At 61.4% G+C, this 56127-nt stretch carries 53 protein-coding genes; 35 read left to right on the forward strand and 18 right to left on the reverse strand.

Going from position 1 to position 56127, the window contains the following annotated elements:
- Nucleotides 1-39: 39 nt before the first annotated feature.
- The 10 genes from msrA to AS026_RS35935 all read right to left on the reverse strand — a co-directional run bounded on the left by msrA (nt 40) and on the right by AS026_RS35935 (nt 10638).
- Entirely contained in the window at nt 40-561 is a 522-nt protein-coding gene (gene msrA, locus AS026_RS35890) for a peptide-methionine (S)-S-oxide reductase MsrA (RefSeq protein ID WP_025658574.1), read from the reverse strand.
- Nucleotides 562-695: 134 nt separating this feature from the next.
- Nucleotides 696-1088 carry a hypothetical protein gene (locus AS026_RS35895; protein WP_018116705.1) on the reverse strand — a complete coding sequence of 131 codons (393 nt, stop codon included), beginning with the start codon at nt 1086-1088 and terminating at the stop codon, nt 696-698.
- Between the two features lie 107 nt (nt 1089-1195).
- Nucleotides 1196-2500, reverse strand: coding sequence for a nicotinate phosphoribosyltransferase (gene pncB / locus AS026_RS35900; RefSeq protein ID WP_062375730.1), 1305 nt, complete (start codon nt 2498-2500; stop codon nt 1196-1198).
- Nucleotides 2501-2671: 171 nt separating this feature from the next.
- On the reverse strand, nt 2672-2977 hold the full coding sequence (locus AS026_RS35905) for a hypothetical protein (protein WP_062375734.1): 306 nt from the start codon (nt 2975-2977) through the stop codon (nt 2672-2674).
- Nucleotides 2978-3067: 90 nt separating this feature from the next.
- The gene (locus tag AS026_RS35910; RefSeq protein ID WP_062375738.1) at nt 3068-4027 is read right to left on the reverse strand and encodes a 2-hydroxyacid dehydrogenase; all 960 of its coding nucleotides are present in this window, start codon (nt 4025-4027) and stop codon (nt 3068-3070) included.
- Between the two features lie 8 nt (nt 4028-4035).
- Nucleotides 4036-5673: an ABC transporter ATP-binding protein gene (locus AS026_RS35915; RefSeq protein ID WP_062375741.1), complete on the reverse strand. Its 1638-nt coding sequence runs from the start codon at nt 5671-5673 to the stop codon at nt 4036-4038.
- Nucleotides 5670-6818, reverse strand: coding sequence for an ABC transporter permease (locus AS026_RS35920; RefSeq protein ID WP_018116710.1), 1149 nt, complete (start codon nt 6816-6818; stop codon nt 5670-5672). The genes AS026_RS35915 and AS026_RS35920 overlap by 4 nt, the downstream gene beginning before the upstream one ends.
- The gene (locus AS026_RS35925; protein WP_018116711.1) at nt 6818-7912 is read right to left on the reverse strand and encodes a microcin C ABC transporter permease YejB; all 1095 of its coding nucleotides are present in this window, start codon (nt 7910-7912) and stop codon (nt 6818-6820) included. Before AS026_RS35925 ends, AS026_RS35920 begins: the two co-directional genes overlap by 1 nt.
- A gap of 157 nt (nt 7913-8069) precedes the next feature.
- A complete protein-coding gene (locus tag AS026_RS35930; protein ID WP_062375745.1) occupies nt 8070-9908 on the reverse strand; it encodes an extracellular solute-binding protein in 1839 nt (612 codons plus the stop codon).
- A 115-nt stretch (nt 9909-10023) separates the two neighbouring features.
- Entirely contained in the window at nt 10024-10638 is a 615-nt protein-coding gene (locus AS026_RS35935) for a TetR/AcrR family transcriptional regulator (protein ID WP_062375748.1), read from the reverse strand.
- A gap of 51 nt (nt 10639-10689) precedes the next feature.
- Here AS026_RS35935 and AS026_RS35940 point away from each other — a divergent pair, with 51 nt between their 5' ends.
- The 7 genes from AS026_RS35940 to AS026_RS35970 all read left to right on the forward strand — a co-directional run bounded on the left by AS026_RS35940 (nt 10690) and on the right by AS026_RS35970 (nt 17367).
- A complete protein-coding gene (locus AS026_RS35940; RefSeq protein WP_062375752.1) occupies nt 10690-11262 on the forward strand; it encodes a hydrolase in 573 nt (190 codons plus the stop codon).
- Between the two features lie 118 nt (nt 11263-11380).
- A complete protein-coding gene (mepA, locus tag AS026_RS35945; RefSeq protein WP_062375832.1) occupies nt 11381-12451 on the forward strand; it encodes a penicillin-insensitive murein endopeptidase in 1071 nt (356 codons plus the stop codon).
- 91 nt (nt 12452-12542) lie between these two features.
- Nucleotides 12543-12923 carry a methylglyoxal synthase gene (locus tag AS026_RS35950; RefSeq protein WP_018116716.1) on the forward strand — a complete coding sequence of 127 codons (381 nt, stop codon included), beginning with the start codon at nt 12543-12545 and terminating at the stop codon, nt 12921-12923.
- Nucleotides 12924-12959: 36 nt separating this feature from the next.
- The gene (locus AS026_RS35955) at nt 12960-13985 is read left to right on the forward strand and encodes a glucokinase (RefSeq protein WP_018855276.1); all 1026 of its coding nucleotides are present in this window, start codon (nt 12960-12962) and stop codon (nt 13983-13985) included.
- A 95-nt stretch (nt 13986-14080) separates the two neighbouring features.
- A complete protein-coding gene (locus AS026_RS35960) occupies nt 14081-15868 on the forward strand; it encodes an ABC transporter ATP-binding protein (RefSeq protein WP_018855275.1) in 1788 nt (595 codons plus the stop codon).
- A gap of 17 nt (nt 15869-15885) precedes the next feature.
- Complete coding sequence (gene dapB, locus AS026_RS35965) at nt 15886-16710, forward strand: 4-hydroxy-tetrahydrodipicolinate reductase (protein WP_018855274.1); 825 nt, start codon at nt 15886-15888, stop codon at nt 16708-16710.
- Nucleotides 16711-16731: 21 nt separating this feature from the next.
- Nucleotides 16732-17367 (forward strand): 2,3-bisphosphoglycerate-dependent phosphoglycerate mutase, encoded by a 636-nt coding sequence (locus AS026_RS35970; RefSeq protein ID WP_018116720.1) that lies wholly within the window; start codon nt 16732-16734, stop codon nt 17365-17367.
- 64 nt (nt 17368-17431) lie between these two features.
- On the opposite strand, the gene AS026_RS35975 is transcribed toward AS026_RS35970, so the two are convergent.
- Nucleotides 17432-17845 carry a winged helix-turn-helix transcriptional regulator gene (locus AS026_RS35975; RefSeq protein WP_018116721.1) on the reverse strand — a complete coding sequence of 138 codons (414 nt, stop codon included), beginning with the start codon at nt 17843-17845 and terminating at the stop codon, nt 17432-17434.
- Nucleotides 17846-17931: 86 nt separating this feature from the next.
- Here AS026_RS35975 and AS026_RS35980 point away from each other — a divergent pair, with 86 nt between their 5' ends.
- On the forward strand, nt 17932-18798 hold the full coding sequence (locus AS026_RS35980) for an oxidoreductase (RefSeq protein ID WP_025658586.1): 867 nt from the start codon (nt 17932-17934) through the stop codon (nt 18796-18798).
- Between the two features lie 59 nt (nt 18799-18857).
- On the opposite strand, the gene phnF is transcribed toward AS026_RS35980, so the two are convergent.
- Complete coding sequence (gene phnF, locus AS026_RS35985; RefSeq protein WP_025658587.1) at nt 18858-19589, reverse strand: phosphonate metabolism transcriptional regulator PhnF; 732 nt, start codon at nt 19587-19589, stop codon at nt 18858-18860.
- A gap of 98 nt (nt 19590-19687) precedes the next feature.
- On the opposite strand from phnF, the gene phnG reads away from it, so the two are divergent.
- From phnG to AS026_RS36030, 9 genes are all read left to right on the forward strand, one after another.
- On the forward strand, nt 19688-20155 hold the full coding sequence (gene phnG, locus AS026_RS35990) for a phosphonate C-P lyase system protein PhnG (RefSeq protein WP_062375757.1): 468 nt from the start codon (nt 19688-19690) through the stop codon (nt 20153-20155).
- A complete protein-coding gene (phnH, locus tag AS026_RS35995; RefSeq protein WP_062375762.1) occupies nt 20155-20778 on the forward strand; it encodes a phosphonate C-P lyase system protein PhnH in 624 nt (207 codons plus the stop codon). Before phnG ends, phnH begins: the two co-directional genes overlap by 1 nt.
- 3 nt (nt 20779-20781) lie before the next feature.
- Nucleotides 20782-21891, forward strand: a complete 1110-nt coding sequence (locus tag AS026_RS36000; RefSeq protein WP_025658589.1) for a carbon-phosphorus lyase complex subunit — start codon at nt 20782-20784, stop codon at nt 21889-21891.
- Nucleotides 21888-22769, forward strand: a complete 882-nt coding sequence (locus AS026_RS36005; protein ID WP_025658590.1) for an alpha-D-ribose 1-methylphosphonate 5-phosphate C-P-lyase PhnJ — start codon at nt 21888-21890, stop codon at nt 22767-22769. Before AS026_RS36000 ends, AS026_RS36005 begins: the two co-directional genes overlap by 4 nt.
- Nucleotides 22766-23542 carry a phosphonate C-P lyase system protein PhnK gene (phnK, locus tag AS026_RS36010; RefSeq protein ID WP_062375765.1) on the forward strand — a complete coding sequence of 259 codons (777 nt, stop codon included), beginning with the start codon at nt 22766-22768 and terminating at the stop codon, nt 23540-23542. The genes AS026_RS36005 and phnK overlap by 4 nt, the downstream gene beginning before the upstream one ends.
- 64 nt (nt 23543-23606) lie before the next feature.
- The gene (gene phnL, locus AS026_RS36015) at nt 23607-24317 is read left to right on the forward strand and encodes a phosphonate C-P lyase system protein PhnL (protein WP_025658592.1); all 711 of its coding nucleotides are present in this window, start codon (nt 23607-23609) and stop codon (nt 24315-24317) included.
- A complete protein-coding gene (locus tag AS026_RS36020) occupies nt 24314-24931 on the forward strand; it encodes an LbetaH domain-containing protein (RefSeq protein WP_062375769.1) in 618 nt (205 codons plus the stop codon). Before phnL ends, AS026_RS36020 begins: the two co-directional genes overlap by 4 nt.
- Before the next feature lie 355 nt (nt 24932-25286).
- Nucleotides 25287-25688 (forward strand): hypothetical protein, encoded by a 402-nt coding sequence (locus tag AS026_RS36025; RefSeq protein WP_018116731.1) that lies wholly within the window; start codon nt 25287-25289, stop codon nt 25686-25688.
- A 78-nt stretch (nt 25689-25766) separates the two neighbouring features.
- Entirely contained in the window at nt 25767-26297 is a 531-nt protein-coding gene (locus AS026_RS36030; protein WP_025658594.1) for a ribonuclease H family protein, read from the forward strand.
- A gap of 155 nt (nt 26298-26452) precedes the next feature.
- On the opposite strand, the gene AS026_RS36035 is transcribed toward AS026_RS36030, so the two are convergent.
- Nucleotides 26453-26665 (reverse strand): hypothetical protein, encoded by a 213-nt coding sequence (locus AS026_RS36035; RefSeq protein WP_016552344.1) that lies wholly within the window; start codon nt 26663-26665, stop codon nt 26453-26455.
- 262 nt (nt 26666-26927) lie between these two features.
- Between AS026_RS36035 and phnC the strand changes: the two genes are divergently transcribed.
- From phnC to AS026_RS36075, 8 genes are all read left to right on the forward strand, one after another.
- Complete coding sequence (gene phnC, locus AS026_RS36040; RefSeq protein WP_062375773.1) at nt 26928-27773, forward strand: phosphonate ABC transporter ATP-binding protein; 846 nt, start codon at nt 26928-26930, stop codon at nt 27771-27773.
- 88 nt (nt 27774-27861) lie between these two features.
- On the forward strand, nt 27862-28767 hold the full coding sequence (gene phnD, locus AS026_RS36045; RefSeq protein ID WP_062375778.1) for a phosphonate ABC transporter substrate-binding protein: 906 nt from the start codon (nt 27862-27864) through the stop codon (nt 28765-28767).
- A gap of 70 nt (nt 28768-28837) precedes the next feature.
- Entirely contained in the window at nt 28838-29809 is a 972-nt protein-coding gene (gene phnE / locus AS026_RS36050; RefSeq protein ID WP_018116735.1) for a phosphonate ABC transporter, permease protein PhnE, read from the forward strand.
- An 8-nt stretch (nt 29810-29817) separates the two neighbouring features.
- Nucleotides 29818-31158, forward strand: coding sequence for a phosphonate ABC transporter, permease protein PhnE (gene phnE, locus AS026_RS36055; protein WP_025658596.1), 1341 nt, complete (start codon nt 29818-29820; stop codon nt 31156-31158).
- A gap of 130 nt (nt 31159-31288) precedes the next feature.
- Nucleotides 31289-31984 carry a DUF1045 domain-containing protein gene (locus AS026_RS36060; protein ID WP_062375781.1) on the forward strand — a complete coding sequence of 232 codons (696 nt, stop codon included), beginning with the start codon at nt 31289-31291 and terminating at the stop codon, nt 31982-31984.
- A 13-nt stretch (nt 31985-31997) separates the two neighbouring features.
- Nucleotides 31998-33137, forward strand: coding sequence for an alpha-D-ribose 1-methylphosphonate 5-triphosphate diphosphatase (locus AS026_RS36065; RefSeq protein WP_025658598.1), 1140 nt, complete (start codon nt 31998-32000; stop codon nt 33135-33137).
- Complete coding sequence (gene phnN / locus AS026_RS36070; protein ID WP_025658599.1) at nt 33134-33733, forward strand: phosphonate metabolism protein/1,5-bisphosphokinase (PRPP-forming) PhnN; 600 nt, start codon at nt 33134-33136, stop codon at nt 33731-33733. Before AS026_RS36065 ends, phnN begins: the two co-directional genes overlap by 4 nt.
- A gap of 14 nt (nt 33734-33747) precedes the next feature.
- Complete coding sequence (locus AS026_RS36075) at nt 33748-34257, forward strand: GrpB family protein (RefSeq protein ID WP_062375784.1); 510 nt, start codon at nt 33748-33750, stop codon at nt 34255-34257.
- 435 nt (nt 34258-34692) lie between these two features.
- Here the strand turns inward: AS026_RS36075 and AS026_RS36080 are convergent, their stop codons facing one another.
- A complete protein-coding gene (locus AS026_RS36080; protein WP_062375789.1) occupies nt 34693-37041 on the reverse strand; it encodes a DNA translocase FtsK in 2349 nt (782 codons plus the stop codon).
- Nucleotides 37042-37213: 172 nt separating this feature from the next.
- Nucleotides 37214-40213 (reverse strand): DNA polymerase I, encoded by a 3000-nt coding sequence (polA, locus tag AS026_RS36085; RefSeq protein ID WP_025658602.1) that lies wholly within the window; start codon nt 40211-40213, stop codon nt 37214-37216.
- Between the two features lie 422 nt (nt 40214-40635).
- Between polA and AS026_RS36095 the strand changes: the two genes are divergently transcribed.
- The 3 genes from AS026_RS36095 to AS026_RS36105 all read left to right on the forward strand — a co-directional run bounded on the left by AS026_RS36095 (nt 40636) and on the right by AS026_RS36105 (nt 43851).
- Nucleotides 40636-41052 (forward strand): MarR family winged helix-turn-helix transcriptional regulator, encoded by a 417-nt coding sequence (locus tag AS026_RS36095; RefSeq protein ID WP_016552356.1) that lies wholly within the window; start codon nt 40636-40638, stop codon nt 41050-41052.
- Between the two features lie 207 nt (nt 41053-41259).
- The gene (locus AS026_RS36100) at nt 41260-42648 is read left to right on the forward strand and encodes a M20/M25/M40 family metallo-hydrolase (protein WP_025658603.1); all 1389 of its coding nucleotides are present in this window, start codon (nt 41260-41262) and stop codon (nt 42646-42648) included.
- Between the two features lie 471 nt (nt 42649-43119).
- On the forward strand, nt 43120-43851 hold the full coding sequence (locus tag AS026_RS36105) for an SH3 domain-containing protein (RefSeq protein ID WP_025658604.1): 732 nt from the start codon (nt 43120-43122) through the stop codon (nt 43849-43851).
- A gap of 200 nt (nt 43852-44051) precedes the next feature.
- Here AS026_RS36105 and AS026_RS36110 read toward each other — a convergent pair whose 3' ends face one another.
- Together AS026_RS36110 and AS026_RS36115 are read right to left on the reverse strand one after the other, a co-directional pair.
- Nucleotides 44052-44234 (reverse strand): hypothetical protein, encoded by a 183-nt coding sequence (locus AS026_RS36110; RefSeq protein WP_018855247.1) that lies wholly within the window; start codon nt 44232-44234, stop codon nt 44052-44054.
- Nucleotides 44235-44401: 167 nt separating this feature from the next.
- Nucleotides 44402-44722 carry a GCG_CRPN prefix-to-repeats domain-containing protein gene (locus AS026_RS36115; RefSeq protein WP_062375797.1) on the reverse strand — a complete coding sequence of 107 codons (321 nt, stop codon included), beginning with the start codon at nt 44720-44722 and terminating at the stop codon, nt 44402-44404.
- Between the two features lie 233 nt (nt 44723-44955).
- Between AS026_RS36115 and AS026_RS36120 the strand changes: the two genes are divergently transcribed.
- The 5 genes from AS026_RS36120 (at nt 44956) to AS026_RS36140 (ending at nt 53129) form a co-directional block, all read left to right on the forward strand.
- Nucleotides 44956-47295 (forward strand): transglycosylase domain-containing protein, encoded by a 2340-nt coding sequence (locus tag AS026_RS36120; protein ID WP_025658606.1) that lies wholly within the window; start codon nt 44956-44958, stop codon nt 47293-47295.
- 236 nt (nt 47296-47531) lie between these two features.
- Nucleotides 47532-49451, forward strand: a complete 1920-nt coding sequence (gene dnaK, locus AS026_RS36125) for a molecular chaperone DnaK (protein WP_062375801.1) — start codon at nt 47532-47534, stop codon at nt 49449-49451.
- An 85-nt stretch (nt 49452-49536) separates the two neighbouring features.
- On the forward strand, nt 49537-50670 hold the full coding sequence (gene dnaJ, locus AS026_RS36130) for a molecular chaperone DnaJ (RefSeq protein ID WP_018855243.1): 1134 nt from the start codon (nt 49537-49539) through the stop codon (nt 50668-50670).
- Between the two features lie 209 nt (nt 50671-50879).
- Nucleotides 50880-52772 (forward strand): TPR end-of-group domain-containing protein, encoded by a 1893-nt coding sequence (locus AS026_RS36135; RefSeq protein ID WP_018855242.1) that lies wholly within the window; start codon nt 50880-50882, stop codon nt 52770-52772.
- Nucleotides 52773-52919: 147 nt separating this feature from the next.
- Complete coding sequence (locus AS026_RS36140; protein WP_025658607.1) at nt 52920-53129, forward strand: hypothetical protein; 210 nt, start codon at nt 52920-52922, stop codon at nt 53127-53129.
- 10 nt (nt 53130-53139) lie between these two features.
- On the opposite strand, the gene AS026_RS36145 is transcribed toward AS026_RS36140, so the two are convergent.
- Nucleotides 53140-53508 carry a helix-turn-helix domain-containing protein gene (locus tag AS026_RS36145; RefSeq protein WP_018855240.1) on the reverse strand — a complete coding sequence of 123 codons (369 nt, stop codon included), beginning with the start codon at nt 53506-53508 and terminating at the stop codon, nt 53140-53142.
- Between the two features lie 318 nt (nt 53509-53826).
- Between AS026_RS36145 and mbfA the strand changes: the two genes are divergently transcribed.
- Together mbfA and AS026_RS36155 are read left to right on the forward strand one after the other, a co-directional pair.
- The gene (gene mbfA, locus AS026_RS36150) at nt 53827-54810 is read left to right on the forward strand and encodes an iron exporter MbfA (protein WP_062375806.1); all 984 of its coding nucleotides are present in this window, start codon (nt 53827-53829) and stop codon (nt 54808-54810) included.
- A 181-nt stretch (nt 54811-54991) separates the two neighbouring features.
- Nucleotides 54992-56127, forward strand: a 1136-nt coding sequence (locus AS026_RS36155; protein WP_062368615.1) for an IS1182 family transposase, incomplete at its 3' end; no start/stop codon positions are given.

Here is a 56127-nt window from a genome sequence, read left to right on the forward strand (position 1 = left end):
TCTAGAGCATACAATCCCCACTGCGGATCGAGGAGTGTCTCATTGGGCAGCCGCGGCCCTTTGCTCGCGTTTCGGCAATTTCCAGCCTGGCCGTACAAAGTGGCAGGTATAGCCATTCGGGATGCGTTCCAGATAGTCCTGGTGCTCGGGTTCCGCTTCCCAGAAATCGCTGACCGGAACAACCTCGGTAACGACCTTTCCGGGCCATAGACCCGAGGCGTCTACGTCGGCGATCGTGTCCTCGGCGGTCGCACGCTGTTCGTCGTTGGCGTAGAAGATCGCCGACCGGTAGCTGGCGCCGAGATCATTGCCCTGCCGATTCACCGTTGTCGGGTCATGGATCTGGAAGAAGAACTCGAGGATGTCGCGGTAGCTGGTCTTGGCGGGATCGAACAGGATCTCGATCGCCTCGGCATGATTGCCGTGATTGCGATAGGTCGCATTGGCGACCTCGCCACCGGTGTAGCCCACGCGAGTGGATACGACGCCGGGGAACCGCCTGATGAGGTCCTGCATGCCCCAAAAGCAGCCGCCCGCCAGTACTGCACGCTCTACGGTCATTGGAAACGTCCTTTCCAGTCAAACAATGGGCGGTAAACATCGGCACCCATTTCTTGCGACATTAAATGGGGACTGGCGTGGCATTTTGCCAGACTGCGTATCGCCGCCGCCGTTTCAGGATTGGCGATTCAAAACTACCGCTTCATATCCGGACAGACATATGGAGCCTTTGCAGCAGCATAGGTCCGCTCGACGATATCCTTGCCGGCAGTGATTTGAAGGGTGAGGCCATCGGCTGAAACGGCCTTGATCCTGGCGTGTATGATGGCGCCGTCCTCATCCCATGAAATCTCCTTGGAAGACGCCTGTTTCCAAGTCCTGAGAGCATAGGTTTCCCAGCAGGAGTCGATCAGCAATTTGCCTTTCGGCAGGAAGATCATCATCGGGCCTGGCAGGTCGGACTGGGCTTTGGTCTCGATCCACGGCGTGCCAATCAGCGAAGACGTGGCGGCTTTCTCGGCAGCGAGAGTCGGTGTCGCGAGTGCCACCGCGGCAATACTGATTGCGGCAACTGAGGCTTTCTTCAAAGTCTTTCTCCATAAGCGGGAATCATCCCGCCGAGCATCAGTCACGGTTGGGCGACAATGTGGCCGGAGCGCAAGGGAATGTGTTTGGAGAGAGCCAGGCGGTAGCGCTAGACGAGCACCGCCTGGTCGACGCGGTCCTCGGTTCCGAAGAACTTCAGGTAACGCTGGACCTCTGCAGGGTCGCCGGTCGCTTTCTGCGGATTGTCCGACAGTTTTACGGCCGGCCGGCCGTTGGCGTCGCTGACCTTGCAGACGATGGAGATCGGGTTGAGCCCCGAGATCTCCGTCGGCGCGCAGCCCGCGAAGTCGTTCGTCAGGTTGGTGCCCCAGCCGAAGCTCATGCGCACCTTGCCTTCGAAATGCTTGTAGGTGTCGATAATCGCGTCGACATCGAGCCCGTCCGAGAAGATCAGCAGCTTCTGGCGCGGATCGCGGCCCATCTTCTTCCACCAGTCGATGATCTTCTCGCCGCCCTCGATCGGTGGGGCGCTATCCGGCCGGAAGCCCGTCCAATCGGCGACCCATTCGGGCGCGTCGCGCAGGAAGGCGGCCGTGCCGAACGCATCCGGAAGCACGATCAGCAGGTTGCCGCCATAAAGCTTGTTCCAGTCGCGCAGAACCTTGTAGGGGGCGTTGCGCAGCTCCGCATCGTTCTTGGCCAATGCGGCCGCCACCATCGGCAGCTCGTGGGCGTTCGTCCCGACGGCTTCGAGGTCGGAGTCCATGGCGAGCAGGACGTTGCTGGTGCCGGTGAACGCAGGACCAATGCCTTCCTTCAGAGCCTCGACGCACCAACGCTGCCACAGGAAGCTGTGGCGGCGGCGTGTGCCGAAATCCGAGATCCGCAGCCCCGGCAATTCGCGCAGGCGCTCCACCTTCTCCCACATCCGTGCCTTGGCGCGGGCGTAGAGCACATCGAGCGTGAACGGTCCGAGCGCCTTCATCGCGGAGCGCGAGCGCAGCTCGTTGATGATGGCAAGTGCCGGAATTTCCCACATGGTCGTGTCCTTCCACGATCCATGGAAGTCGAGCACATATTGACCATCGCGTTTCGACAGCTCGTATTCGGGAAGCTGGAAATGAGAGAGCCAGGCCAGGAATTCAGGCTCGAAGATCTGCGCGCGCCCATAGAAACTGTTACCAGCGAGCCAGATCATCTCCTTCTTGGAGAGGCGGAGCGAACGCGCATGGTCGAGTTGCTCCCGCAGTTCGCCCTCGTCGATCTCTTCGGCCAGCAGCACGCGTTTGGTGCGGTTGATCACCGTGAACGTCGCGTCGACGTCTGGATAGAGCTTCCAGATCATCTGCAGCATGAGCAGCTTGTAGAAGTCTGTGTCGATCAGGCTGCGAACAATCGGATCGAGCTTCCAGGTGTGATTGTAAACGCGCCTTGCGATATCGGTCTTGGCCATGAACTCCGCCCATTCCCAAACCGGACACGTCGCGTCATAAGCCGACGCACGAAGACCGGCTCGTGCGTTTCTTATCGAAAAATCAGCCGGTAAAGTCCAGCGCAAACAGAAAAGCAACCTGCCGGCCGTCCGACAGGATGCTTCGTAGTGACCGCCTGACCCGCCCCGTTTCTATTGCACGGGGGCATTCGGCGTAGCCGGTGCCGGGTTCGATGCCGGCGGCTGAGACGGTGCCGGTGTTGGCTGCTGCGACTGAATCTGCTGTCCTGGCGGCTGCGGAGCAACCTCCACGGCTTCCTTCTTGCCCCAGATTTCGACCGGGATCCACACGATGAAGGCGAACACCAGCGCGACGAGCAATACCATCAGGACACGGGTGCCCATGCGGCCTTGCTTCGCCTTGACCGGCGAAATTGTTTCCTCGGTATGAACCTTGCCGTCCGCTTCTTCCCAGCGCGTTTCCGTCTGCTGAGCCATGCTTGTCTCCTTCCGATGTCGCGCGAGCCGTCATCGGCCTGGCACCTCATCTCGGAGAAAAACGAATGGAAAGCGGCATGGTTCCTGCCGTCAGTAACCGCTCTGCCTGTCGACGACGAATTGCAACGGCTCGCCGCCCTCGTAGCGGGCGATCTGGCGCTCGACATGCCGGAAGAGGGCGGTCTCGTCGGATACGGCCGCGTCGTGCGGTGTGATGAACACGTTCTCCAGCCCCCAGAGCGGATCATCGGAGGGCAGGGGCTCGACGGCGAAGACGTCGATCGAGGCGCCGCCGAGCACGCCGCCTTCGACCGCGGCGACGATATCGGCCTGCACCTGGCTCTTTCCGCGCCCGGCATTGATGAACACTGGCTTGCCGAGCGCGCCGCCCTGCCGCAGCTTTGAAAACAGCGCTGCATTGTAAAAGCTGGTCGTCTCGGGCGTTAGCGGCAGTAGCCCGACGAGAAAGTCCGTCTTGGAGAGGAACTCATCGAGGTGATCGGCGCTGAACGTCTCGACGCCTTCGATCTCCTTGCGGCTGCGCGACCAGCCGATGACGTTGAAGCCCATGACTTTCAGCTTGTAGGCCGCGTCCTGGCCGAGCACGCCAAGGCCCATGATGCCGACGGTGATTTCGGCCGCCTCCGGCGGTACCAGCCTGCCCCAGATGCGCGCCCGCTGATCCTTGTCGTGCTGATGCTGCTGCCGGAGATGCATGAGGCACTGCATCACCACCCATTCGCTCATGCGAGTCGTCAGGCTGCGGTCGGAGAAGCGAACGATCGGCACATCGGGCAGGCCCGGCAGGTTCATGAAGCTGTCGACGCCGGCGCCACCCGAGAAGATGACCTTGAGATTGGGGGCGCGGTTGAAAAGGTCCGGGTCCGGCTTCCAGAGAAGCGCATAGTCGATGCCGGTCAGATCGCGATCCTTGTCGGCGGGATCGGCGAGATTGATGCTGCCGCGATCTGCAAAGGCCGTTTTCAGGATGCGGGCAACGGTATCGGGGTCGAACTTCAGATCGACAAGAATGGGCGGTTTTGCGGACATGATCGTCTTTACTGTTGGACGGCGGGTGTCGGCACCGCCTCGATGTTGAAGGCGGCAGCCATCAGGGCCTTGGTATAATCGTCCTTCGGCGCACCGAAGATATCGGCGGACGATCCCTGCTCGACCACCTTGCCGAATCGCATGACGATGACGTCGTTCGCCAGCGCCTTCACCACCTTCAGGTCGTGGCTGATGAAGAGATAAGCGAGATCGTGCTTCTTCTGCAGATCGCGCAGGAGGTCGACGACTTGCGCCTGGACGCTCATGTCGAGCGCCGATGTCGGCTCGTCCAGCATCACGAAGCGGGGTTTCAGCACCATGGCGCGGGCAATGGCGATGCGCTGACGCTGTCCGCCGGAGAATTCGTGCGGATACCGCCAGCGAGTGAGTGGATCGAGACCCACTTCCTCCAGCGCCCAGCAGACCCGCTGGTCGCGCTCCTCGTAGGAGAGCGACCGCTCATGCACCTTCAGCCCCTCGGCGATGATGTCGCCGACGGACATGCGGGGGCTGAGCGAGCCGTAGGGATCCTGGAACACGACCTGCAACTGGTTGCGCAGCGGCCGCATTTCCGTAAATGAATAGCTGGCTATATCCTTGCCGACGAAGCTGATGCGGCCCTGCGACGAGATCAGCCGCGTCAGCGCGAGACCGAGCGTCGTCTTGCCGGAACCGGATTCGCCGACGACGCCGAGCGTTTGGCCCGCACGCAGCTGCAGGTCGATGCCGTCGACGGCCTTCACATGATCGACGACCTTGCGCATGAGCCCGGCCTTGATCGGGAACCAGACGCGGATATCCGATCCCTGCATCACGATGGGCTTCGAGGAGTCTGTACGCGGCGGCTCGCCACGCGGCTCGGACGCCAGGAGATGCCGGGTATAGTCGTGCTTCGGGTTGCGGAAGACCTCTTCCACCGTGCCGGACTCGACGATCTTGCCCTTGGTCATCACGCAGACCCGGTCGGCGAACTTGCGCACGATGCCGAGGTCGTGGGTGATGAAGAGCATGGACATGCCATGCTGGCCCTTCAATTGCCGCAGCAGTTCAAGGATCTGCGCCTGCACGGTGACGTCGAGCGCGGTCGTCGGCTCGTCGGCGATCAAAAGCTCCGGCCGGTTGGCGAGCGCCATGGCGATCATCACGCGTTGCCGCTGGCCGCCGGAAAGTTCGTGCGGATAGGCCTTCAGCCGCTTCTCCGGCTCGCGAATGCCGACCTGATTCAAGAGTTCGAGAATCCGCTTGCGCGCGGCCTGTCCCTTCACACCCTGATGCAACTCGAGAATCTCGGCAATCTGCTTCTCGATCGTGTGCAGCGGGTTGAGCGAGGTCATCGGCTCCTGGAAGATCATCGTGATGTCATTGCCGCGCACCTCGCGCAACGCCTTGTCGGATGCCTTCAGGAGGTCCTTGCCCTTGAACAGGATTTCGCCGGAGGGATGGCTGGCCGCGGGGTAGGGGAGCAACCGCAGGATCGAATTGGCGGAGACGGATTTGCCCGAACCGGACTCGCCGACCAACGCCACGACCTCGCCCTTGCGGATCTCGAAGGAGACGTGATCGACAGCCAGCGATGTGTCGCCGCCCTGGTGGAATGCCACCGAGAGATCGCGAACGGACAGCAATGTTTCGGCAGCGTCACTCATTGAAACGTCTTCCTGGGATCGAATGCATCACGAACCGCCTCGCCGATGAAGATCAACAGCGACAGCATGATCGACATGGTGAAGAACGCGGTCAGCCCGAGCCACGGCGCCTGCAGGTTGGCCTTGCCCTGTGCGATCATCTCGCCGAGCGACGGCGAGCCCGGCGGCATGCCGAATCCGAGGAAGTCGAGCGAGGTCAGCGTCGTGATCGAGCCCGACAGGATGAACGGCAGGAAGGTCAGCGTCGCGACCATCGCGTTCGGCAGCAGGTGGCGCCACATGATCGTCCGGTTGCCGACGCCCAGCGCTCGCGCCGCCCTGACATACTCGAAATTGCGAGCCCGCAGGAACTCGGCGCGCACGACGCCGACGAAGCCAACCCAGGAGAAGAGCAGCATGATCCCGAGCAGCACGAAGAAGCCGGGCGGCAGGATCGCCGCGATGATCAGCAGAATGTAGAGCACCGGCATCGACGACCAGATCTCGATGAAGCGCTGCAGCAGCAGATCCGTCCAGCCGCCGAAATAGCCCTGGATGGCGCCGGCGGTGACGCCGATGACGGCCGAGCAGATGGTCAGCACCAGACCGAACAGCACGGAGATGCGGAAGCCGTAGATGACGCGGGCAAGCACGTCTCGTGCCTGATCGTCCGTGCCGAGCCAGTTGAGATTGCCGAAATTGCAGCCGGGATCGGCCGCTCCCTGCGGATATCCGGAGCAGCGCTCTTCCTTGCTCATCAGCCAGAAGGGCGGAGTCGGCGCAGAATGCGGGATGTTCGAATTGACAGAACGATAGGAGTAGCGGATCGGCGGCCAGATCATCCAGCCATTGGCATTGATTTCGTCCGCGATGACGTCGGAGCGATAGTCCGTTTCGGCGAGGAACCCGCCGAACCTCTCTTCGGGATAGTTGACCAGGACGGGGAAGAGGATCTCGCCCTTGTAGCTGGCGACGATCGGCCGGTCGTTGGCGATGAACTCGGCAAACAGGCTGAGCACGAACAGCACAAGGAACAGCCACAAGGACCAGTAACCGCGCCGGTTGGCCTTGAAATTCTTCCAGCGGCGGATGTTGGTCGGCGACAGCAGGCCCTTGCGCGGCGGCTTGACCGGCGTTGCGGTCGTCGGATTGGCGGCGGTGTCCATCAGACCTCCCTCCGCTCGAAGTCGATGCGCGGATCGATCCATGTGTAGATCAGGTCGGAAATCAGGCTGACGAACAGGCCGAGCAGCGAGAAGATGTAGAGCGTCGCAAACACGATCGGATAGTCGCGGTTGACGACCGAGAGATAGCCGAGCCGCCCTAGGCCATCGAGCGAGAAGATGTTCTCGATCAGCAGCGAGCCCGTGAAGAAGGCGGAGATGAAGGCGCCGGGGAAGCCGGCGATGATGATCAGCATGGCGTTGCGGAAAACGTGGCCGTAGAGCACCTGCCTTTCGTTCAGCCCCTTCGCCCGGGCGGTCACCACATACTGCTTCTTGATCTCCTCGATGAAGGAATTCTTGGTGAGCAGCGTCGTCGTCGCGAAGGCGGCAAGAGAGAGCGAGATCAGCGGCAGCGTCAGGTGCCAGAAATAGTCGAGTGGTTTCTGCCACCAGGCGAGCTGGTCGAAATTGTCGGAGACGAGGCCGCGCAGCGGGAACCAGTCATAGAAGGATCCGCCGGCAAAGAGCACGATCAGCAGGATACCGAACAGGAAGCTCGGAACCGCATAGCCGATGATGATGACGCCAGAGGTCCAGACGTCGAAGGTCGAGCCGTCCTTGACCGCCTTGCGGATGCCGAGCGGGATCGAGATGCCGTAGGAAAAGATCATGATCCAGACGCCGAGCGAAGCCGAGACCGGCAGCTTCTCCTTGATCAGGTTCAGCACGGAGGTGTTGCGGAAGAAGCTTTCGCCAAAGTCGAAGCGGATGTAGTTCCACATCATCTCGCCGAAGCGCGTCAGCGGCGGCTTGTCGAAGCCGAACTGCTTTTCGAGCTTGGCGATGAGCTCCGGATCGAGCCCCTGGGCGCCGCGGTATTTCGAGCCGCCTTCGTCAAGACCGCCGCCGCCGAGAAGGTCGCCGCCGCCTCCGGAAAGCCGCGAGTCCGCGCCCTGCGCATCGCCGGTCAGTTGCGCAATCACCTGCTCGACCGGACCGCCGGGTGCGAACTGGATGACAGTAAAGGAGATGGCCATGATGCCGATGATCGTCGGGATCATCAAAAGCAGGCGGCGAAAGATATAGGCGCCCATTAGTAAGGACCCTTCCGGGAAAGCTTGCGTCGAGCGCTGTCCAGTCTATCGCCGTTCAATCCGTGCGGTCTCCTCGTGGTGTGGGCAGGCACGTTACGCCTTGTCCTGATTCGCATGGTTCATTTGGAGCCCAGCCGTCAGGCCAATGCAAGCCTGCTCATTTTGCCGCGGCGGATGACCACCAAACATCGGGGAAGCCGGTCGCATAGGTCGGATATTCAGCCGGCCGCGTGACGGTGTTCCAATAGGCGATCGATTGCGTGCCGCGATAAAATAGCGGCACGACATAGTGCCCCGCTAGGAGCACGCGGTCGAGCGCCTTGATCGCCGCCACCTGCTCGTCGCGGTTGGGGGCGAAGATCACCATGCGGATCAGTGCGTCGATCGCCGGATCGGCAATGCCCGCATAGTTGCGGGAGCCCTGCTGGTTGGCCGATCCCGAGCCCCAATAGTCGGCCTGCTCGTTGCCGGGGTTCATCGTCTGCGCCCACACATTCCAGATCATGTCGTAGTCGAAGCTGCGCACCCGGTTGGTGTATTGCGAGGCATCCACGGTCCGGACGCGCGCATCGATGCCGATCTTCTTCAGATTGTTGGTATAAGGCACGGCCCAGCGTTCCAGCATCGGGCTCGACAGCAGGATCTCGAAGCTCATCGGCTTGCCGGTCTTGGTATTGACCATGCGGTTGCCCTTGATCTCCCATCCCGCTTCCTTGAACAGCCCGATCGCCTTGCGCAGGTTGTCGCGGCTCTTCTGCGGATCGCCGCCGACCGGATTGGTATAGGGCGTAGTGAAGACCGCGGGCGACAGCTTGTCCTTGAGGCCGCCAAGGATCTCCAACTCGCGGCCCTCAGGCAGACCCGAGGAGGCAAGCTCGGTGTTCCAGAAATAGCTGTCGATGCGCTTGTAGGTGTTGAAGGCGACGGTGCGGTTCAGCTCCTCGAAGTCGAAGCCGTAATTCAGCGCCTCGCGAACCTTTTCGTCCTTGAAGATATCGCGACGGGTGTTCGGCACCAGAGCCTGCATGATGCCAGTGGCGCGCAGTGCGTTGGGGACGTCCTCCTTCTTCACGCGCCCGTCCTTGACGGCAGGGAAATCATAGCCGGTTGCCCAGCGTGCCGCCTGCGTCTCCTGCCAATAGTCACTGTTGCCGGCCCGGAAGGCCTCGAATTCCACGTCCCGATCGCCGAAATAGGTGTAGGTGATCGAGCCGAAATTGTTCTGGCCGACATTCACGTTGAGGTCCTTGCCCCAGTAGTCGTCGCGCAACTCGTAGCGGATAGTCGCGCCCGGCGCGAAGGCAGCGATCTTGTAGGGGCCGGATCCCATCACCGGCTCGAGCGTCGTCCTGGAAATGTCGCGCGGCTTGCCGTCCGGTCCCGCGCCCTCCCACCAGTGCTTCGGCACCACGGTCAGCTGTCCCAGGATATTGGGAAGCTCCTTGTTATTCTTCTCGTCGAAGGTGAAGGTCACGTCGCGTTCGCCCGTCTTCTCGGCCTTTACGACATGCTTGTAGTAGTTGGACAGGAGCGGATTGAGCTCCTTCGATTTGTCGAAACTGAAGACGACGTCATCAGGCGTCACCGGCATTCCGTCGGCCCACTTGGCTTCCTCGCGCAGCCGGAAGGTCGCGTTCGACACGTCGTCGGGAAAGAAGACGCCTTCCGCCAGCAGGCCGTAGGAGGCGAGCAGTTCGTCGTCGGCCGATTTCATCAGCGTTTCGAAAGGTAGTGTCAGGCCGACCGCCGTTTCGCCCTTCGAAAGCAGCGGATTGAAGGTGTCGTAGGTGCCGGAGGCGGAAAGCCGCAGGTTACCGCCCTTCGGCGCATCCGGATTGACATAGTCGAAATGCTTGAATCCCGGCTTGTATTTCAGCGCGCTGATGACGGAACTGCCGATCTGGAAATTTGGCTCCTGGGCAACGGCCTGCAAGGGCAGCGCCATTGCGCCGAGAAGAGAAAACACCACACCAAATTTCGACCACGTAAGCGCCATTCGCCAACCCCATTTTTTTTCTGCTTTCGCCGACAATAGGCGAAAAACAGGCGAAAAACAGGTGAGCCAACAGTTTTTGTCCGGCTCGCGGGATCGTGACCAAGGCTGCGGCCCGTCAGCTCGTTGCTTCCTCCAGCCGTTTCCGCAGCATTCCACGCAGTTCCGCCGTGATGCGTGGGTCGCCTCCGAGATCCGGATCGTGCGCCGCGGTGACGATGATCCGAAGGAGTTCGAGCACCAGTGCCGCGAGCAGGTCCACGTCGTCGCCAATCGACGGCGCGGCCTTGCGCAGCAGCGCGGTGATATTGCCGCGCAGTTCCGCCCGCGATTGCACCTTGCGTTCCTTGGGAATGTCCCGGCGCGCCGCCAGCACAGGGAACTCACGATGCTCCTCGAGAAAGGCGCCAAGTCGGGCAAATATCGCGTCGCCGATCTCCGTCGCACGCTTGCCTTCCACACATGCCTGCAGATCCACCAGCGCCGCGTTGAGCTGCCGCAGCCGTTCGAGATGCAGCGCTTCCGCCAGAAGCACCTTGGTCGGGAAGAACTGATAGAGCGAGCCGATCGAGGACTTCGCTTCGGCAGCGATCTCGGTCATCGTCGCGGCTTCGTAGCCTTTGTCGAGAAACACCCTGGCCGCCGCCTCGGTCAGAACGGCAACGCGCTCCCGCCCGCGCTTCTGCTTCGGCGACCGTTTCGTCAGGTCGAGGCTTGCTTTTTGTGAGGGCATCCTCATACTTTCAATTGTGAGGATATCCTCATATTTATTTTGGAGCCTTCCATGTCCCTCTACGATCCCAAGACCACGGCCCTGATTTCCATCGATCTGCAGGGTTTTATCATTGCCAGGCCTGTCGCGCCCCATTCCGCCCAGCAGGTAATCGAAAATACCGCCACGATCGCCAAGTCGCTGAAATCCGCCGGCGGCACCACGATTTTCGTGACTGTCGGATTTTCCGCAGACTATGCCGATGCTGTCAACCAGCCGACTGACGAGCCGATTGCCTTCCCACAGGGTGGTCTGCCGGCCGAAGCCTTGCGCGAGCCGCCTGAGATCGCGGCGCTCACGTCCGATGTACGCATCACCAAGCATCAATGGAGCGCCTTTTACGGGACTGAAATGGACCTGCAGCTGCGCCGCCGCGGCATCAAGACCGTGATTCTCACCGGCATCGCCACCAATTTCGGTGTCGAAGCCACCATTCGCGATGCCTTCGCGCACAATTATGCGGTCATCGCCGTCGAGGATGCGATGACGACGTTCTCGGCCGAGATGCATGCCTTTGCCTGCGAGCGCATCTTCCCGCGCCTTGCCCGGGTGCGCAAAACCGCCGACATTCTTGCTAACGCCTGAGCCTCACAATGCTGCCCGACTGGGCATGGGCAAAAACATCGATTCACCAAAATTGCTTTTCACGGTAGATTCGATCGCAAATCACTCGGCCGCGGCCCGCAGACGCTCAGGACATGGCATGGCGCTCCATACCACCAGGACTTTCCAGACTTTTTTGAAATTGGCATTCGCCGGCGTGCTCGGCGCAAGCCTTGCTGCCGGCGAAGCCGGCGCCGAACAGAAGCAACCGAATCCCGGGAGCGCCAAGGCGATTTTCGGTTCCGTCTCCCTGCCGAACCAGGGTGCGGCGCAGCCTTTCGGCTTCTATGCGAAAGGCTGCATGTCCGGCGCTGTCGCGCTGCCGGTCGATGGGCCGACCTGGCAGACCATGCGGCTTTCGCGCAATCGCCGCTGGGGCAATCCGGCGATGATCTCGCTCCTGGAGCGGCTGTCTCGTGATGCGGCACAGTATGATGGATGGCCGGGCCTGCTCGTCGGCGACATCTCGCAGCCGCGCGGCGGGCCGATGTTCAACGGCCATGCTTCGCACCAGATCGGACTTGATGCAGATGTCTGGCTGACGCCAATGCCCGCTCATCCTCTGAGCATCGAGGAACGTGAAACGCTGCCTTTCACGACGATGCTGCAGAAGAATGCGTTTCTGACGATAAATCCCAATGTCTGGACCGAATCGCGCGCCCGCCTGTTGATGCGCGCGGCGAGCTATCCGCAGGTCGAGCGGATCTTCGTCAATCCGGCCATCAAGAAGAAGATGTGCGACACCTGGACGGGCGACCGCACCAATCTCGGCAAGCTGCGGCCGATCTACGGTCACGATTCACACTTCCACATCCGCATCAAGTGCCCGCCGGGCACAACCTCTTGCAAGCCGCAAGCGCCGGTGCCCGCCGATGATGGATGCGGCAAGCCGCTCGCATGGTGGTTCACGAAGGAACCATGGGCGCCGCCGAAGCCGCCAAAGCCCGGCACGAAGCCCGTCAAGCCGCGCGAAGTCATGGTCTCCGATCTTCCGAACGCTTGCTCGTCGGTTCTCGCAGCGCCATCCGTCGACTCCATTCAGGCCGCGACGTTTGGTGGAACCCCCGGCGCTCCGGCGATTGCGCCGATGGCGGTGATGCCTGCAGCGGCATCCGACGATGCACTGCCTGACATCGGCCCGGTGCCGGACGACAAGCCGTCCGGTGAGTAGGCGTTGCCATGGGGGCGACGGTCTTTCAAAAGACGGACGCTTCGTATAGAAGCAGCCAAATCGATTGAATTTTCAGGCGGAGGTCCTTTTCATGGCCGGCGGCAAGTGCCTTGCATTGATTGCGCATGACCAGAAGAAGGACGACATGGCGGAGTTCGCACGCCGCCACCGCGAGACATTCGCGAACTGGAAGATTGTCGCCACCGGCACGACCGGCGGCCGCGTGTTGGAGGCTGCTCCAGACCTCGACGTGACACGCTTGAAGAGCGGCCCGCTCGGCGGCGACCAGCAGATCGGTGCCCTGATTGCCACAGGCGAAGTCGACGTGTTGATCTTTTTTGTCGATCCTCTGACGCCGATGCCGCATGATGTCGATGTCAAGGCTTTGATGCGGCTTGCAATCGTCTACGATATCCCGATGGCGCTGAACGAAGCGACCGCCGACAAGCTTATTGCCACCCTTCACGCGTAACCGGCGCTAGAATAGCGCGCACGCACGGAACCTGCCATGCCCCAGCTCGATACCCGCGACACCGCCATGCCCTTCCCGATCCTGATCGGCGATATCGGCGGCACCAATGCCCGTTTTGCGATCATCCCCGACGCCACGGCAGAGCAGATCCATTTTCCGAATGTCCGCACCGCCGATTTCGAGACGATCGACGATGCGATCCGTAGCTGCATTCTCGAAAAGAGCAGCCTGCGGCCGCGCTCGGCGATTCTCGCCGTCGCCGGACCGATCAGCGCGGACGAGATCCCGCTGACGAACTGCGACTGGGTTGTCCGCCCGCGCACGATGATCGCTGGCCTCGGCATCGAGGACGTGCTCGTTGTCAACGACTTTGAGGCGCAGGCCCTGGCAATTGCCAACCTCTCGGACGAGAACCGCGAGCGCCTTGGCGATGCGTCGGGCAAAATGGTCGCATCCCGTGTCGTCCTCGGCCCCGGCACCGGCCTCGGCGTCGGCGGCCTCGTCCATGCACGCGGCTCATGGATTCCGGTGCCGGGCGAGGGTGGTCACGTCGATCTCGGGCCACGCACCGCGCGAGACCTGCAGATCTTCCCGCATGTGGAAACGATTGAGGGCCGTGTCTCGGCAGAGCAGATCCTTTGCGGCCGTGGTATCGTCAATCTCTACCTGGCGATCTGCACGGCGGATGGCATCGAGCCCGTTTACGCCGACCCTGCTGATATCACCTCGCACGCGCTCGCCGGCTCCGACCCGGTTGCCGTCGAGACGATCAGCCTGTTCTCGACCTATCTCGGCCGTGTCGCCGGCGACATGGCGATGATCTTCATGGCCCGCGGCGGCGTCTTCCTTTCCGGCGGTATCTCGCAGAAGATCCTGCCGGCGCTGAAGAAGCCGGAATTCCGTGCCGCGTTCGAGGATAAGGCGCCGCATTCCGAGCTGCTTTCGACGATCCCGACCTATGTCGTCACCCACCCGCTTGCGGCTGTCGCAGGGCTCTCGTCCTATGCCCGCAACCCCGAGAGCTTCGGCGTCTCGACCGACGGCCGCCGCTGGCGGGCGTAACACTCTGGTCAAAAGGCTGCCAACTCTTTATAGACCCGCGCGAGCGCACGCAGTCATGAGGACATGCGTGTCCTGACACACAGGAAGACTGATTTTTGCAAGCACCGGACACCAAGCAGACGCCCGTAAACAGCGACAGCATCACCGGCATCTTGAAGCGCATCATCGCAGAGAACGGCCGGGATCATCTCTGGGGCTATGTTTTCGCGATCAGCTGCCTCGTCATCGTTGCCTTGTCGACGGCGTACACCGCCTGGATCATGAAGTCTGTCATCAACGAGGCGTTCGAACACCGACGTGCCGACATCGTCTGGGTGATCTGTTTCACCATCTTCGTAGCCTTCGTGTTGCGCGGCTTTGCAAGCTACGGTCAGGCGGTGGTGCTGTCGAAGATCGGCAACAACATCGTGGCGCGGTACCAGCAGCGTGCCTATGCGCACCTGATGAAGCTGTCGCTCGGATACTTCAACCAGACACGCTCGGCTCACGTCGTTGCACAGCTCAATCAGAACATCGGCGGCATCCGTGATGTGATGAACCTGACGATCACGTCGACGGTGCGCGATCTCCTGACGTTCGTCTCCCTGCTCGCCGTTATGATCATTCAGGATCCGCTGCTCAGCCTGGCGGTGTTTGTTCTGGCGCCGCCTCTTCTTTATGCACTGCGATACGTGTCGAAGCGGCTTCGCGTGGCGACCAAGGAGGCGATCAACGTCAACAGCCACGTTGCCGGTGCGATGCAGGAAACCATCCAGGGTATCGCCATCGTCAAGGCCTTCACCATGGAGCGCCAGCTCGAGCAGAAGGTCGACAAGCTTGTCCAAAGCGCGGAATGGCGCGCCAACCGCATCGCCCGCCTGTCCGAACGCACGGCGCCACTTACCGAAAGCTTCGCCGGCCTGGCGGTGGCGAGCGTCCTTGCCTATGCCGCTTACGGGACGATCTATAACAACATTCCGCCGGGCGCCTTCTTCTCCTTCGTAACGGCATTGCTGCTCGCCTATGATCCGGCGCGCCGCCTCGCACGCCTTCAGGTGCAGATGGAGCGTGCCGTCGTCAACGCCCGCATGATCTATGAATTTCTCGATACGGTGCCGCATCAGCGCGATGTGCCCGGCGCAAAGCCGCTCGTCGTGACGGAAGCCAAGATAGAGTTCCGCAACGTCTCCTTCGCCTATGGCGACGATGAAGTTCTTCGCGATGTCAGCCTTGTTGCCGATGGCGGAAAGACGACGGCACTCGTCGGCCCGTCGGGCGCCGGCAAATCGACGATCATCACGCTCATTCCGCGCTTCTACGATCCGAAGGCAGGCCAGATCCTGATCGATGGTCAGGACATTGCGCATGTGACGAAACGGTCGCTGCGCGAGCAGTTGGCCTATGTCTCCCAGCAGCCTTATCTCTTTGAAGGTTCGATCCGCGACAACATCCGCTACGGCCGCCCGGAGGCGACGGATGAGGATGTTGAGCGCGCCGCGCGCCTTGCCTATGCGCACGAGTTCATCCTGGCGCAGCCGCAAGGCTACGACACGCCGGTCGGCGAGAACGGCGTGACGCTTTCCGGCGGCCAGCGCCAACGGCTTTCGATCGCCCGCGCCCTTGTCCGCAACGCGCCGATCCTGCTCCTGGATGAGGCGACCTCGGCACTGGACACGGAGTCGGAAGCCGCGGTGCAGAAGGCACTCGATGGCGCCATGGTCGGACGCACGGTGGTTGTCATTGCCCACCGCCTGTCCACCGTTGTCCGCGCCGACAAGATCGTCGTCATGCAACAGGGCCGCGTCATCGAAGAAGGCAATCACGATAGCCTTGCGCAGCGTAGCGACGGTCTTTACGCTCGCCTCAACAATCTTCAGAGGCCAGCCGCCTCGGATGCCCGCTGATAGGATGATCGACTGACATGACCGATGCTGCGATGAAACTGGTTGTAGTTGGCGCGGCAGGGCGCATGGGGCAGACGCTCATCCGTCTCATCCACGCCATCGATGGCGTGACGCTGCATGCCGCGGTCGAACGTCCGGGCTCTCCCTTCGTCGGCAAGGATGCTGGCGAAATTGCCGGTCTCGGCGCGAATGGCGTTATCATCGGCGATGATCCGCTGGCGGCCTTTCTGCATGCCGAAGGCGTCCTCGATTTCACGTCGCCCGCCGGCACCGTGGAGTTCGCGGCGCTGGCTGCGCAGGCGCGCATTGTCCATGTCATCGGCACGACCGGCTGCTCTGCTGATGACGATGCGAAGATCGCGGCCGCGGCGCGTCACGCCCGTGTCGTCAAATCAGGCAATATGGGGCTCGGCGTGAACCTGCTCAGTGTTCTTGTCGAGCAGGCCGCTCGTGCACTGGATCCCGCAGACTGGGATATCGAAGTGCTTGAAATGCACCACAAGCGCAAGGTCGATGCCCCTTCGGGCACGGCGCTGCTCTTGGGTGATGCGGCTGCAAAGGGCAGGGGCGTCGATCTCGCCTCGCATTCGGTGCGGGTGCGCGACGGCCACACCGGTCCGCGCGAGCAGGGCACAATCGGGTTTGCCACGCTGCGCGGCGGCTCGGTTGTCGGCGAGCATTCGGTGATCTTTGCCGGAGAAGGCGAAACGGTGACGATGTCGCACAGCGCCACCGATCGCTCGATCTTCGGCCGCGGTGCCGTCAAGGCAGCGCTCTGGGCGCGCGACAAGAAGCCCGGTCTCTATTCCATGCTCGACGTGCTCGGGCTTTCTTCAAAGTAATCTATTTCGGAGGCATTTTTCATGAGCGGCACTCTCGTCCTCGTTCGCCACGGCCAGAGCGACTGGAACCTCAAGAACCTTTTCACCGGCTGGAAGGACCCTGAACTGACCGAGCTCGGCATTCAGGAAGCCAACACCGGCGGCAAGGCGCTCGCCGATTACGGCATCAAGTTCGACGTCGCCTTCACCTCGGACCTGAAGCGCGCCCAGGACACCCTGAAGATCATTCTCGACAACGTCGGTCAGCCGGACCTCAAGACCTTCAAGGATCAGGCGCTGAACGAGCGCGATTACGGCGATCTTTCCGGCCTCAACAAGGATGACGCCCGCGCCAAGTGGGGCGAGGAGCAGGTCCACATCTGGCGTCGCTCCTACGATGTACCGCCTCCGGGCGGCGAAAGCCTGCGCGACACCGGTGCCCGCGTCTGGCCTTACTACCTGACGGAAATCCTGCCCAGGGTCCTGCGCGGCGAAAAGGTGCTGGTCGCTGCCCATGGCAACTCGCTGCGTTCGCTTGTCATGGTGCTCGACCGCCTGACCAAGGAACAGATCCTCGCGCTCAATCTCGCGACGGGCGTTCCCATGGTCTACAAGCTCAACGCCGACTCGACCGTCGCTTCCAAGGAAGTGCTCGGCGACATGTCCGGCGCGCATTGACATCAAGGCGCCGCGCATCTGTTGTTGCTGCGCGGCGCTTTTCCAACTTGTTGGCACCGGCTTTTTAGCCTTCTGACGTGCTTTCCGCCTGAGGCGCCTTCTTCCGGGCAGCCTCGAAATCCGGCAGACGATTGGCGATCCACTGCCAGAGCGTCACCACCTCCACCAGAAGCTCACCGCCAAGCGGCGTCAATTCGTATTCCACGCGTGGCGGCACCTGCGGGTAGAGCGTCCGCGTCACTAGCCCGTCGCTCTCAAGCGTCCGCAGCGTCTGCGTCAGCACCTTCTGGCTGATCCCTTCCACCCGTTCCAGAACGCGCGAAAAGCGCAAGGGGCCTTTTGCCTCAGCCAATATGTGCATGACGCGCAGCGGCCATTTGGCACTGGCGCGCTCCAGCATCGCGCGCGCAAGCGCGTCCTCCTCGTCCGTCAGCGTTTCACAGAAGTCGAATGTATGATCGTTCAGGACGGTTACCATAAGGTATGTATAGATCCTCAGGGTACCTTCTTTCAAGATGAAACTGCCTCCCCTATATCCCTCGTGACGGATCAAGGAGGTTTCTGATGTCACAGGTTTGGTTGATTACAGGCAGTTCCCGCGGCCTCGGCAGGGCGCTTGCGGAGGCGGTGCTGGCGGCAGGGCACAAGCTGGTCGCGACAGCGCGCGATCCTTCGCAGCTTGAAGACATTAAAAAGCGCTATGGCGACAACGTCCTGACGATATCTCTGGATGTCACCGACGAACAATCGGCCGCTTCCGCCGTGAAGGCGGCGGTAGAAACGTTCGGCCGCCTCGACGTGCTCGTCAACAATGCGGGCTACGGCGACGTCGGATCGATCGAGGACACCTGCCTTGCCGATTTCCGCGCCCAGATCGAAACCAACCTGTTCGGAACGATCATCGTCACCAAGGCGGCCCTGCCGCTGATGCGTGAGCAGGGCTTCGGCCACATCATCCAGTTTTCCTCCGTCGGAGGTCGCATCGGCCCCGCCGGTCGCGCGCCCTATGCCGCGGCCAAGTGGGGCGTCGAGGGGTTTTCGGAGGTTCTCAACAGAGAGGTTGGCCCGCTCGGCCTCAAGGTGACGATTGTCGAGCCGGGCGGCTTCCGGACCGATTTCGCCGGTGCGTCCACGCAACTTCGCGAGGGTCGCCCGGAATACGAAGACACGGTCGGCAAGATGGCTCGCTACCAGCGCGACTATAACGGCAAGCAGCCGGGCGACCCGGCGAAGGCGGCTGCCGCAGTGGTTTACGTGGCCAGCCTCGCCGAACCGCCGCTGCGCGTGCTGCTCGGCAGCGATGCGGTGCGCGGCGTCGAACAGAACGATGCCGTCAGGGCGGAGGCCCATCGGCAATGGCGCGACCTCAGCGTCTCCACCGATTTCGAACCCGGGGCGGGTGCGGGAAAGTTCCCTTGGGAGGGAAAATAGCCTTTTCGCTCGCGGACTATGGCAGAAATCCCTGGGCCCCCGACACGACTCGCCTTCGCTTAGTTCTCGATCGTGAACTGCACGCGATCCGCTGAAAACCGCGTGATCGCGTATTGCACCGGAACGCCCTCGAGATCGGTGTTGACAGCCTTGGTGATGAGCACGATCGCTCCCGGTGTCAGTTCGAGCGCGGCAAGGTCGGCGGCATCGGCATGGGCGGCGGTGATCTCCGTCGTCGCGCGGACATAGTCGGAGAGGCCGAGGTCGGCAAAGGCACGGGTGATCGATTCCGTCTTCTCGTAGACTGCGGGCAAGCCCGCAAAGCGTTCCGCCGGAAACCAAGCCGTTGCGCACGAGACCGGCCGGTCGTCGGCCTTGCGCACCGTCTCCATGCGGATCACGGGCGCCCCCGCCCGCAGCTTCAGCCAGCGCGCCACCTCTTCGTCCGCTCTTTCCTCGCTGTGACTGAGCAGCAGCCCGCGCATCGCGCGCGCCTGCTCGCCGATCCCGGCCGTGAACCGCGTCCGCCTGGTGATCGGAAAGTTCAGACGCTCCTTGCGCTCAATCAGCGTGCCGCGTCCCTGCACGGCGCGCACGATCCCTTCCTGGGCAAGGGCTGCGATCGCGCTTCTGACGGTATGCCTGTTGACGCCGAACTGCTGCGCCAGAAGCGTCTCGGGCGGCACCATGCCGGTCTCGTCATAGGCACCGGCGCTGATCGCCTGGCGGATGCGATCGGCGATCTGCCGCCAGAGCGCCACGCCCGTCTGTCTTTGTACCTGCCCAGCCATTTCGCTCCTCGATGTCACACGCTTGTCACGTCTGCGTTTTAAGCCTAAACATATCTTGTATAGTTGTCTATATCAATAGACATTTAAAGGATGTGGCGATGACCTTAGCGGAAAAGAATGAGACGGCGGCAGGTGGGCGCAAGCGCGTCATCGACCTGCTTGCTCGCGCGGAACGGCAGGAATTGCTGGCGGCATGGGACAAGCTGGCGGAAAAGCCTGCGGTCCAGCCGGTGCGTGGACCGGAAATGGGCCTCGTCATGGTTCGCGGCCGGATGGGTGGCGGCGGTGCGCCGTTCAACCTCGGCGAGGTAACGGTCACCCGCGCCACCGTGCGCCTCGCATCAGGCACCGTCGGTCACGCCCAAGTGCTCGGCACCGATCGCGAGAAGGCCCGACTTTCAGCCATCTTCGACGCCCTCTGGCAGGAGCCGGTAACGCAGCCGCTTGTCGAGCAGGCGCTTCTTCAGCCGATCGCTTCCCGCGTCGCCGATGCCGATCGCCGCAAGGCCGACGAGACGGCGGCAACGCGCGTCGATTTCTTCACCATGGTTCGCGGAGACGACTGATGAGCCTCAAGACGGAAGTTCCTAAGAATGACGTGTTGGCCGGAGGCTTCGCCGAGCCGGTCTTCCACGCCCAGAGCGTGTTCAAGCTGATGATGGATGCGATGGCGCGTCCGGGCACGATCCAGACGGTCGCCCCCGATGCTCTGCCGCCGGCCCCGCTCGGCGTTGCATCAGGCGCGATCGCCCTCACGCTCTGCGACCATGACACGCCCGTCTGGCTGTCATCAGGGCTGGCAAAATCCGCCGTGCCGCAATGGCTCGGCTTCCATACCGGGGCGCCGGTGACGTCGGAGAAGGCCGAAGCGCGCTTCGCCTTTGTCGAAGCCGGAACACCTCTGTCGTCGTTCGGTCTCTTCGCCGCAGGCACGCAGGAGTATCCGGACCGTTCGACGACTGTTGTCATCGAACTGGCGGATATCGAAGGCGGCCGTAAGCTGGCGCTCATGGGCCCCGGCATCAAGATGGTCACCGACATCGCGCCGCTTGGCCTGCCAGATACCTTCCTCCGCCTATGGACGGAGAACCGCGCCCTCTTCCCGCGCGGCATCGACATCGTGCTGACCTCGGGCAGCCGGTTCGTCTGCCTGCCGCGCACCACCAAGATCACCGCGACGGAGATGTGACCCATGTATGTTGCTGTCAAAGGGGGCGAGGCCGCCATTGCCAACGCCCATCGCCTGCTGGCGGATCGCCGTCGCGGCGACCGTTCGTTGCCGGCTATCGGTATCGACCAGATCGTGGCGCAGCTGGCGCTGGCGGTCGACCGTGTCATGGCCGAAGCCTCGCTCTACGATCGCACGCTTGCAGCGCTTGCCGTCCGCCAGTCGCGCGGCGACATGATCGAAGCGATCTTCCTGCTTCGCGCCTATCGCACGACGCTACCGCGCTTCGGCTATAGCAAGCCTGTTGACACCGCCCGCATGAAGATCGAGCGTCGCGTCTCCGCCACCTACAAGGATCTGCCCGGCGGCCAACTGCTCGGCCCGACCTTCGACTACACGCATCGCCTTCTCGACCCTTCGCTGCTGACTGACGAAGCTGTCGAAGAACCGACGCTTCGCGAGGCAGAAACTGGCCGCGTCATGCGCGTTTCGGAAATCCTGGCGCAGGAAGGCCTGATCGAGGGCGATGGCGAAATGCCGGAGGATCACGAGATCGGCGACCTGACCCGCGAGCCGATGGAATTCCCGATGACCCGCGATCTGCGCCTGCAGGCGCTGGCGCGTGGCGATGAAGGCTTCCTGCTGGCGCTCGGCTATTCCACGCAGCGCGGCTACGGCCGCAACCATCCCTTCACCGGCGAAATCCGCATCGGCGAAGTGGAAGTGGAGTTCGATGTTCCCGAACTCGGCTTCGCCGTCTCGCTCGGCACCATCCAGCTGACCGAATGCCAGATGGTCAACCAGTTCAAGGGTTCGTCCAAGGCACCGCCGCAGTTTACCCGAGGCTACGGCCTGGTCTTCGGCCAGAGCGAGCGCAAGGCAATGTCCATGTCGCTCGTCGATCGTGCGCTGCGCGCCGAAGAACTCGGCGAGGACATCACGGCTCCGGCACAGGACGAGGAATTCGTCATCTCGCATGCCGACAATGTGCAGTCGACCGGCTTCGTCGAACACTTGAAGTTGCCGCACTACGTCGACTTCCAGGCGGAACTCGATTTGGTTCGCCGCATGCGCAACGAATTCGAAGCCAACCGCATCGGCGGCGATGACACTATCAAGGAGGCTGCGGAATGACCGATCTAGCCAGCTACAATTTCGCTTACCTCGACGAACAGACGAAGCGCATGATCCGCCGCGCGATCTTGAAGGCGATCGCCATCCCCGGCTACCAGGTACCCTTCGCCTCGCGCGAAATGCCGATGCCGTACGGCTGGGGCACCGGCGGCGTGCAGGTCACGGCCTCGATCATCGGGCCGGATGACGTGCTGAAGGTCATCGACCAGGGCGCCGACGATACGACCAACGCCGTCTCGATCCGCGCATTCTTCCAGAAGGTCGCAAGCGTCGCAGTGACGACGCATACCAAGGATGCAACGATCATCCAGACCCGCCACCGTATCCCGGAAGAAAAGCTCGCCGCCAACCAGGTGCTGGTCTACCAGGTTCCGATCCCGGAACCGCTGCGCTTCCTCGAGCCGCGCGAGACCGAAACCCGCAAGATGCACGCGCTTGAGGAATACGGTCTCATGCATGTGAAGCTCTATGAGGACATCGCGCATAACGGCCGCATCTCCAAGACCTATGCCTATCCGGTCAAGGTCGCCGGCCGCTACGTCATGGACCCGTCGCCGACGCCGAAGTTCGACAATCCGAAAATGCACATGTCGGACGCGCTGCAGCTCTTCGGGGCAGGGCGCGAGAAGCGCATCTATGCCGTTCCGCCCTACACCGAAGTCGTCAGCCTCGATTTCGACGACTATCCCTTCGAGATCCAGCGCTTCGGCAAGCCCTGTGCGCTCTGCGGCGCGGAAGAGGTCTATCTCGACGAGGTCATCCTCGATGACAAGGGCGGGCGCATGTTCGTCTGCTCCGACACTGACCATTGCGAAGATCGCCGCGCCCATGGGCATGCCGGCGAGATGTTGGCACCCAATCAGGAGGCCGCCGAATGAGCGACACCCCGCTTCTCAAAGTCAACGACGTCTCGAAGTTCTACGGCAACCGTATCGGCTGCCGGAACGTCTCCTTCGAGCTCTGGCCCGGCGAAGTGCTCGCCATCGTCGGTGAATCCGGCTCAGGCAAGACGACGCTGCTCAATTGCATCTCGACGCGGTTGATGCCGACCACCGGCAGCGTCGAATACCACATGCGCGACGGCGCCTATCGCGACCTCTACCGCATGAACGAAGCCGAGCGCCGCTTCCTGATGCGCACGGACTGGGGTTTCGTGCATCAGAATCCGGCTGACGGTCTGCGCATGACGGTGTCTGCGGGTGCAAATGTCGGCGAACGCCTGATGGCGATCGGCGACCGCCACTACGGCAACATCCGCTCCACAGCTATCGACTGGCTGCAGCGCGTCGAGATCGACGAAGGCCGTATCGATGACCAGCCGCGCGCCTTCTCCGGCGGCATGCGCCAGCGTCTGCAGATCGCCCGCAATCTGGTGACCGGCCCGCGTCTGGTGTTCATGGACGAGCCGACCGGCGGCCTCGACGTGTCGGTGCAGGCGCGCTTGCTCGATCTCGTGCGTGGTCTCGTCAACGATCTAGGCCTTGCCGCGATCATCGTCACCCACGACCTCGCCGTCGCGCGCCTGCTGTCGCACCGCATGATGGTGATGAAGGATGGCCATGTCGTCGAGCATGGGCTGACCGATCGCGTCCTCGACGATCCGCGCGAGCCGTACACGCAGCTCCTCGTTTCCTCCATCCTGCAGGTCTGATCGCGAATGCTGTTCGGACTCCGGCTACAGGTGTCCGTGGCAAGCGAAACTAAGGAAAGAAATCATGGCAACGCCACTCGTTGTTTCTGAAGTCGTCAAGAGCTTCACCATGCACCTGCGCGACGGCATCAAGCTGCCGGTCGTTTCGGACGTATCCTTTTCCGTGGCATCCGGGGAATGCGTCGTCCTCGGCGGCCCTTCGGGCATCGGCAAGAGCTCGCTCCTGAAGATGACCTACGGCAACTATGCCGTCGATAGCGGCCAGATCCTCATCAAGCATCATGACAAGATCGTCGATCTGGCGACCGCTGACCCGCGCACGATCATCGACGTTCGTCGCCACACACTCGGCTATGTCAGCCAGTTCCTGCGCACCGTGCCGCGTGTCGCGGCGATTGACGTTGTTGCCGAGCCGCTGGTCGCCCGCGGCGAGAAGGCGGAAACGGCGCGGGAGAAGGCGGCAAACCTTCTCTCGAAGCTGAACCTGCCGGAAGCGCTCTGGCAGCTCCCGCCCGCCACTTTCTCCGGCGGCGAGCAGCAGCGCGTCAATATCGCCCGCGGCTTCATCACCGAGCATACCGTCCTGCTCCTCGACGAGCCGACGGCCTCGCTCGACGCCAGGAACCGCGCCGTCGTCGTCGGCATGATCGAGGAGAAGAAGAAGGCGGGCGTCGCCCTTCTCGGCATCTTCCACGATGAGGAAGTGCGCGAGGCCGTCGCCGACCGCATTCTCGACGTTCAGAAGTTCTCGCCGCGAAAGGCAATCGCCGCATGAGCCGCATGATTGGCCTCGAGCCCTATTTCCATGAAACGGCATCCGTGAAGAACGCCACCTTCGGCCGCTTCACGGAGGTCTCGGAGCGTTGCCGCATCGAGGAAGTCGAGTTCGGCGACTATTCCTATGTCATGCAGGACGGCGCCATCTGGTGCGCGACGATCGGCAAGTTCGTCAACATCGCCGCCTCGGTGCGCATCAACGCCACCAACCACCCGACCTGGCGCGCAACGCTGCACCATTTCACCTATCGCGCCGCCGACTATTGGCCGGATGCCGATATGGAGACCGATTTCTTCGAATGGCGTCGCTCCAACCGCGTCGTCGTCGGCCATGACGTCTGGATCGGCCACGGTGTGACCATCCTGCCAGGTGTTACGGTCGGCAATGGCGCGGTCATCGGCGCCGGTGCCGTCGTCTCCAAGGATGTTGCCCCTTACACCATCGTCGGCGGCGTCCCCGCCAAGCTGATCCGCGAACGCTTCCCGAAGGAGGTCGGCGAACGCATGGACAAGCTCGCCTGGTGGGATTGGGAGCACGACCGCCTGCGGGTCGCGCTGGCCGATTTCCGCGCGCTGAGCGCCGAAGATTTCCTCGCCCGCTACGAAGCATGATCGGGCGCCCCAGACTGGGGCGCTCATTCTGCCCGGAGCTTGACCGGCCCAAAATCGGCCGGCTGACCGCCGTTGCTCGCGGCACGCCTGGGTGCCTAAAACTTGCAGCCGACGAAGCATCGGCTCACCCCATTGTCACAATAGTCGCGCCAGTCTCTGCTAAGAAAGAACAGGAGACGACCCCTGTTTGCCGCAAGGATAACCACGCGTCTTGGGCGTGGATGAGCTTGCGCGAATGCCAATTCCTGTAAGAATCGGAAACACATTGTGACTAAGTCTTTACAAAAGCTACCCTTTTCCGACTTGTCTCGTAAACCTACTTCATGGATATTAGACTGATCTTGAGGAAGTCATCATGATCAGAATGATTGAAGATCCGGCGGAATTGGCCGGCGAAGATATCACTGGCAAGTATATTCTGCGCAAGCTCAACTATCATTGGTTCGCCTACGGCAAGGCTGCGATCGTGACCGCCTGCAAGGGCACGATCCTGGAGCTTGATCGTGAGGAAACGGTCTATTCCGAGCATTGGGGCCGCCGCGCCTACACGGGAACCGGCAAGCGCTATCCGGGTGGTATCTGTCCGATATCGGCGGTCGCCTGCGTCTGCGATACGCCGGACGACGTAAATGCCGTCATCCAGCTCGATGTCGACGCGCAGGACGAGTTCTACCGGTTGATCGCCAAGACGGAAGCCAAGGTTCGCGCCCTTGCGTCTTCGTCAGAGAACACGGTGTTTCTGGCGGCTGCCGAATAAGTCTGGCGTTCCTGGTGGTTCGGTATAAGACCGAGCCTCCCGCGATCCGTCCTCGCGGATGGATGTCACAAGGCGCAAATGACCGACAACACCGACACTATTCTCCTTGCTGAAAATATTGGCTCCAGGCACGATCTCCACGTCTTCGCCGACGGTTGTTACGAACCCGATTCAGGGGAGGGCGGCTGGGCATTTGTGGTCTTTCGCGACGATGCCGAAGTCGCCTCCGGTTTTGGCTGCGTCAGGGACACCGCCAGCAATGCGACGGAACTGATCGCGCTGCTCGAAGCGGTGGCGTGGATCAACAGCAATGCAGCGGGGGAAACAGCCGTCGTCTGGTCCGACTCCGTTTACGCCGTCAAAGGCTGCAATCACTGGCGCCACATCTGGAAGAACAACGGCTGGAAGAAGATAAGCGCCAACGCGAAGGTCCGAAGCCGCACCATCGCAAATCCGGATCTTTGGAAGGCGATAGACGCTCAACTCTCGCGCAATCGCCTGCTGACGATCGCCTGGTGCAAGGGCCATTCGGGCCTTGCCGGCAACGAGCGCGCGGATGAACTCGCCGAGCGCGGCCGCCTGTCACTGCGTGGCAAGGGTATCCGATGAGAGTTGACCCACGTCGGCCCGCGCGCGGAAGTGCAGGTTTCCAATAGGCGCCGCCGGCACGTGACCATCGCTCGCAGCTGTCCGAAACGCCTTGAGGGCAGGTGGCTGCACGCGCCGCCGTCGCCGTTGCCGCAATCAACTCTTGGCTTCGGCCCTCACGCCCATGGGTTCTTCGCCAGCTGCCATTCACCGGTCTCGTCAGGTTCGACGCGCTTGTTGCCGCGGTAGAAGATCGGCAGTCCGGTCTTCTTGTCCATGGAAAAGCGGCTGGGTGTGAACTTCTCGTCCTCGTGTCCGCGGATGGCGAGAGCGAGGGCCTCTTTGAACTTCCCGTCTTTGCACAGGCTTTTGAAGAGTGTCTGGTCCATCGCTTTACTCCACTATCGTCGGGTCCCGGATTGCCTGCCATCGACTGGCGGTCCGGTCAACCGTCAATGGCGACAGGCCGGGGGTTGAAATCGCGAGGCGAGACGCCGACCGGCAGGCTCTTATCTTCATGCAAACCGGCCGGGTTTCGTTATGCCCCAAAACTCGATTATGACAGTCCTTACATAAAACTGACATTGGAGGTTCATGAACCGGGACTAATGCACTCCCTCATATCGCATCTGGACTATGAGGAAGAGCATGATGTTCGAACTGAAGAATGTCACCCGCCGTTTCGGAAAGAAGACAGCTGTTGATTCCGTGACGCTCGACATTCCTCAGGGCCAGATGGTCGGCATCATCGGCCGGTCCGGCGCCGGCAAGTCCACGCTTCTGCGGATGATCAACCGCCTGCAGGAGCCGACGTCGGGCTCGATCCATTTCGCCGGCGTCGAGGTTTCCAGTCTCCGTGGCCAGGCGCTGCGCAACTGGCAGCGTGATTGCGCGATGATCTTCCAGCAGTTCAATCTCGTTCCGCGTCTCGACGTTCTGACCAACGTCATGCTCGGTCGTCTCAACCATCGTTCGACCACGATGAGCCTGCTCGGTCTTTTTAGCCGCGAAGAGCGCATCCACGCCATCGCTGCCCTTGAGCGTCTCGGCATCGAGCAGACGGCTTTGCAGATGGCCGGCACTCTGTCGGGCGGCCAGCAGCAGCGCGTGGCGATTGCCCGCGCCCTGATGCAGAACCCGAAGATGGTGCTTGCCGACGAGCCGATCGCCTCGCTCGACCCGCTCAATGCGAAGATCGTCATGGACGCGCTGCGCGATATCAACGAGCGCGAAGGCATCACCGTCATCACCAACCTTCATACGCTCGATACGGCCCGCAACTATTGCGAACGCATCGTCGGGATGGCCGCTGGCCGCGTCGTGTTCGATGGCAGGCCTTCCGAATTGACCGCCGATGCCGTCAAGCAGATCTACGGCACCGACAAGGATGGCGCCGGCATCGACGAGACGATGACCTCGACCTCGATCAACATTCCAGCGGCCGTTGCCGCCAATCAATCCGCCGGCTTGCAACCGCTGGCGCTGGCCGGTCTCTGAGAGGGGCGGCCTCGATCGTAAGCCCGCGTTATGGGCACCTTCTTCTAACCAGAGATCGCCGGGGACACCGGTCAATCAGGAGAGTACCATGTTGAAGAAAGCACTCTTTGCCGCGACGGCGCTGTTTGCGCTTGCCGGCGTCTCGCATGCCGCAGACCTCAAGGAATTCCGCGTCGGCATCCTCGGCGGCGAAAACGAAGCCGACCGCCTGCGCAACTACGCTTGCCTGGCTGACCACCTGAAGACCGAGTTCGGCTTCGAGAAGGTTTCGCTCTTCCCGGCTGCTGACTATGACGGCGTTATCCAGGGTCTGCTCGGCGGCACGCTCGACTTCGCGGAGCTCGGCGCTTCCGGCTACGCCGCCATCGCCATCAAGGACGAGAAGGCCGTTACGCCGATCCTGACGACGGTTCAGAAGGACGGCTCGACGGGCTACCACTCGATCGGTCTCGCCCTGAAGTCCTCCGGCATCAAGGACATCAAGGACGCAAAGGGCAAGAAGCTCGGCTACGCCGATCCGGACTCCACCTCGGGCTACCTGATCCCGCTGACGCAGATCCCGAAGGACACTGGCATGCCGAACGACCAGTACTTCGCGTCCACGCAGTTCAACGGCGGCCACGAGAACAACCTTCTCGCCGCTTACGACGGCAAGGTCGACATCGCTGTTGATGACTCCTCAGGCATCGGCGATTTCAAGGACGGCTACACCTCCGGCACCTTCCGCAAGGCTGTCGACAAGGGCACCGTAGACCCGAACAAGCTGGTTGAAGTCTGGCGTTCGCCGCTGATCCCGAACGGCCCGCTCGTCGTTCGCAACGAACTCGGCGCTGATTGGCAGGCCAAGCTCACCGACTTCTTCATGAAGCTCCCGGAAAAGGATGCCAAGTGCTTCGCAGCCATCGAAGGCGGCGACTACCAGGGCTACACCAAGGTTCAGGCTGACTTCTACAACGCCATCATCGACGCTCGTAAGGCTGCCATCGGCGGTTGATCGATCCTGACAGTTGGAGGGCGGCCGTCACAAGCCGCCCTTTTTCCTGCGAAGAAAGCGGACACCCTTCATGACTTTTGCCGATCCCAACGCCCAAGCGCCCGCCGTCCAGCAAAGCGCAAGTGAAATCGGTGACGCCTGGAGCAAGATGGTGGCCCGCCGTCGCCTCTATACCGGTCTCGGGCTGGTGATCCTGCTGGCTGCCTTTGTCGCCTCGGTACGGTTCGCGGACGAAAGCAATGCCGGCCATTTCTTCGAGCGCCTGCCGCATCTCTTCGATTTTCTGAGCTGGCTCATTCCCAAGGATTGGAATGATGTCTGGCGCGCCCTGTTCGATGTCGCAAGCCCGATCCAGAAGACCGGCGAGGAGTACAATTTCGCCGAGGGCCGGGTTTATGTCTGGGGCGGTTTCTATATCCCCGAATATTTCGAGCTGATGATCATCACGATCAATGTCGCGCTCGTCTCCACCCTGATCGGCTTCATTTTCGCCGTGCCGCTGAGCTTTCTCGTGGCCCGCAATCTGGCACCATCCAATCCGCTGCGCATCGTCGCCAAGCGTCTGACGGAATTCCTGCGTGCCTTCCCCGAGATCGTCATCGCCGGCCTGTTTTCGGCCATCCTGTCGATCGGTCCGGTTGCCGCGATCATCGCGGTCAGCCTGCACACTATCGGGGCGCTCGGCAAACTCTTCTATGAGGTCGTCGAAAACATCGACATGAAGCCGGATGAAGGCATGAAAGCCGTCGGCGCCAGCTGGTCGGAGCGTGTCCGCTTCGCTGCCCTGCCGCAGGTCATGCCGAACTTCGTTTCCTACGCACTCCTTCGCCTCGAGATCAACGTCCGCGCCTCCACCATCATCGGCGCGGTCGGCGGCGGCGGTATCGGCGAGGAGCTGAAGCTCTCCATTTCGCGTGGATTCGGCGCCAAGACGATGGCGCTCGTTCTCCTGCTTTTCATCACCATCGTTGCGGTCGACCAGTTCTCCGCATGGCTGCGCCGCCGCCTCGTCGGCGAGCACGCCTTCCTTTTGCAGCATTGAGGTCCGCCATGACGGTGATCGACGCCAACCGGATGCACGAGATCGAGCAGCGCTATCCGGAATATTTCAAACGGTCCTTCAAGCAGCGCTTCGGCGGCCTGATGATCGTGATCGCGACTCTCGTCTATGCGCTTTACGCGACCTGGTTCTTCGACCTGCCGAAGCTGCTTGCCGAAGCTCACTGGGAGCGCGTCGGCCTCTATCTCAGCCAATGGGTCAGCTATGACGTGCAGCCTGAGTTCCGCATCGGTGATGATGGCATTACGGTCAAGTATCCGCGCTTCTCGCCGCTCGGCGACGATCCGCATCCCGACTGGGTTGTGAGCAATCCCGATGGCAGCCTCACAGCCTCCGTCAGGGGCACAAGCCGCACGGTCACGATCTCCAGCAAGGAAACGGTTGTCACTGCCCATGGCATCAGCGTGCCGGTGGACTTCTCCAGCGGCGCCCCGAAGGTCGTGGGCCCGGTCCCTGCCTGGATGACGGTCTACGATGACAACGTCCTTGCCGATCTCGGATTTGCCGGCGATGTCAGCATCTCGGTCGATCGCGTGAAAGTCCGCAAGCGCTTCCTCGGTTGGGCGAATTTTGTCTTCGACACGCAGTCGCCGTTCTTCGACAAGCCAGCGACCGAGGTTATCAGCCTGATCGTTTCGGGTCCGGACCTGAAGCCCGGTCAGTCCAACCTGTCGCTTGCCTTCGATAATATCTGGCACAACAGCGCCTGGCAGCATGGCGACGTCTGGACCAAGCTGTTCCAGACCATCGTGATGGCCTTTCTGGGAACGCTGCTCGGCGCGTTGCTTGCTTTCCCGCTGGCCTTTCTGGCTGCGCGCAATATCACCCCGAACAAGGTCCTGAACCAGGTCCTGAAGCGGTTCTTTGATTTCCTGCGCTCGGTCGACATGTTGATCTGGGCGCTCTTTCTGACCCGCGCCTTCGGACCCGGTCCCTTGGCCGGTTCCGGCGCGATTTTCCTCACGGAAACGGGCACGCTCGGCAAGCTCTATTCCGAGGGCCTGGAAAACGTCGACAACAAGCCGCGCGAAGGCATCAAGTCGACCGGTGCCTCCACCGTGCTCACCCATCGCTACGGCATCATCCCGCAGATCGTCCCGGTCTTCGTCAGCCAGACGCTCTACCAGTGGGAATCGAACGTACGCGGCGCAACGATCATCGGCGCGGTTGGCGCTGGCGGCATCGGTCTCAAGCTGTGGGAAGCGATGCGCACCAACGCGAACTGGGAAAACGTCGCCTACATGGTGCTGCTGATCCTGATCGTCGTGTTCCTGTTCGACATGGCGTCGAACGCCCTGCGTCACCGTCTGATGGGGACCAAGGCCCACTGAAAAAGCGCGGGATCGTTCAGGACCATCATCATTCTGTCACGGAAATCTTTTAGCCGGAAGCCAGCTTGCGGTCGTGGTCAAATCACTGAAGACTGCGACCGCACTCCGAACGATTCCCAGGATAAGAGCCTTGCGCTACGCACTCTATTTCACGCCGCCGAAGGATGACCCCTTGAACGGCACGGCCGCGCTCTGGCTCGGCCGCGATGCCTTCACCGGTGAAATTTATCCGGCTCCCGATTGTCCGGACCTGCCAGCCGCCGAGCAGTTCGAACTGACAGCCGATCCTCGCCGCTACGCTTTCCACGCGACGATCAAGGCACCGTTCCATCTGGCCGCCTCCGTCACCGAAAAGGACCTGATCCAGGTGGTCGAGGATTTCGCCGCCCGCACGTCCGCCTTTGAGATTCCCGAGCTGGTGCTTGGGCAGTTGGGTAAATTCTTTGCGCTGGTGCCCGCTTTTCTGCATCCGCCGCTTCAGGATTTCGCCGCGACGGTGGTAAAATCCTTCGAACCGTTTCGCGCCGCGTTGTCGGATGCGGATATAGCGCGCCGCAACCCGGAGAAACTGAGCGAAAGCCAGAGGGCCAATCTGTTGCGCTGGGGCTATCCCTATGTGATGGATGATTTCGGGTTCCACATGACGCTGACCGGCCAGGTGCCGCAGGAGCGTGCAGGCGTGATGAAGGCCATTCTGGCGGAGCGTTTCGCCGCCTTTATCGGCCGCCCGCTCCCCATTAGTGGCCTTGCCGTTTTCGTCGAGGAGGCGCGGGGCGCGCCGTTCAAAGCCCATTCCTGGTGGCCGCTCGCCGGCGCTAAAAATTGAAAGACCATATTCGATGACCAAAGAAACAGTCTTCTCAAATGCCCGCATCGTTCTCGAGAATGAGATCGTTGAAGGATCGGTCCTCGTCCGCGATGGCAAGATCGCCGATATCTCGACGGGCAGTTCCCGCGTGGGTGAGGATTTCGAAGGCGATTATCTGATCCCGGGTCTCGTCGAACTGCACACCGACCATCTGGAAGGTCACTATTCGCCGCGTCCCGGCCTGCGCTGGCACAAGACGGCGGCGATCCAGGCGCACGACGCACAGATCGTCACCTCAGGCATCACCACGGTTTTCGACTGCCTGCGCATGGGCGCCGACGAGGACGGCGGCTTCGAGCACGGCGAGATGCGCGAGATGGCCGATGCGATCCAGAAGGCCGAGCAGGAGGGCCGCCTGCGTGCAGAGCACCTGCTTCACCTGCGCTGCGAGGTCTCTGCCGACAACGTGCTGCAGCACTTCGCCGATTTCGAGAACGATCCCTATGTCCGTCTTGTCTCGCTGATGGACCACGCGCCCGGACAGCGGCAGTTCCAGACGATGGACCAGTACATCTTCTACTACCAGAAGAAGCGCGGTCTCTCCGATGCGGAGTTCGCCAAGTTCGTCGATCGTCGCGTGTCCGAATCTGACCGCAATTCCACGCCGCACCGCACGGCCATTTCCAAGGTCTGCGCCGAGCGCGGCATCACCGTCGCCAGCCACGACGACGCGACGCTCGCCCATGTCGACGAGGCTATCGAAAATGGCGTTCGCCTTGCCGAATTCCCGACCAGCTTCGACGCCGCCAAGGCGTCGCACGAGCATGGCATGAGCGTTCTGATGGGCGCCCCGAACATCGTTCGTGGCAAGTCGCATTCCGGCAATATCGCCGCCCGCGATCTCGCCGAATGCGGCGTGCTCGACGTTCTGTCCTCTGACTACGTCCCGCTCAGCCTGCTCTACGCACCCTTCCTGATTGCCGACGAGGTGGAGAGCATTTCGCTACCGAAGGCGATCGCCATGGTCACCGCGACGCCGGCTCGCACCGTTAGCCTCAACGATCGCGGTCGCATCGCCACTGGCCTGCGCGCCGATCTCGTCCGCGTTTTCCGTGATCACGGCGTGCCGGTCACCCGTGCTGTTTGGCGTGAAGGGCGCCGTGTCGCATGAACCCGTCGCACGAACCTCACATCGTTCCCGGCACAGAGCACGGCATCATGGTCGTCGTCGTTGGCCCGAGTGGCGCCGGCAAGGACACGCTGATGGCGCTCGCCGCCAAGCACTTTCGGGGTCGTCCTGAGGTGCATTTCGTCCGACGCGTCATTACTCGCCACACCCATGCCGGCGGCGAGCAGCATCTCGCCGTGTCCGACCAGGGCTTTGCGTCGATGGAGCAGGCCGGGAGCTTCGCGGTCTGGTGGGAAGCGCACGGCTTGAAATATGGCATTCCAGCCGAAGTGTCGGTGTCGCTCGCGCAGGGAAATCTGGTCATCGCCAATGGCTCGCGCTCCGCGCTTCACCATTTCAAGGCTGTTTTCCCGCGGCTCAAGGTCATCAATGTGACGGCGACTGCCGAGGTTCTGGCAAGCCGACTCGAGGCGCGCGGTCGCGAGACGCATGAAGACATCATGGCGCGGCTCGCCCGCGGCCCGCTGACGGTGCGTGGCGACTACGACGTGACCGACGTCGATAACAGCGGCTCGCTTGAAGACGGCGAGCGCAGGATCGTGGATGCGCTGAACGGCTTCCTCACCGAAGTGGCTTAGGATCGGGAGGTACGATGGCAATCGTTGTCGTTCCTTACGATCCCGAGTGGCCACGGCTTTTCAACGAGGTCAAAGCAGAGCTGCAGCCGGTGCTATCCGACTTGGCACCGGTGTTTCATCATGTCGGCAGCACATCGGTTCCGGGCCTTGCCGCGAAGCCCAAGATCGATCTGCACGCTGCTTTCGGCAACGAGGATGGGTTGCTGACCGCGATCGAGCGGGTAAAAGGCCTCTCCGCCTACGCGTTTCACGGTGACAAATACAACGACCAGAGCTGGACCTTCACCTGCGGCAAGGGCTCCTATGGCGCGCGGCTCTATCTCTGTTCATCCGATAACCGTGTGCTCCGCGATCGCACCGTTTTCCGCGATTACTTGCGGGCCCATCCCCAGCGGGCGAAAGCATACGCGGCACTGAAGCTTCGCCTGATGAGCCAGGCGAACGACGATCGGGCCTATTACACAGGCGGCAAGACCGACTTCGTACGCGAGACCTTACGTCTCGCGGCTGGCGAAGTGGACTGATGTCACGGCGCAATCTTGTTGTGCGTGGAAAAAATCGAATGAACTTTCAGTGATTTGGACGAACTGATCTTCCCCGTCGATCCCCGCGCCAACGATCTGGCGCACACTGATGACTTCATTGGACAGGGAGCCGGGTCGCGAACCGGATCTGACAAAACGGGTTGAAAAGTCCGGCGTTCGATGATGTTTGCAGGAGGAGGATCGCAGGCGTCAGGACCGGCGATCAACCGCAACGGAAATGCCGAGAGACGCTCCTGTCGGCCTGGAAGCGCGGGGACCTCGATGCAATCGGGCAGGCGGTACCGCCTGACAATCCACATAGACCACAACCGCTGCCTGCCCATTCCCAGGCAGGCCAAGCCGTACCGGAGCATTCTCCGGCGCGGACATTACTGCTGGCAGCGGCACCCCTTGTGGGATGCCGCTGCCACTGCGTTATTCGCCTTCGCCGCGTCCAGCGACGATCTCGCGCTTGCCGACATGATTTGCCGGGCCGACGAGACCTTCCTTCTCCATGCGCTCGACGAGCGAAGCCGCACGGTTGTAGCCGATGCCGAGCCGGCGCTGGATGTAGGAGGTCGAGCACTTCTTGTCGCGCATCACGACCTTGACCGCCTGCTGGTAAAGCTCGTCGCCGTCTTCGGAGCCCATGGCGCTCTTGTCGAAGACTGCGCTGTCCTCTTCTTCCCCGTCCTCTTCTTCCTCGTCAGCGGTGACGGTGTCGAGATATTCCGGCCGACCCTGCGTCTTCAGATGCGCGACGACCTTCTCGACTTCGGCATCGGAAACGAACGGTCCGTGCACGCGCGAAATCCGCCCGCCGCCCTGCATGTGCAGCATATCGCCCTGGCCGAGCAGTTGTTCCGCGCCCTGTTCGCCAAGAATAGTGCGGCTGTCGATCTTCGACGTCACCTGGAAGGAGATACGGGTCGGGAAGTTCGCCTTGATCGTGCCGGTGATGACGTCGACCGACGGGCGCTGCGTCGCCATGATCAGGTGGATACCGGCAGCACGCGCCATCTGCGCCAGGCGCTGGATCGCCCCTTCGATTTCCTTGCCGGCGACCATCATCAGGTCGGCCATTTCGTCAACGATGACGACGATATAGGGCATCGGCGTCAGGTCCATCTCCTGGCTCTCTTCGATCGGAGCGCCCGTGCTTCTGTCGAAGCCGGTCTGGACCATGACATGGATGGTCTCGCCCTTGTCGCGCGCCTGCGCCACGCGGCTGTTGTAGCCGTCGATGTTGCGCACGCCGAGGCGTGACATCTTGCGATACCGATCCTCCATCTCGCGCACCGCCCACTTCAGCGCCATGACGGCCTTCTTGGGGTCGGTGACGACGGGCGTCAAAAGGTGCGGGATGCCGTCATAGACGGAGAGTTCCAGCATCTTCGGATCGACCATGATCAGGCGGCACTGCTCGGGCGACATCCGGTAAAGCAGCGACAGGATCATGGTGTTGATGGCGACCGACTTACCCGAACCGGTGGTGCCGGCAACGAGCAGGTGGGGCATCTTTGCGAGCTCGGCGATGACGGGTTCGCCGCCGATCGTCTTGCCGAGGCCGAGCGCCAGCTTGAAGCCGCTCTTCTCGAAATCCTGGCTTTCGATCATCTCACGGAAGTAGACGGTCTCGCGCAGCGCGTTCGGCAATTCGATACCGATGACGTTGCGGCCGGGAACCACCGCGACACGCGCCGACAGGGCCGACATCGAGCGGGCAATATCGTCGGCGAGGCCGATGACGCGGGAAGACTTGACGCCCGGTGCCGGCTCGAACTCGTAAAGCGTGACAACAGGGCCGGGGCGGACATGGATGATCTCGCCCTTGATGCCGAAATCCTCGAGAACACTTTCCAGAAGGCCGGCATTCTGCTCCAGCGTCTCCTGCGACATGATCTCGCCGACACGTTCAGGCGGCTCCTGCAGCAGCGAATGCGACGGGAATTCGTAGCCTGAGGCATCGACCCTCGAGGCGACGACCTTCGGTGCGGCAAAACGCGGTGCCGGTGCGAGCGGCTGCGGCGCCAAAGCGCGAACTGGCAGCGGAGCGATAGGCTGCACTTTCGGCTCGACTTGCGCCGCTTCTTCCACGCGGCTGTGTTCGGTCGCGACCGGGTTTTGCGCGGCGCGGCCACGCGTCAAACCGGGAGAAGGCGCGACAGCGGCTGGGGCGACCGGCTGAGGCACCGAAGCTACGGCCATTGCGGGCTGTTGCCGACCAGGCCGCCACTCCATGACGCGGAACCGGCTGATGATCGATTCGGGGCTGACCTCTGCCTTCGGCATGGAGACCGGCGGCAACAGGATCGGTTCGGCTGCCGCTTCCTCGAAGGCCATGACCTCCCAGAATGCGAAGTCCGAGATGGCAGCCAGTTCCGTGGCTGCGCGGACAACGGTGTGAGTCTCGGGCTCGACCGACATCAACGGCAATGCGGTGGCAGTCGGCTGCACCTCGATCGCCGGCGCGATCTCCGTTTCGTAGACCTCGACCGGAGCGTTCGCGACAACAGGTGCCTGCTGTTCCACGCTCGCGCCGATTTCCGCCGCAACGCGTTCCTGCAGCGCAAGCGGCGGCGTGCGAAAGGGCGGCGCCGGTACGCGCTTCGGATTGATCAGATTCTCGGGCGTGCGGGTGAACCGCACATTCGGAGCCAGTGAAAAATTGCTCTGCCAAATTGGTGCCGTAGGCTTCTCGCCTGCGTGTTCCTGCAGCTGTTCACCTTCGACTTCCGCGGAAATCTCCTCGGCCCCTGTCAGATTGGTTCTCGGAAAGCGCATACGACCGCTACTCACTCATGATTAGCAACTAATATCGGCTTTCGAATTAGGAAATGAAGGTTAATAAGTTCCTTCCATCCGCGCGGTCATTCGGCGAGAAACAAAAGGAAAATCATTTTATATCAATGGCTTGGAAGGCAATGAAAATTTTAATGAATTTTCGACGAAGCGCTCAGTGCGCTTCGTCCCAGTTGGTGGCCGAACGCGCGTCGACTCTCAGCGGCACCCGCATTTCGAGCGCCGGCATGGTGGCGTTCTCCATCACCGAAACGATGATCGGCGTCGCCTTTTCGACGTCTGCGTCCTCGACTTCGAAGATCAGTTCGTCGTGCACCTGTAGGAGCATGCGCACGCGGTCGCCAAGCCCTGCTTCGGCCAGCGCCGGCTCCATCTTGATCATGGCCCGGCGAATGATATCGGCGGCTGATCCCTGGATCGGCGCGTTGATCGCGGCGCGCTCGTTGAAGGCGCGAACCGACGGGTTGGACGAGCGAATCTCCGGGTAGTTGATTCGCCGCCCGAAGATCGTTTCGACGTAACCCTTGTCACGCGCCATCTGCTTGCGGCTGTCCATGTAGTCGCGGATGCCGGGGAAGCGCTCGAAATACTTCTTGATGTAGTCGCCCGCTTCCGAGCGCTCGATCGAGAGCTGATTGGCAAGGCCGAAGGCTGAGATACCGTAGATGATGCCGAAGTTGATGGCCTTGGCGCGACGTCGCACTTCTGACGGCATGCCCTCGACAGGCACGCCGAACATCTCCGATGCGGTCATCGCATGAATGTCGACGCCGTCGGCGAAGGCCTGCGTCAGCTGCGGAATCTCGGCGACGTGGGCGAGCACGCGCAGCTCGATCTGGCTGTAGTCGGCCGAAATCAGCTTATGGCCCGGCGACGAGATGAAGGCCGTACGGATCTTGCGGCCTTCCGCCGTCCGAACCGGAATGTTTTGCAGGTTTGGTTCCGAGGAGGACAGGCGACCTGTCGTCGTCGAGGCCAGCGAATACGAGGTGTGAACCCGCTTCGTCTGGGGGTGCACGTATCCCGGCAGCGCATCCGTGTAGGTGGACTTGAGCTTGGTCAGCTGGCGCCAGTCGACGATCTTGCGCGGCAGTTCGAAGCCCGCGGCGGCGAGGTCTTCGAGAACGCTTGCCGAGGTCGACCATTGGCCGGTCTTCGTCTTCGTACCGCCGGCAAGTCCCATCTTGCCGAACAGGATGTCGCCCAGCTGCTTCGGCGAGCCGATGGTAAAGCGACCGCCTGCAAGCTTGAAAATTTCGTCCTCGAGTGCCGCGGCGCCTTGTGCGAGATCGCCGGACAGGCGCGAGAGGATCTGCCTGTCGACGGTGATGCCGCGTTCTTCCATGTGTGCCAGGACCGGAAGCAAGGGCCGCTCGAGGCGTTCGTAAACCGTGGTCAGCTTCTCGGCGGCAAGGCGCGGTTTCAGCACCAGCCAGAGCCTGAGCGTGATCTCCGCATCCTCGGCGGCGTAGTGCGTCGCGCGATCGATATCGACGAGGTCGAATGTAACGTTCGACTTACCGCTGCCGGCCACGTCCTTGTAGGCGATCGGCGTGTGGCCGAGGAACTTCTCCGACAACGGGTCCATGCCGTGCGCGCCGGTGCCTGCGTCGAGCACGTAGGAGATCAGCATCGTATCGTCGAAGTTCTTGGTTTCGACCCCGTAGCGCTTCATCAGCAGGTAGTCGTATTTGAGGTTCTGGGCGACCTTCAGGATCGACTCGTCTTCCAGCAGTGCCTTCAGCCGGGGCAGGGCATCTCGCATCGGGATCTGATTGTCCGCAAGCCCGCCGCCGAGCAGATCGCCGACGCCCGTCTTGTGGGCGATCGGGACGTAGGCGGCGCGAATGCTGGTGCCGGTGGCGTTCCTGTCGTTGTCGGCAATCGCCATCGAGAAGCCGACGAGCTCCGCCTGCATCGCATCGAGCGACGTGGTCTCGGTGTCGAAGCCAACCAGTCCGGTTTCGCGCGCATCGGCAATCCATTTGTCGAGCGTCGCGATGTCGCGAATGGTGACATAGCGCGAGTGGTCGAAGGGCAGGGAGGCAAAGGCCTCGGCGCGCGCCTTGGCAAGATCGCCCGGCCGGAAGGTACCCTCGCGACCATTCGCGCCGTTCGCCTTTGCCGGAACGGGCACGGCCTCGCCTGCAACGTCGGGAATACCGCCGGCAACCGGCTCGGGCTCTGCGGCGTCGAGATCCGGCCCGCGCGCTGCCGCACCCCACTGGACCGGAACATCCACGGCTTCGATCGCGCTGGCATCGCAATCGCAAGCCTCGGCCACGCGCCGCGTCAGCGAGGTAAACTGCATTGCCTTCAAGAAGCCGATCAGCTTCGGTCCGTTCTGAGGCTCAAGGATCAGGTCTTCGACCTTGAGTTCAAGCGGAACATCGGTGCGCAGCCGCACGAGCTCGCGCGACAGGCGGGCCTTGTCGGCATTCTCGATGATCGTCTGCCGGCGCTTCTCCTGCTTGATCTCGGTCGCGCGTTCGAGAAGCGTGTCGAGATCGCCGTAGTCGGCAAGCAGTTGCGCCGCCGTCTTCGGGCCGATGCCGGGGATGCCAGGCACGTTGTCGACCGAGTCGCCGGTCATCGCCTGGAGGTCGATCATCTTCTCGGGTGGAACGCCCCACTTCTCGATGACATCAGGAACGGCGATCTGCTTGTCCTTCATGCTGTCGTACATGTGGACGTTGGTCGTCACCAGCTGCATCAGATCCTTGTCCGAAGACACGATCGTCACGTCGGCGCCGAGCGCCTCGGCCTGGCGAGCATAGGTTGCAATGATGTCGTCGGCCTCGAAACCCTCCGTCTCGATGCACGGCAGGTTGAAGGCCCGTGTGGCGTGACGGATGAGACCGAACTGAGGGATGAGTTCGTCGGGCGGTGTCGAGCGGTTCGCCTTGTAGGCGTCGTAGAGATCCTTGCGGAATGTCTTTGCCGAATAGTCGAAGATGACGGCCAGATGCGTCGGGGTCGCGCCAACCGATGTGTCGCGCGCATCGGTCAGGAGTTTCCACAGCATGTTGCAGAAACCCGACACGGCGCCCACCGGCAAACCGTCGGATTTGCGCGTCAAAGGGGGAAGTGCGTGAAAGGCTCGAAAGATAAAACCGGAGCCGTCGATTAGGAAGAGATGATCGCCTTTTTTCATGGCGTCATGGATAGCGCGGCGACCTTGGAAGGTCCATATAAAGTTCCGAGGGTGAAAACTTTCTGGCTCACCAAAGTGTTACTAATTTGTAATAGTCAATCCTCGGCTTTCCCTTGAAAAGCCACATTCCCGATCACAAATGATTACTACCGGCGTTTGATCGTGTTTGATCGCGTCGAGGGTCTGATAGCTGGCTTGTCCCCCGCCGCTTCGGACTTGGACAAAGGCCTTATCCCCTCTCCGGGCCTTTGTCCCCATTTTAAAGCCGCCATAGCCAGACCTCCAGGCTATGGCGGCTTTGTTTTGCTGCTCTATCTTTCGAACATAGCCTGCGATGAAGCATTTGTGATGCGTCGTATGCGATTTGTTGCATTGTTTCATCGAGTTTTCTGCGACTAATTGAGAAGATGGGAATTAATCGAATGGACTCGGGAGCTTACCTTGCCAGTCAGCTGGCCAAGGGCTTCGCTCGTTCGCTCCAGCAGCGCGCGGCGCGGCTCGGCTTTTCGCCCGGGCAATTCCCCGTTCTTCTCGAACTCTGGGCCGAGGACGGGCTGACGCAGAAGCAGTTGCTGGCCCGCGTCGACATCGAACAGGCGACGATGGCGAACACGCTTGCGCGCATGGCGCGCGACGGGTTGATCGATCGTCGTCCGCATCCGTCCGACAAGCGCGCGCAGCTGATCTTTCTCACGGACAAGGCCAAAGGCATGGAAGACGACGCCATCGAGGCGGCGCGTGAAGCGGACCTGGCCCTGTTTCAGGGCTTCAAGAGCTTCGAGCGCGAACTGACGCTCGAGTACATCCGCCGCCTGCTCGACAATGCCAAGAAGCTGTAATCGACACTGTTCCGCCGCCGTTATGGTCGAACTCCTCCGCATGCGCTGAAAACAAGCTCTCGCCCGCCGCCAGCTATTCGTGCTCTCGTCCCCCGGGCGTGTCTGACGCGCCCATCTCTCGCCATTGGCTCCCCCTGCCTGCTTTTTCGTCTCGAAAGCGACCGGCCTTTGGTCTATCGTCCCGCCGAATTTCAAAAGGAGTCGAAAATGACTGACGTAATGCCGGTGCTGTCGCGTGCGGACCAGAATTTGACATCGAGCCTCGACAAGCTGTTCGAGCTGTTGCGCATCAAGTCCATTTCCACCGACCCGGCCTACAGGGCCGAGTGCCGCAAGGCGGCTGAATGGCTGGTTTCCTATCTCGAGACCCTGGGTTTCGAGGCGTCCGTGCGTAACACGCCCGGCCACCCCATGGTCGTGGCCCATCACGCCGGCGCAAGCGCCGACGCGCCGCATGTGCTGTTCTACGGCCACTACGACGTGCAGCCAGTCGATCCGATCGAGCTCTGGGAGAATGATCCCTTCGAACCGTCGATCAAGGATGTCGGCAACGGCCGGAAGATCCTGACGGGCCGCGGCACCGCCGACGACAAAGGCCAGTTGATGACCTTCGTCGAGGCCTGCCGTGCCTACAAGGAAGTCAAAGGTGCACTTCCCTGCCGCATCACCATCCTCTTCGAAGGCGAAGAGGAATCAGGTTCGCCGTCGTTGAAGCCTTTCCTTGAGGCCAACGCCGCGGAGTTGAAGGCGGACTATGCGCTAGTATGTGACACCGGCATGTGGGATCGCGATACGCCGGCGATCGCAGCAGCCCTTCGTGGTCTTGTCGGCGAGGAAATCGTCGTGACGGCCGCCGATCGCGATCTGCATTCCGGCCTGTTCGGCGGTGCCGCGGCGAACCCGATCCATATCCTAACTGCCGCGCTTGCCGGGCTGCACGATGAGACCGGCCGCATCACCCTTGAAGGCTTCTATGACGGCGTCGAGGAAACGCCTGCCAATATCAAGGCATCCTGGGAAACGCTCGGCAAAACGGCGGAAACCTTCCTGGGCGAGGTCGGCCTGTCGATCCCGTCGGGTGAAAAGGACCGGTCGGTTCTCGAGCTCACATGGGCGCGTCCGACCGCCGAGATCAACGGCATCTGGGGTGGCTACACCGGTGAGGGCTTCAAGACGGTGATCGCAGCCAAGGCTTCGGCCAAGGTTTCCTTCCGCCTCGTCGGGACCCAGGATCCGAACGCCATCCGCGAAAGCTTCCGCAGCTACGTCCGCTCGAAAATCCCGGCGGACTGCTCGGTCGACTTCCATCCGCATGGCGGTTCGCCGGCCATCCACCTCTCTTACGATTCGCCGGTGCTGACGAAGGCCAAGAATGCGCTCTCCGACGAGTGGCCGAAACCGGCCGTGGTGATCGGCATGGGCGGATCGATCCCGATCGTCGGCGACTTCCAGAAGATGCTCGGCATGGAGTCGCTGCTTGTCGGCTTCGGTCTCAGCGATGATCGCATTCACTCGCCGAACGAGAAGTACGAACTCGCTTCCTACCACAAGGGCATCCGTTCTTGGATCCGCATCCTGGAAGCGTTGGCCAAATAGGCTGGAAAAGCGTTCGTCTTTGAACGCCAGAAAAACAAAAAGGCCGGAACGAGCCGGCCTTTCGCCATCCGCTTCACTTCGATGCCAGTACATCCGTGGTCAAGGAGGAAGCGAATGTTGCAGCCAGACTGATCGGGAAAGGTTAACCAACGGTTAACGCGGAGCCTCGATCAGGACGGTGGAAGCGGCAACGTTGCTGGCGCGCACAGCTTTCCATCGGCTGCAATATGTTGATCCACATGTCGGAATGCCTAGCGCGCGTTTCAAGTAGATGTGACGCATTTTTGAATTTTGAAGCGCCCACGCGTTCAAGTCAGGTTCATCGGCGCGGACTACAAATCATTGAAAGAAAAGGTGATTGAGCTGAAATCGGCACGAGGCGACGAACGCCGAAGCCGTGCCCGGGCGCTTGCGCACCTTCTCGGAAAACACAAGCGGCGCGGTCGCCAGCGTCGTCAGAGGAGTTGAAACGTGAAGTCCATCTTGATGAAGGCCGCTGCAGCGGCCGCCCTCTTGCTCGCGCCGGCGATTGCCCAGGCGGCAGAGGGATATGCGACAGCCAACGTCAACATGCGGGCCGGACCAAGCACGCAATATCCCGCTGTAACCGTCATTCCGGCCGGTGAATCGGTGGAAATCCATGGCTGCCTCGCCGATGTGCCTTGGTGCGACGTGGAGTTCTACGGTGGGCGCGGCTGGGTCGCAGGTCGCTATGTGCAGGCGCTCTACCAGAGCCGTCGCGTCTATGTGGGTCCGGAATATTACCGTCCCCTCGGAATCCCGACCGTGGTCTTCAGCGTCGGAAATTACTGGGACCGCTATTACCGCGGTCGCGATTTCTATCGGGAGCGCGATCGTTGGCGTCGCAATCCTGTTTACGATCGCCCGCCCGCTGTCGTTCGCCCGGTGCGGCCGCCAGAATTCGACGGAAACCCCGGCCCCGGCCGTCCACGACCCGATTTTGATCGCGGTCCCGATCGGAGGCCCGATGGAAACCGCGGACCGGGCCGTCGTCCCGAGCAACCGAATTTCGACCGCGGCCCCGGTCGCCAGGATTTCCAGGGACGGCCCCATGACAATCGTCCGGACTTCCAGCGCCCGCCGCAGGGCAACGACGATGGGAACTGGCGTCGCGGCGGTGAGGGCCGTCGTGGGCCTCCACGCTGCCCGCCGGGTGATCCGGCCTGCGGCAACCAGCAGTGACGCATCGGGGCGGCCGCGAGGCCGCAGCGGCCGCGAGGCCGCCCTTTTTATTGGGGAGATGAGAAGGCCCGGCGCTCTGGGAGAGACACCGGGCCTGATCGCGATCGGCGCGTTTGAGGGGGAGACGGCCGACCTTTAGCGAAACGTGTAGGGCGTGTTTCGCTAGGGCATTAATCCACCAGCTCGCTAATGGTTCCCTGTTACCAGAGAGAAACGGAACGCTGCCGACCGGCGAGGAGGTCGCGCAATTCCGCGAACGGGCCGTGAAGCATCTTCAGGCGGCTCTCTTCCATTTTTGTCAGCCTGTAGCGGCGTGCAAACTCGTGCACGTCCCAAACTTCACGCAGCTTGAATTCTTCGCTTTTGGTAATGTCGATGGTCATGGATGCCTACATATTGCGCATGCTGCGCTAATCTCAGGCGCAATTCGGCGTGCTATACGTCAGATTTGTGACAGTCGCAACGAATGGCAGCCATGCCAAAAAAGCGGGGCTTGGTAAACGAATTATAACAAAGCCCAGGCTGAGCGGCCCGGGCCTTGCTGTCTTAATCAGCGCCAATCGCGTCCGCGCACCCACGGTGGCGGGCGATCCCATCCGTAGGATCGCTCATAGCGCCAGTCATGGCGCGGCCGGCCGCCCCATCCGTAGCGGCGATCGGCGCGCCAGCCGTAACGCGGCGGTGGCGGTCGGTCCCAGTTCGGCCGGCAATTGCCCCACCGGGTCAGGTGATAGCCGCGCCCGCAGGCGTAATCGACGAGTACCGTATTCTTGGCCGCAACGCCGTTCAGCGGCGCGACCGGCATCGCTTCAGCCGCGGTAACGCCAAATCCACACATGGCGATCGCAGCTGCAATCATTCTCATACGCATCTCTGCACCTCTGTTATGCAAGTCCCTTGCACATGGATTAGAGAGCCGGTTCGGTGAACGGGGGCTGAACCAAATTTGACATTGTTGGGGCAAGGGCGGGCCGGTCTAACCACTTCTTAACCACCCCTTAAATCGCCGCATTTAAAGTTCAACCGGGCGGAGAACCGTTTGGCAAAGCACGGTTTCTGCGGCGTCGCCGCGCAAGGAGCGAAGAAGGGGCGTACCGGTACTAGATGGCGGGCAGAGGCAAATCACGCGACAGGATCGAACCTTCCTTCAGCGGTCGCGACGACCGCGACGATGATGACGATTTTTCGCTCGACGCCGATGACCGTGTCGTCAGGGGACGTTCGACCAAGCGATCGCCGTCAAAATCGTCTCGCGCGCGCCAACCCGAAAGACGCAGACGTGGTCGTCGCGAACGCGAGGGTGGAAGCTTCTTCGGCTTCATTCGTCGCATCCTCTACTGGTGCATCGTTTTCGGCATCTGGGCCGGGATCGGCGTGGCTGGCCTCGTCGTCTACTACGGGTCGCGCATGCCGAGCGCCAGCACCTGGGCCATTCCGGATCGCCCGCCGAACGTCAAGATAACTGCCGTCGATGGCAGCGTCATCGCCAATCGCGGCACGACGGGCGGCGAAGCGCTCGCGCTCGAAGACATGTCGCCCTACATCCCGGAAGCGATCGTCGCCATTGAAGACCGCCGCTTCTATTCGCATTTCGGCGTGGATCCCCTTGGCCTCGCACGCGCCCTCGTCACCAACCTGACGACCGGCCACATGGTTCAGGGCGGCTCGACGCTGACACAGCAGCTTGCAAAGAACCTTTTCCTGTCGCCGGACCGCACGCTTGAGCGTAAGGTGCAGGAAGTCCTGCTCGCGCTATGGCTGGAGCAGAAATACACCAAGGACCAGATCCTTGCGATGTACCTCAACCGCGTCTTCTTCGGCTCGAACGCCTATGGCGTCGAAGCGGCCTCGCGTCGCTACTTCAACAAGTCCGCACGCGACGTGAACCTCGGTGAAGCAGCCCTTCTTGCCGGACTCGTCAAGGCGCCGTCGCGGCTGTCGCCGGCGCGCGATCCCGAGGCCGCCAATGCCCGCGCGCAGGTGGTCCTGCAGACGATGCGCGAGCAAGGCTATATCACCGACGACGAGGTGAAGACCGCGATGTCGCAGACGCCAGCCAAGGCGAAGCGCTACTGGTCGGGCGCCGGCCACTATGTCGCGGATATGGTCATGGACCAGCTCCCTGGCCTGATCGGCGACGTCAAGGAAGACATCGTCGTCGATACGACGATCGACAAGACGCTGGAGAAGCGCGCGGAGCAGTCCCTGAACGATGTGCTCGGCAAGGATGGCGCCAAGCTCGATACGTCGCAGGCAGCCCTGGTTTCACTCGATGGCACCGGCGCAATCCGCGCGCTCGTCGGCGGCAGGGATTATGCCGACAGCCAGTTCAACCGCGCCGTCACCGCCAAGCGCCAGCCGGGCTCGTCCTTCAAGCCGTTTGTCTATGCAGCGGCGTTGGAAAAAGGTCTGACGCCGTTTTCGGTGTTCAACGACGCGCCGATCCGCATCGGCGATTGGACGCCTGAGAACTACGAGAAGAAGTACAATGGCGAAGTGACGCTCGCGACGGCGCTTGCAAAGTCGCTGAACACCGTCGCGGCCCAGTTGGTCATGTATGACGGGCCGGACCAGGTGATCAAGCTCGCGCACCGCCTCGGCATCGAATCGGAACTGCAGCCCAATGCCTCGATCGCTCTTGGTACGTCGGAAGTGTCGCTGACCGAGCTCACCGGCGCCTATGCCGCCTTCATGAATGGCGGCTACAAGGCGACGCCGCATGTGATCCGACGCGTAACGACGGCTGACGGCAGCAAGGTGCTCTACGAAAATACCTACGACAACCCGCCCCGTGTCCTGTCGGAAGCGATTGCCGCCAACATGAACACGATGATGATGGGCGTCATCAACCAGGGAACGGGCAAGAGCGCCAAGCTTTCCGGTTGGCAGGCCGCGGGCAAGACCGGCACGACCCAGAATTCGCGCGACGCGCTCTTCGTCGGCTTCACCAGCAACCTCACAACCGGCGTCTGGTTTGGCAACGACGATGGCAAGCCGATGAAGAAGGTGACGGGCGGCGGCTTGCCGGCCAAGGCCTGGCAGGAATTCATGGTCGCCGCGCACAAGGGACTGTCGCCGGCGCCACTGTTCGGCAACGGGCAATTCATGGCTGATCCGGCAGCCAATCCCGGCTTCGGCGACCAGCCGATGGCGTCTGCGGAGCCCGGTATGGCGCCGCCGCTTGAAGAGCCGACGACAATCGGCAGCATTCTCTCCGGTGTCTTTGGTGAAAGCGCCGAGCGCTATCCACAGGCGAATGACCGGCCAAGACGCCAGCCGATCGCCCCGGTCAATGGCGGTCCCGTGCCGCCCGCCGACATCGCCGATGACGGTGGTTATGGCCACGGTGATGCGCTGCCGCCGGGTGATATTGGCGAGCCTGAACCGTCGCCGGCGCACCATCGGAAACGGACGACCTTGCTTGACTTGATCATGGGACAATAGTCGACGGGTTTTGGCCAGAAAAACGCCATCGTCCTGTGCGTGCCAAAATTAGCTGTTGGGCGCTTTTTTTGCCGGTTTTCTGGCTAGTTCTCGCCTTGCAGTCCCGAAAACCGCTCCTTATATACGCGGCATCACCGCAATCACGATTGCGTTAATCTTAAAGACCCATCCCGTAAGGGGCTGTCAGGGAAATGCCTTCTCGGGGTTCCGACAGCTTGCTTCAAGGAGAGAATGACATGGCAAAAGTAATTGGTATCGACCTCGGAACGACAAATTCCTGCGTCGCTGTCATGGACGGCAAGGACGCGAAGGTCATTGAGAACGCCGAAGGTGCGCGCACGACGCCTTCGATCGTAGCATTTTCCGAAGATGGCGAACGCCTCGTCGGTCAGCCGGCCAAGCGCCAGGCAGTCACCAACCCCACGGATACGCTGTTCGCAGTGAAGCGCCTCATCGGTCGCCGCTACGACGATCCGACGGTTGAAAAGGACAAGGCTCTCGTTCCTTTCGAGATCACCAAGGGCGACAACGGCGACGCATGGGTCAAGGCCCGCGGCACCGGCTATTCGCCTGCCCAGATCTCCGCGATGATCCTTCAGAAGATGAAGGAAACCGCTGAATCCTATCTCGGTGAAAAGGTCGAAAAGGCCGTCATCACCGTTCCCGCATACTTCAACGACGCACAACGCCAGGCAACCAAGGATGCCGGCAAGATCGCCGGCCTCGAAGTTCTGCGCATCATCAACGAGCCGACGGCGGCAGCCCTTGCCTACGGTCTCGACAAGAAGGACGGCAAGACCATCGCCGTTTACGACTTGGGTGGCGGTACCTTCGATATCTCGATCCTCGAAATCGGCGACGGCGTCTTCGAAGTGAAGTCCACCAACGGCGATACCTTCCTCGGCGGTGAAGACTTCGACATGCGTCTCGTCGAATACCTCGTTGCCGAGTTCAAGAAGGACAACGGCATCGACCTCAAGGGCGACAAGCTGGCTCTGCAGCGCCTCAAGGAAGCTGCCGAAAAGGCAAAGATCGAACTGTCGTCCTCGCAGCAGACCGAAATCAACCTGCCGTTCATCACCGCTGATGCAACCGGCCCGAAGCACCTGACGCTGAAGCTGACCCGCGCCAAGCTCGAAAGCCTGGTCGAGGATCTGATCCAGCGCACGATCGCACCGTGCAAGGCTGCTCTCAAGGATGCCGGCGTCACGCCAGCCGAGATCGACGAAGTCGTTCTCGTCGGTGGCATGAGCCGCATGCCGAAGGTCCAGGAAGTCGTCAAGCAGCTGTTCGGCAAGGAGCCACACAAGGGCGTCAACCCTGACGAAGTCGTGGCACTCGGCGCAGCCATCCAGGCTGGCGTTCTGCAGGGCGACGTCAAGGACGTTCTGCTTCTCGACGTAACCCCGCTGTCCCTCGGCATCGAGACCCTCGGTGGCGTCTTCACCCGTCTGATCGAGCGTAACACGACGATCCCGACGAAGAAGTCGCAGACCTTCTCGACCGCCGACGACAACCAGCAGGCCGTCACCATCCGCGTTTCGCAGGGCGAGCGCGAAATGGCTGCCGACAACAAGCTGCTCGGCCAGTTTGACCTCGTTGGCCTGCCGCCGGCACCGCGTGGCGTTCCGCAGATCGAAGTCACCTTCGACATCGACGCGAACGGCATCGTGCAGGTTTCGGCCAAGGACAAGGGCACCGGCAAGGAACAGCAGATCCGTATCCAGGCTTCCGGTGGTCTCTCCGACGCCGACATCGAAAAGATGGTCAAGGACGCCGAAGCCAATGCCGAAGCCGACAAGAAGCGCCGCGAGGCCGTGGAAGCCAAGAACCAGGCTGAAAGCCTGATCCACTCCACGGAAAAGTCGCTGAAGGATTATGGTGACAAGGTTTCCGAGGCCGACCGCACCGCGATCTCCGATGCGATCGCTGCTCTGAAGTCTGCCGTCGAAGCAACCGAGCCGGATGCTGAAGACATCAAGGCAAAGACCCAGACCCTCATGGAAGTCTCCATGAAGCTCGGTCAGGCGATCTACGAAGCACAGCAGGCTGAAGGCGATGCGGCAGCAGACGCATCCGCGGAAGCCGGCGACGACAATGTCGTCGATGCCGACTACGAAGAAGTCAAGGACGACGACCGCAAGAAGTCCGCCTAAGCGAGACGAGACGGTCTAGCTTGAAACTGACGTTCCGGCTGCCCACCACGGCAGCCGGAAAACCATTTCCGGGGTCTAATCCTTAATGGCAAAAGCCGATTTTTACGAAACGCTGGGTGTCGCCAAGACGGCGGACGAAAAAGAGCTGAAAAGCGCCTTCCGCAAACTCGCCATGAAGTACCATCCGGACAAGAATCCGGGCGACCACGACGCCGAGCGCAAGTTCAAGGAAATCAACGAAGCCTACGAAATGCTCAAGGATCCGCAGAAGCGTGCGGCCTATGACCGATATGGTCACGCTGCCTTCGAGCATGGCGGCATGGGCGGCGGCGGCATGGGCGGCGGCTTTGGCGGCGGCGGATTTTCCGACATTTTCGAGGATATCTTCGGCGAGATGATGGGCGGCGGCCGCCAGCGGCAGCGCTCTTCGGGCGGCCGCGAGCGTGGCGCCGATCTTCGCTACAACATGGAAATATCGCTGGAGGAGTCCTTCTCCAGCAAGACGGCGCAGATCCGCGTGCCGACTTCGATCACTTGCGACGTCTGCTCCGGCTCGGGTGCGAAACCCGGCACGCAGCCGAAGACCTGCGGCACTTGCCAGGGCTCGGGTCGCGTGCGCGCTGCCCAGGGCTTCTTCTCGATCGAACGGACCTGCCCGACCTGTCATGGTCGTGGCACGATCATTCCCGATCCGTGCACGAAGTGCCATGGCCAGGGCCGCGTCACCGAAGAGCGTTCGCTGTCCGTGAACATTCCGGCCGGTATCGAAGACGGCACCCGCATCCGCCTGCAGGGCGAGGGCGAAGCCGGCATGCGCGGCGGTCCGGCGGGCGATCTTTACATCTTCCTGTCGGTGAAGCCGCATGAGTTTTACCAACGTGACGGCGCCGACCTCTACTGCACCATTCCGATCTCGATGACGACGGCGGCACTCGGCGGCACCTTTGACGTGGCGACGCTCGATGGCACGAAGTCGCGTGTGACGGTGCCCGAAGGCACGCAGGCCGGCAAGCAGTTCCGCCTGAAGGGCAAGGGCATGCCGGTGCTGCGTTCGCCGCAGACGGGCGACCTCTATATCCAGATCCAGATCGAGACTCCGCAGAAGCTGACAAAGCGCCAGCGCGAACTTCTCCAGGAGTTCGAGCAGCTCTCCTCGAAGGAGAACAATCCGGAATCCACCGGGTTCTTCGCGCGCATGAAGGAATTCTTCGAGGGCTGATCGACCCTATATGAAATGTAACAAAGGCCCGGTTGCTGCTGCAGCCGGGCCTTTGTTGTTTGCTTTGTCAGGTCGCCTACGCAGGGTTGTCTCAACGTTCGAACGTCAGAAACACCTTATTATCCCGGGTCGACCGAATGAATGGTGGGACATTAAGATAATAAAAGGCTAAATTAGTGTGACGAAAACTGTATAGCGTCGAGGGACACTTGGAACGCCGTCTCGCAGCCATCCTCGCAATCGACATCGTCGGCTATGGCCGGTTGATGGGCATAGATGAATCCGGAACGCTAAGTGCGGTGAAAACCTGCCGCACGGAGCTGCTCAATCCGAAGATTGCACAGCACCGCGGACGCATCGTCAAGCTGACCGGCGATGGCATGCTGGCGGAATTCTCCAGCATCGTGAATGCTGTTGCCTGCGCCGATGAGGTGCAGCGAGAGGCCGCGCAACGAAACCTGTCGGTGCTCGAAGACAAACGTATCGAATTTCGGATCGGCATCCATCTCGGCGACGTCATTGTCGAGGAGGGCGATATCTTCGGGGACGGCGTCAATGTCGCTGCGCGGCTGGAGGCGCTTGCTGAGCCAGGAGGCATTGCCGTTTCGGCCACCGTCAAGGACCATGTCGGCTCACGGCTCGACCTGTCCTTCGAGGATCGCGGGGAACACCGCCTCAAGAACATCAAGGAACCGGTCCGGGTCTATATGATTTCGCCGCAGCGGGCGCTGCCACTGAAAGTGAACAAGGCGGCTTTGACCGCAGCCCGAAAAAAGCACAAGCAGCTTGTCGCCGTGCTGCCCTTCACCAACATGAGCGGCGATGCCGAGCAGGAGTATTTTTCCGACGGCATCACCGAGGACATCATCACCGACCTCTCGAAGGTGTCGAACCTCTACGTGGTCGCCCGCAACACCGCCTTCACCTACAAGGGCAAGTCCGTGCAGGTGAAGCAGGTGGCGTCGGAACTCGGTGTCGACTTCGTTCTCGAGGGGAGCGTGCGCAAGGTCGGCCAGCGCGTCCGCATCACCGGACAGCTGATCGATGCGAGAAATGGCGGGCACCTTTGGGCGGACCGCTTCGATCGCGACCTCACCGATATTTTCGCGATCCAGGACGAGATCACCCACGCAATCGTCGATCAACTCAAGATCAAGCTGCTACCCGAGGAGAGGCAGGCGATCGCAGCCGAGCCGACAAGCAATGTCGAGGCCTACACCTATTATCTGCGTGGACGACAGCTGTCTCACACCTGGACAAGGCCCTATCTACTTCTGGCCCGGCGCATGTTTGCAACGGCCGTTGCGTTGGATCCGGAATATGCCCGTGCCTATGCCGGCATGGCGGATTGCGAGTCGGCGCTGCGCGATTGGCATGCGGGTGAGTTTACACTGCAGGGGATACTCAATCTGAGTGCCAAGGCGCTGGCGCTCGATCCGAATCTTGCCGAGGCGCATGCGTCGCGCGGACTGGCGCTGCACCAGGACGGGCGAGACGAGGAGGCTCTTGTCGAGTTCGAAAAGGCGCTGGCGCTGGAGCCCGATCTCTATGAAGCGAATTTCCACTATGGTCGCTTCCTTTTCATGGAGGGCAAGTTCGAGGGGGCAATCACCTTCTTCACTAGGGCGGCCGAGATCCGCCCCGACGACTATCTCTCGCCCATTCATCTGATGAGCGCATGCCGGTCGCTTGGTCTCGAGGAGGAGCGAGCGCATTGGGCGCGCGTCTGCATCGAGCGTGCGGAAGAGGCCTTGGAGCGGCATCCGGAAAACTCGGGGCCGGCCCATCGCGGTGCGCTCGCATTGGCTCACATGGGCGATGCGGAACGCGCTAAGGAGTGGGTCAAGCGCGCGCAGATGATTGATCCGGATGACATCGTTGCTCAATACAATATCGCGTGTGTCTATGCTTTGTTGGACGAATGCGACGCCGCACTCGATCTGTTGGAAGAACTGCTGCCGCAATCGTCCTGCTATCACATCCTATGGTTCAAGCATGATTCGGACCTCGATTCGGTGCGCGATCACCCGCGGTTCGAGAAAATGCTGGATGCGATCGCGGCATGCTCGGCCTCGCTGGAGTACCGGGTCGCGTCAGAATAGCGCCGGCGCTTGCCGGGTGTTCCATTATGAAACAAGCAAAAATGCACGTCTGCCTTGCGTTAACGCAGGCAGTGAATGCCGCTTTGCAAATAGAAGCAAAGCGGCCAGTATCCTTTCGGGGATCAACCAAAAACAAGGGCAACTTCCATGACGGCAGCAGCCACTTCTTTGTCTTTGCAGTCCGATGATGTCGATGTGCTCGCCGGCGCGCTCTATTCCTGGTGTGCCGAGCGCAACATCAAGCTGCGCAGCCAGCAGGGACTTTCCATCGCGAGCATCGCGATCGATCTCTACCATGCTGGCCATCGGACGCAGGACGACTTGCTCATCGCGCTTCACGCGTGCGAGTTGCACTGACCGACAGGGTTCAGCGCAAAGCCTCGATGTAGCTTTCACCGGTCATGATCGACAAGATGGTCTTGACGGCCTCCTTGCCTGCCGCAGAGCGAAGCTTGTCATAGTGCAGGGCAAGCTCATAGGCTTCGGGGCTCAGCCCTGGCCGCGCTGATCCGTCAGACGGGTTGGCGCCCTCGAACAGTTCCGAAATATCAACGCCCAGAAAAACCGCGATCTGGTGAAGCTTGCTTGCGGATACGCGGTTGGTGCCTTTCTCGTATTTCTGAATTTGTTGAAAAGTCAGCCCCAGCGCCTCTCCCAGTTCCAGCTGCGATATGCGTCGTTTGGCCCTCAGTGTCCGTACATTTTTACCAACAATAATATCTACCGGATCTGGCACCGTTATGTTCCCTTATAAATGCAATCAATACGCATAGTACTATGCCCGCCTTCCATAATATCTCAATCCCATGAGTTGTAAATTTCAACCCGCTTTTGTTATGGTTTTTTGCCCAATAATCATACACTTTCGGCGTAGATGTAGACTGTAGCGTGCACGTTATTTCCGATGCCAGCTAAAGGCGGTGCACGTACGCGAAGCTGTGCGTCGTTTTACTTGCCGCGGCCATGCGTCAATTCACTGGTTTCCATGCCTGTGAAAACTTGACCGACGCGCCGGCAGCCTCTATTTTAGAATAATTCTAAAATTGAGGTTGTCATGCTGTCCAGGCTTTTTTGGTCATCCAAGCGCTCGTTCGATTCTTTGTCGGAGCAGGAAATACTCGCACTCGCCATTGGGGCCGAAGAGGAGGACGCGCGCATCTATCTCGCCTACGCCGACATGCTGCGCAGCAACTATCCCGCGTCCGCTAAAATTTTCGAAGAGATGGCCGAGGTCGAGGACATCCATCGCAAGTCCCTGATCGAAATCTATCGCCAGCGGTTCGGTGAACGCATCACGCTCATTCGCCGGGAACATGTTCAGGGTTTCTATGAGCGCAAACCCGACTGGCTGCGACGTAACCTGTCGCTCGAGAAAATCCGCGGTGAAGCCGAAGCGATGGAGCAGCAGGCCTATCGCTTCTATGTGGAAGCGGCACGGCGCGTCACGGACGCGCAGACCCGGCAGTTGCTCGGTGACCTCGCCTTGGCGGAGCAGGGCCATGAGGACATTACTCACATGCTTGTCGACAAGCACACGCCGGCGGACGTCAAGGCGGAGGAAGATCACGCTGCCCGCCGCCAACTGGTGCTCACCTATGTGCAACCCGGCCTTGCCGGCTTGATGGATGGCTCGGTATCGACCTTGGCGCCGATCTTCGCAGCCGCCTTTGCGACCCAGAACACCTGGCAGACCTTTCTTGTCGGCATGTCCGCCTCGGTTGGCGCCGGCATCTCGATGGGCTTCACAGAAGCGGCACATGACGACGGCAAAATTTCAGGCCGCGGATCGCCGATCAAGCGCGGCATCGCCTGCGGCGTCATGACCGCGCTTGGCGGTCTCGGCCACACCTTGCCCTATCTCATCCCGTACTTCTGGATCGCAACGACGATGGCCGTGATCATCGCGATCTTCGAACTCTGGGCGATTGCCTTCATCCAGAACAGATTTATGGAAACGCCATTCTTGCGCGCTGCCTTCCAGGTGGTCGTGGGCGGCGGTCTCGTTCTCGGTGCCGGCATTCTGATCGGCAATGGGTAAAGCGAACTCCGGCACTACGGAGCGATCGACGCGGTGAATTGATCTGGCACGCGAATGCACAGGCGATGGGCCGGAATGATGCGCTAACTGGCGTCGTGCATAAAAAAGGCCGGCGTTTCGCCGGCCTTCAGACTGCTGACAAACCCCTGGCCTCGTCCAGGGGTTTGTGATTCACTGGGTCATGTTGAAGAAACCTGCTCCCGAACAGACGGCTCTCGAGATGGTGACGCTCGATCAGCTTGTTCCGAAGGATCACCTGCTTCGCAAGATCGACGCGGTAATCGACTTTTCCTTCATCCATGATCGGGTTGCCGGTCTTTACTGTGCTGATAACGGCCGCCCGCCGCTCGATCCGACCTTGATGTTCAAGGCGCTGTTCATCGGTTACCTGTTCGGCGTGCGCTCGGAGCGTCAGTTGGTGCGCGAGATCGAGGTCAACGTCGCCTACCGCTGGTTCTTGCGGCTGAAGCTGACGGATCCCGTGTTCGACGCCTCGACCCTGTCGCAGAACCGCCGCCGGCGCTTCAACGACACGTCGGTGGCCCAGGACATCTTTGATCATATCGTCAGCCAGGCGATCGCCCACAAGCTGGTCGATGGCACGGTGCTTTACACGGATTCAACGCATCTGAAGGCGAATGCCAACAAGGGCAAATACGATCTTGCGATGATCGAAAAGTCGCGGGCCGATTATTGGGCCGATCTCGACCGGGCGATCGAGGCGGAGCGGACGCTGCACGGGCAAAAGCCGCTGAAGGACAAAGAGCGTGAGCCGCAGGTGAAGGAAATCAAGGTGTCGCGCACCGATCCCGACAGCGGCTACATGGTGCGCGACGGCAAGCCGAAGGGCTTCTTCTATCTCGACCACCGCACGGTCGACGGCAAGCTTGCGATCATCACCGACACCCATGTGACGCCGGCCAATGTGCATGACAGTATCGTCTATCTCGAGCGGCTCGACCGGCAGCGGGAGCGGTTCGGCTTCGAGGTCGGCGCCGTCGGCCTGGATGCCGGCTATGCCACGTCCGGCATCGCCAAGGGGCTGGAGGACCGCCAGATCCTAGGCGTCACCGGCTATCGCAATCCGACCCCACCCAAAGATGGCATGATGCGCAAGTCGAAGTTCGACTATGAGCCCGAGACGGACGGTTATCGCTGCCCCGAAGGCCAACTGCTCGCCTATGCCACCACCGACCGCAACGGTTATCGCCACTACACATCCGACCCGGCGATCTGCCAAACCTGTCCGCTGCTCGCCTCCTGCACATCAAACACCAAGGCGGTGCGCACCATCACCCGCCATGTCTGGGCCGATGC

The sequence above is a fragment of the Rhizobium altiplani genome (genome assembly GCF_001542405.1).
Taxonomy (GTDB): Bacteria; Pseudomonadota; Alphaproteobacteria; order Rhizobiales; family Rhizobiaceae; genus Rhizobium; species Rhizobium altiplani.

Coding starts and splice junctions, on each gene's coding strand:
- msrA (WP_025658574.1), bottom strand. CDS start 561: ATGACCGTAGAGCGTGCAGTACTGGCGGGCGGCTGCTTTTGGGGCATG.
- pncB (WP_062375730.1), bottom strand. CDS start 2,500: ATGGCCAAGACCGATATCGCAAGGCGCGTTTACAATCACACCTGGAAG.
- AS026_RS35905 (WP_062375734.1), bottom strand. CDS start 2,977: ATGGCTCAGCAGACGGAAACGCGCTGGGAAGAAGCGGACGGCAAGGTT.
- AS026_RS35910 (WP_062375738.1), bottom strand. CDS start 4,027: ATGTCCGCAAAACCGCCCATTCTTGTCGATCTGAAGTTCGACCCCGAT.
- AS026_RS35915 (WP_062375741.1), bottom strand. CDS start 5,673: ATGAGTGACGCTGCCGAAACATTGCTGTCCGTTCGCGATCTCTCGGTG.
- AS026_RS35920 (WP_018116710.1), bottom strand. CDS start 6,818: ATGGACACCGCCGCCAATCCGACGACCGCAACGCCGGTCAAGCCGCCG.
- AS026_RS35925 (WP_018116711.1), bottom strand. CDS start 7,912: ATGGGCGCCTATATCTTTCGCCGCCTGCTTTTGATGATCCCGACGATC.
- AS026_RS35930 (WP_062375745.1), bottom strand. CDS start 9,908: ATGGCGCTTACGTGGTCGAAATTTGGTGTGGTGTTTTCTCTTCTCGGC.
- AS026_RS35935 (WP_062375748.1), bottom strand. CDS start 10,638: ATGCCCTCACAAAAAGCAAGCCTCGACCTGACGAAACGGTCGCCGAAG.
- AS026_RS35940 (WP_062375752.1), top strand. CDS start 10,690: ATGTCCCTCTACGATCCCAAGACCACGGCCCTGATTTCCATCGATCTG.
- mepA (WP_062375832.1), top strand. CDS start 11,381: ATGGCGCTCCATACCACCAGGACTTTCCAGACTTTTTTGAAATTGGCA.
- AS026_RS35950 (WP_018116716.1), top strand. CDS start 12,543: ATGGCCGGCGGCAAGTGCCTTGCATTGATTGCGCATGACCAGAAGAAG.
- AS026_RS35955 (WP_018855276.1), top strand. CDS start 12,960: ATGCCCCAGCTCGATACCCGCGACACCGCCATGCCCTTCCCGATCCTG.
- dapB (WP_018855274.1), top strand. CDS start 15,886: ATGACCGATGCTGCGATGAAACTGGTTGTAGTTGGCGCGGCAGGGCGC.
- AS026_RS35970 (WP_018116720.1), top strand. CDS start 16,732: ATGAGCGGCACTCTCGTCCTCGTTCGCCACGGCCAGAGCGACTGGAAC.
- AS026_RS35975 (WP_018116721.1), bottom strand. CDS start 17,845: ATGGTAACCGTCCTGAACGATCATACATTCGACTTCTGTGAAACGCTG.
- AS026_RS35980 (WP_025658586.1), top strand. CDS start 17,932: ATGTCACAGGTTTGGTTGATTACAGGCAGTTCCCGCGGCCTCGGCAGG.
- phnF (WP_025658587.1), bottom strand. CDS start 19,589: ATGGCTGGGCAGGTACAAAGACAGACGGGCGTGGCGCTCTGGCGGCAG.
- phnG (WP_062375757.1), top strand. CDS start 19,688: ATGACCTTAGCGGAAAAGAATGAGACGGCGGCAGGTGGGCGCAAGCGC.
- phnH (WP_062375762.1), top strand. CDS start 20,155: ATGAGCCTCAAGACGGAAGTTCCTAAGAATGACGTGTTGGCCGGAGGC.
- AS026_RS36000 (WP_025658589.1), top strand. CDS start 20,782: ATGTATGTTGCTGTCAAAGGGGGCGAGGCCGCCATTGCCAACGCCCAT.
- AS026_RS36005 (WP_025658590.1), top strand. CDS start 21,888: ATGACCGATCTAGCCAGCTACAATTTCGCTTACCTCGACGAACAGACG.
- phnK (WP_062375765.1), top strand. CDS start 22,766: ATGAGCGACACCCCGCTTCTCAAAGTCAACGACGTCTCGAAGTTCTAC.
- phnL (WP_025658592.1), top strand. CDS start 23,607: ATGGCAACGCCACTCGTTGTTTCTGAAGTCGTCAAGAGCTTCACCATG.
- AS026_RS36020 (WP_062375769.1), top strand. CDS start 24,314: ATGAGCCGCATGATTGGCCTCGAGCCCTATTTCCATGAAACGGCATCC.
- AS026_RS36025 (WP_018116731.1), top strand. CDS start 25,287: ATGATCAGAATGATTGAAGATCCGGCGGAATTGGCCGGCGAAGATATC.
- AS026_RS36030 (WP_025658594.1), top strand. CDS start 25,767: ATGACCGACAACACCGACACTATTCTCCTTGCTGAAAATATTGGCTCC.
- AS026_RS36035 (WP_016552344.1), bottom strand. CDS start 26,665: ATGGACCAGACACTCTTCAAAAGCCTGTGCAAAGACGGGAAGTTCAAA.
- phnC (WP_062375773.1), top strand. CDS start 26,928: ATGTTCGAACTGAAGAATGTCACCCGCCGTTTCGGAAAGAAGACAGCT.
- phnD (WP_062375778.1), top strand. CDS start 27,862: ATGTTGAAGAAAGCACTCTTTGCCGCGACGGCGCTGTTTGCGCTTGCC.
- phnE (WP_018116735.1), top strand. CDS start 28,838: ATGACTTTTGCCGATCCCAACGCCCAAGCGCCCGCCGTCCAGCAAAGC.
- phnE (WP_025658596.1), top strand. CDS start 29,818: ATGACGGTGATCGACGCCAACCGGATGCACGAGATCGAGCAGCGCTAT.
- AS026_RS36065 (WP_025658598.1), top strand. CDS start 31,998: ATGACCAAAGAAACAGTCTTCTCAAATGCCCGCATCGTTCTCGAGAAT.
- phnN (WP_025658599.1), top strand. CDS start 33,134: ATGAACCCGTCGCACGAACCTCACATCGTTCCCGGCACAGAGCACGGC.
- AS026_RS36075 (WP_062375784.1), top strand. CDS start 33,748: ATGGCAATCGTTGTCGTTCCTTACGATCCCGAGTGGCCACGGCTTTTC.
- AS026_RS36080 (WP_062375789.1), bottom strand. CDS start 37,041: ATGCGCTTTCCGAGAACCAATCTGACAGGGGCCGAGGAGATTTCCGCG.
- polA (WP_025658602.1), bottom strand. CDS start 40,213: ATGAAAAAAGGCGATCATCTCTTCCTAATCGACGGCTCCGGTTTTATC.
- AS026_RS36095 (WP_016552356.1), top strand. CDS start 40,636: ATGGACTCGGGAGCTTACCTTGCCAGTCAGCTGGCCAAGGGCTTCGCT.
- AS026_RS36100 (WP_025658603.1), top strand. CDS start 41,260: ATGACTGACGTAATGCCGGTGCTGTCGCGTGCGGACCAGAATTTGACA.
- AS026_RS36110 (WP_018855247.1), bottom strand. CDS start 44,234: ATGACCATCGACATTACCAAAAGCGAAGAATTCAAGCTGCGTGAAGTT.
- AS026_RS36115 (WP_062375797.1), bottom strand. CDS start 44,722: ATGCGTATGAGAATGATTGCAGCTGCGATCGCCATGTGTGGATTTGGC.
- AS026_RS36120 (WP_025658606.1), top strand. CDS start 44,956: ATGGCGGGCAGAGGCAAATCACGCGACAGGATCGAACCTTCCTTCAGC.
- dnaK (WP_062375801.1), top strand. CDS start 47,532: ATGGCAAAAGTAATTGGTATCGACCTCGGAACGACAAATTCCTGCGTC.
- dnaJ (WP_018855243.1), top strand. CDS start 49,537: ATGGCAAAAGCCGATTTTTACGAAACGCTGGGTGTCGCCAAGACGGCG.
- AS026_RS36140 (WP_025658607.1), top strand. CDS start 52,920: ATGACGGCAGCAGCCACTTCTTTGTCTTTGCAGTCCGATGATGTCGAT.
- mbfA (WP_062375806.1), top strand. CDS start 53,827: ATGCTGTCCAGGCTTTTTTGGTCATCCAAGCGCTCGTTCGATTCTTTG.